The 56,105-nt window shown below is 71.5% G+C and carries 51 protein-coding genes and 1 pseudogene (2 of these 52 only partly in view); 30 read left to right on the top strand and 22 right to left on the bottom strand.

Translation table 11 applies throughout. The annotated features are described in order from the left end of the window. The 3 genes in view from ACZ4N5_RS10550 to ACZ4N5_RS10540 are tightly spaced (at most 11 nt apart) and all read left to right on the top strand, a layout consistent with a single transcriptional unit that may run on beyond the window. A protein-coding gene (locus ACZ4N5_RS10550; RefSeq protein ID WP_467756700.1) for an NUDIX hydrolase crosses the window boundary here: on the top strand, positions 1–607 show its 3' portion. 137 nt of this gene lie to the left of the window's left edge; only the last 607 of its 744 coding nucleotides appear in the window; its start codon lies beyond the left edge, outside the window; the stop codon is at positions 605–607. An 11-nt stretch (positions 608–618) separates the two neighbouring features. Beyond that, complete coding sequence (locus ACZ4N5_RS10545; RefSeq protein WP_467756699.1) at positions 619–1,641, top strand: ADP-ribosylglycohydrolase family protein; 1,023 nt, start codon at positions 619–621, stop codon at positions 1,639–1,641. Positions 1,642–1,644: 3 nt separating this feature from the next. Beyond that, entirely contained in the window at positions 1,645–2,481 is an 837-nt protein-coding gene (locus tag ACZ4N5_RS10540; RefSeq protein WP_467756698.1) for a nucleotidyltransferase domain-containing protein, read from the top strand. Here the strand turns inward: ACZ4N5_RS10540 and ACZ4N5_RS10535 are convergent. Genes ACZ4N5_RS10535 through ACZ4N5_RS10520 form a run of 4 tightly spaced genes read right to left on the bottom strand, consistent with a single transcriptional unit; the run spans position 2,449 to position 4,972 of the window. Further along, positions 2,449–3,255 carry a nucleotidyltransferase domain-containing protein gene (locus tag ACZ4N5_RS10535; protein WP_467756697.1) on the bottom strand — a complete coding sequence of 269 codons (807 nt, stop codon included), beginning with the start codon at positions 3,253–3,255 and terminating at the stop codon, positions 2,449–2,451. The genes ACZ4N5_RS10540 and ACZ4N5_RS10535 overlap by 33 nt on opposite strands. A gap of 21 nt (positions 3,256–3,276) precedes the next feature. Continuing rightward, entirely contained in the window at positions 3,277–3,687 is a 411-nt protein-coding gene (locus ACZ4N5_RS10530) for a Rieske (2Fe-2S) protein (RefSeq protein ID WP_467756696.1), read from the bottom strand. Then, on the bottom strand, positions 3,684–4,268 hold the full coding sequence (locus ACZ4N5_RS10525; RefSeq protein ID WP_467756695.1) for a DUF6529 family protein: 585 nt from the start codon (positions 4,266–4,268) through the stop codon (positions 3,684–3,686). Before ACZ4N5_RS10525 ends, ACZ4N5_RS10530 begins: the two co-directional genes overlap by 4 nt. A gap of 26 nt (positions 4,269–4,294) precedes the next feature. After that, complete coding sequence (locus ACZ4N5_RS10520; protein WP_467756694.1) at positions 4,295–4,972, bottom strand: hypothetical protein; 678 nt, start codon at positions 4,970–4,972, stop codon at positions 4,295–4,297. Between the two features lie 392 nt (positions 4,973–5,364). On the opposite strand from ACZ4N5_RS10520, the gene aroH reads away from it, so the two are divergent. The 5 genes from aroH (at position 5,365) to der (ending at position 9,877) form a co-directional block, all read left to right on the top strand. Then, positions 5,365–5,727 carry a chorismate mutase gene (gene aroH / locus ACZ4N5_RS10515; protein ID WP_037628600.1) on the top strand — a complete coding sequence of 121 codons (363 nt, stop codon included), beginning with the start codon at positions 5,365–5,367 and terminating at the stop codon, positions 5,725–5,727. Continuing rightward, on the top strand, positions 5,724–6,809 hold the full coding sequence (locus tag ACZ4N5_RS10510) for a prephenate dehydrogenase (RefSeq protein WP_467756693.1): 1,086 nt from the start codon (positions 5,724–5,726) through the stop codon (positions 6,807–6,809). Before aroH ends, ACZ4N5_RS10510 begins: the two co-directional genes overlap by 4 nt. A 145-nt stretch (positions 6,810–6,954) precedes the next feature. Beyond that, the gene (gene cmk, locus ACZ4N5_RS10505; protein WP_467756692.1) at positions 6,955–7,650 is read left to right on the top strand and encodes a (d)CMP kinase; all 696 of its coding nucleotides are present in this window, start codon (positions 6,955–6,957) and stop codon (positions 7,648–7,650) included. Further along, positions 7,608–8,321, top strand: coding sequence for a lysophospholipid acyltransferase family protein (locus tag ACZ4N5_RS10500; RefSeq protein WP_467756691.1), 714 nt, complete (start codon positions 7,608–7,610; stop codon positions 8,319–8,321). Before cmk ends, ACZ4N5_RS10500 begins: the two co-directional genes overlap by 43 nt. A gap of 77 nt (positions 8,322–8,398) precedes the next feature. After that, positions 8,399–9,877 (top strand): ribosome biogenesis GTPase Der, encoded by a 1,479-nt coding sequence (gene der / locus ACZ4N5_RS10495; RefSeq protein ID WP_467756690.1) that lies wholly within the window; start codon positions 8,399–8,401, stop codon positions 9,875–9,877. 77 nt (positions 9,878–9,954) lie between these two features. Here the strand turns inward: der and ACZ4N5_RS10490 are convergent, their stop codons facing one another. Both ACZ4N5_RS10490 and ACZ4N5_RS10485 read right to left on the bottom strand, forming a co-directional pair. After that, positions 9,955–10,296, bottom strand: a complete 342-nt coding sequence (locus ACZ4N5_RS10490) for a hypothetical protein (RefSeq protein WP_467756689.1) — start codon at positions 10,294–10,296, stop codon at positions 9,955–9,957. Between the two features lie 558 nt (positions 10,297–10,854). Further along, entirely contained in the window at positions 10,855–11,628 is a 774-nt protein-coding gene (locus tag ACZ4N5_RS10485) for a hypothetical protein (RefSeq protein ID WP_467756688.1), read from the bottom strand. A gap of 535 nt (positions 11,629–12,163) precedes the next feature. On the opposite strand from ACZ4N5_RS10485, the gene ACZ4N5_RS10480 reads away from it, so the two are divergent. Both ACZ4N5_RS10480 and ACZ4N5_RS10475 read left to right on the top strand, forming a co-directional pair. After that, positions 12,164–12,862: a transglycosylase family protein gene (locus ACZ4N5_RS10480; RefSeq protein WP_467756687.1), complete on the top strand. Its 699-nt coding sequence runs from the start codon at positions 12,164–12,166 to the stop codon at positions 12,860–12,862. Positions 12,863–12,980: 118 nt separating this feature from the next. After that, the gene (locus tag ACZ4N5_RS10475; RefSeq protein ID WP_467756686.1) at positions 12,981–13,691 is read left to right on the top strand and encodes a LysM peptidoglycan-binding domain-containing protein; all 711 of its coding nucleotides are present in this window, start codon (positions 12,981–12,983) and stop codon (positions 13,689–13,691) included. Here ACZ4N5_RS10475 and ACZ4N5_RS10470 read toward each other — a convergent pair. The 3 genes and pseudogenes from ACZ4N5_RS10470 to ACZ4N5_RS10460 all read right to left on the bottom strand — a co-directional run. Then, positions 13,579–14,307 carry an ATP-binding cassette domain-containing protein gene (locus tag ACZ4N5_RS10470; protein ID WP_467756685.1) on the bottom strand — a complete coding sequence of 243 codons (729 nt, stop codon included), beginning with the start codon at positions 14,305–14,307 and terminating at the stop codon, positions 13,579–13,581. The two genes, ACZ4N5_RS10475 and ACZ4N5_RS10470, sit on opposite strands and share 113 nt — an antisense overlap. Then, complete coding sequence (locus ACZ4N5_RS10465; protein ID WP_467756684.1) at positions 14,304–17,018, bottom strand: branched-chain amino acid ABC transporter permease/ATP-binding protein; 2,715 nt, start codon at positions 17,016–17,018, stop codon at positions 14,304–14,306. The genes ACZ4N5_RS10470 and ACZ4N5_RS10465 overlap by 4 nt, the downstream gene beginning before the upstream one ends. 134 nt (positions 17,019–17,152) lie before the next feature. Continuing rightward, positions 17,153–17,629: pseudogene (locus ACZ4N5_RS10460) on the bottom strand (hypothetical protein); the annotation flags it as partial. 122 nt (positions 17,630–17,751) lie between these two features. Here ACZ4N5_RS10460 and ACZ4N5_RS10455 point away from each other — a divergent pair. The 4 genes from ACZ4N5_RS10455 to ACZ4N5_RS10440 all read left to right on the top strand — a co-directional run bounded on the left by ACZ4N5_RS10455 (position 17,752) and on the right by ACZ4N5_RS10440 (position 21,285). Next, complete coding sequence (locus ACZ4N5_RS10455; RefSeq protein WP_467756683.1) at positions 17,752–18,294, top strand: MTB12 C-terminal domain-containing protein; 543 nt, start codon at positions 17,752–17,754, stop codon at positions 18,292–18,294. Between the two features lie 6 nt (positions 18,295–18,300). Further along, a complete protein-coding gene (locus ACZ4N5_RS10450) occupies positions 18,301–19,581 on the top strand; it encodes an ABC transporter substrate-binding protein (protein ID WP_467756682.1) in 1,281 nt (426 codons plus the stop codon). 133 nt (positions 19,582–19,714) lie between these two features. After that, positions 19,715–20,716, top strand: coding sequence for a helix-turn-helix transcriptional regulator (locus ACZ4N5_RS10445; protein ID WP_467756681.1), 1,002 nt, complete (start codon positions 19,715–19,717; stop codon positions 20,714–20,716). Between the two features lie 353 nt (positions 20,717–21,069). Next, positions 21,070–21,285, top strand: a complete 216-nt coding sequence (locus tag ACZ4N5_RS10440; RefSeq protein ID WP_467756680.1) for an I78 family peptidase inhibitor — start codon at positions 21,070–21,072, stop codon at positions 21,283–21,285. Positions 21,286–21,439: 154 nt separating this feature from the next. On the opposite strand, the gene ACZ4N5_RS10435 is transcribed toward ACZ4N5_RS10440, so the two are convergent. Continuing rightward, positions 21,440–22,474 (bottom strand): phosphatase PAP2 family protein, encoded by a 1,035-nt coding sequence (locus ACZ4N5_RS10435; protein ID WP_467756679.1) that lies wholly within the window; start codon positions 22,472–22,474, stop codon positions 21,440–21,442. 250 nt (positions 22,475–22,724) lie between these two features. Then, positions 22,725–23,906, bottom strand: a complete 1,182-nt coding sequence (locus tag ACZ4N5_RS10430; RefSeq protein WP_467756678.1) for a mannosyltransferase family protein — start codon at positions 23,904–23,906, stop codon at positions 22,725–22,727. Between the two features lie 256 nt (positions 23,907–24,162). Between ACZ4N5_RS10430 and ACZ4N5_RS10425 the strand changes: the two genes are divergently transcribed. Continuing rightward, positions 24,163–25,851, top strand: a complete 1,689-nt coding sequence (locus tag ACZ4N5_RS10425; RefSeq protein WP_467756677.1) for an MFS transporter — start codon at positions 24,163–24,165, stop codon at positions 25,849–25,851. A 190-nt stretch (positions 25,852–26,041) separates the two neighbouring features. Continuing rightward, positions 26,042–27,232 carry an acyl-CoA dehydrogenase family protein gene (locus tag ACZ4N5_RS10420; RefSeq protein ID WP_467756676.1) on the top strand — a complete coding sequence of 397 codons (1,191 nt, stop codon included), beginning with the start codon at positions 26,042–26,044 and terminating at the stop codon, positions 27,230–27,232. 51 nt (positions 27,233–27,283) lie between these two features. On the opposite strand, the gene ACZ4N5_RS10415 is transcribed toward ACZ4N5_RS10420, so the two are convergent. Further along, entirely contained in the window at positions 27,284–27,721 is a 438-nt protein-coding gene (locus ACZ4N5_RS10415; RefSeq protein ID WP_261708198.1) for a cell division protein SepF, read from the bottom strand. Between the two features lie 289 nt (positions 27,722–28,010). Between ACZ4N5_RS10415 and ACZ4N5_RS10410 the strand changes: the two genes are divergently transcribed. The 7 genes from ACZ4N5_RS10410 (at position 28,011) to ACZ4N5_RS10380 (ending at position 39,303) form a co-directional block, all read left to right on the top strand. Continuing rightward, positions 28,011–29,342: a DUF5685 family protein gene (locus tag ACZ4N5_RS10410; protein WP_467756675.1), complete on the top strand. Its 1,332-nt coding sequence runs from the start codon at positions 28,011–28,013 to the stop codon at positions 29,340–29,342. A gap of 472 nt (positions 29,343–29,814) precedes the next feature. Continuing rightward, the gene (locus tag ACZ4N5_RS10405) at positions 29,815–30,597 is read left to right on the top strand and encodes a DUF1684 domain-containing protein (RefSeq protein WP_467756674.1); all 783 of its coding nucleotides are present in this window, start codon (positions 29,815–29,817) and stop codon (positions 30,595–30,597) included. 263 nt (positions 30,598–30,860) lie between these two features. Further along, positions 30,861–31,760 (top strand): S1 family peptidase, encoded by a 900-nt coding sequence (locus tag ACZ4N5_RS10400; protein WP_467756673.1) that lies wholly within the window; start codon positions 30,861–30,863, stop codon positions 31,758–31,760. Between the two features lie 221 nt (positions 31,761–31,981). Continuing rightward, positions 31,982–32,857, top strand: a complete 876-nt coding sequence (locus tag ACZ4N5_RS10395) for a slipin family protein (RefSeq protein WP_467756736.1) — start codon at positions 31,982–31,984, stop codon at positions 32,855–32,857. Positions 32,858–33,383: 526 nt separating this feature from the next. Continuing rightward, entirely contained in the window at positions 33,384–34,466 is a 1,083-nt protein-coding gene (locus tag ACZ4N5_RS10390) for a S1 family peptidase (RefSeq protein WP_467756672.1), read from the top strand. 299 nt (positions 34,467–34,765) lie between these two features. Beyond that, positions 34,766–38,332 carry a DNA polymerase III subunit alpha gene (locus ACZ4N5_RS10385; protein WP_467756671.1) on the top strand — a complete coding sequence of 1,189 codons (3,567 nt, stop codon included), beginning with the start codon at positions 34,766–34,768 and terminating at the stop codon, positions 38,330–38,332. Beyond that, positions 38,329–39,303 (top strand): DNA polymerase Y family protein, encoded by a 975-nt coding sequence (locus ACZ4N5_RS10380; RefSeq protein ID WP_467756670.1) that lies wholly within the window; start codon positions 38,329–38,331, stop codon positions 39,301–39,303. The genes ACZ4N5_RS10385 and ACZ4N5_RS10380 overlap by 4 nt, the downstream gene beginning before the upstream one ends. A 115-nt stretch (positions 39,304–39,418) precedes the next feature. Here the strand turns inward: ACZ4N5_RS10380 and ACZ4N5_RS10375 are convergent, their stop codons facing one another. Then, entirely contained in the window at positions 39,419–39,793 is a 375-nt protein-coding gene (locus tag ACZ4N5_RS10375) for a cupin domain-containing protein (protein ID WP_467756669.1), read from the bottom strand. Between the two features lie 104 nt (positions 39,794–39,897). Here ACZ4N5_RS10375 and ACZ4N5_RS10370 point away from each other — a divergent pair, with 104 nt between their 5' ends. Both ACZ4N5_RS10370 and ACZ4N5_RS10365 read left to right on the top strand, forming a co-directional pair. Beyond that, entirely contained in the window at positions 39,898–40,344 is a 447-nt protein-coding gene (locus tag ACZ4N5_RS10370; RefSeq protein WP_467756668.1) for a MarR family winged helix-turn-helix transcriptional regulator, read from the top strand. A gap of 170 nt (positions 40,345–40,514) precedes the next feature. Then, positions 40,515–41,375, top strand: a complete 861-nt coding sequence (locus ACZ4N5_RS10365; RefSeq protein WP_467756667.1) for an esterase/lipase family protein — start codon at positions 40,515–40,517, stop codon at positions 41,373–41,375. Between the two features lie 352 nt (positions 41,376–41,727). On the opposite strand, the gene ACZ4N5_RS10360 is transcribed toward ACZ4N5_RS10365, so the two are convergent. After that, positions 41,728–42,792, bottom strand: coding sequence for a lytic polysaccharide monooxygenase auxiliary activity family 9 protein (locus tag ACZ4N5_RS10360; RefSeq protein WP_467756666.1), 1,065 nt, complete (start codon positions 42,790–42,792; stop codon positions 41,728–41,730). A gap of 398 nt (positions 42,793–43,190) precedes the next feature. Here ACZ4N5_RS10360 and ACZ4N5_RS10355 point away from each other — a divergent pair, with 398 nt between their 5' ends. Both ACZ4N5_RS10355 and ACZ4N5_RS10350 read left to right on the top strand, forming a co-directional pair. Next, positions 43,191–43,418: a WD40 repeat domain-containing protein gene (locus ACZ4N5_RS10355; RefSeq protein ID WP_467756665.1), complete on the top strand. Its 228-nt coding sequence runs from the start codon at positions 43,191–43,193 to the stop codon at positions 43,416–43,418. Between the two features lie 25 nt (positions 43,419–43,443). Further along, on the top strand, positions 43,444–43,926 hold the full coding sequence (locus tag ACZ4N5_RS10350) for a GNAT family N-acetyltransferase (protein ID WP_467756664.1): 483 nt from the start codon (positions 43,444–43,446) through the stop codon (positions 43,924–43,926). A gap of 43 nt (positions 43,927–43,969) precedes the next feature. On the opposite strand, the gene ACZ4N5_RS10345 is transcribed toward ACZ4N5_RS10350, so the two are convergent. Then, positions 43,970–44,104 (bottom strand): hypothetical protein, encoded by a 135-nt coding sequence (locus ACZ4N5_RS10345; protein WP_263974428.1) that lies wholly within the window; start codon positions 44,102–44,104, stop codon positions 43,970–43,972. Between the two features lie 161 nt (positions 44,105–44,265). Here ACZ4N5_RS10345 and ACZ4N5_RS10340 point away from each other — a divergent pair, with 161 nt between their 5' ends. Then, complete coding sequence (locus ACZ4N5_RS10340; protein WP_467756663.1) at positions 44,266–44,889, top strand: class I SAM-dependent methyltransferase; 624 nt, start codon at positions 44,266–44,268, stop codon at positions 44,887–44,889. Positions 44,890–45,129: 240 nt separating this feature from the next. On the opposite strand, the gene ACZ4N5_RS10335 is transcribed toward ACZ4N5_RS10340, so the two are convergent. Further along, positions 45,130–45,630 carry a ribonuclease FAU-1 family protein gene (locus ACZ4N5_RS10335; RefSeq protein ID WP_467756662.1) on the bottom strand — a complete coding sequence of 167 codons (501 nt, stop codon included), beginning with the start codon at positions 45,628–45,630 and terminating at the stop codon, positions 45,130–45,132. Further along, positions 45,611–46,540 (bottom strand): GNAT family N-acetyltransferase, encoded by a 930-nt coding sequence (locus ACZ4N5_RS10330; protein ID WP_467756661.1) that lies wholly within the window; start codon positions 46,538–46,540, stop codon positions 45,611–45,613. The genes ACZ4N5_RS10335 and ACZ4N5_RS10330 overlap by 20 nt, the downstream gene beginning before the upstream one ends. Positions 46,541–46,611: 71 nt before the next feature. On the opposite strand from ACZ4N5_RS10330, the gene ACZ4N5_RS10325 reads away from it, so the two are divergent. Next, positions 46,612–46,986 carry a GntR family transcriptional regulator gene (locus tag ACZ4N5_RS10325; protein ID WP_467756660.1) on the top strand — a complete coding sequence of 125 codons (375 nt, stop codon included), beginning with the start codon at positions 46,612–46,614 and terminating at the stop codon, positions 46,984–46,986. A 368-nt stretch (positions 46,987–47,354) separates the two neighbouring features. Here ACZ4N5_RS10325 and ACZ4N5_RS10320 read toward each other — a convergent pair whose 3' ends face one another. Next, entirely contained in the window at positions 47,355–48,449 is a 1,095-nt protein-coding gene (locus tag ACZ4N5_RS10320; protein ID WP_467756659.1) for a DUF5925 domain-containing protein, read from the bottom strand. Between the two features lie 167 nt (positions 48,450–48,616). Here ACZ4N5_RS10320 and ACZ4N5_RS10315 point away from each other — a divergent pair, with 167 nt between their 5' ends. Next, entirely contained in the window at positions 48,617–50,044 is a 1,428-nt protein-coding gene (locus ACZ4N5_RS10315; RefSeq protein ID WP_467756658.1) for a GH39 family glycosyl hydrolase, read from the top strand. 59 nt (positions 50,045–50,103) lie between these two features. Here the strand turns inward: ACZ4N5_RS10315 and ACZ4N5_RS10310 are convergent, their stop codons facing one another. The 4 genes in view from ACZ4N5_RS10310 to ACZ4N5_RS10295 are tightly spaced (each overlapping or abutting the next) and all read right to left on the bottom strand, a layout consistent with a single transcriptional unit that may run on beyond the window. Continuing rightward, complete coding sequence (locus tag ACZ4N5_RS10310) at positions 50,104–53,961, bottom strand: lipopolysaccharide biosynthesis protein (RefSeq protein ID WP_467756657.1); 3,858 nt, start codon at positions 53,959–53,961, stop codon at positions 50,104–50,106. Then, entirely contained in the window at positions 53,954–54,751 is a 798-nt protein-coding gene (locus ACZ4N5_RS10305) for a polysaccharide deacetylase family protein (RefSeq protein WP_467756656.1), read from the bottom strand. The genes ACZ4N5_RS10310 and ACZ4N5_RS10305 overlap by 8 nt, the downstream gene beginning before the upstream one ends. Further along, positions 54,748–55,761 (bottom strand): glycosyltransferase family 2 protein, encoded by a 1,014-nt coding sequence (locus ACZ4N5_RS10300; RefSeq protein WP_467756655.1) that lies wholly within the window; start codon positions 55,759–55,761, stop codon positions 54,748–54,750. The genes ACZ4N5_RS10305 and ACZ4N5_RS10300 overlap by 4 nt, the downstream gene beginning before the upstream one ends. Then, a protein-coding gene (locus ACZ4N5_RS10295; protein WP_355857158.1) for a glycosyltransferase family 2 protein crosses the window boundary here: on the bottom strand, positions 55,758–56,105 show its end. The gene runs 471 nt beyond the window's last position; the window shows 348 of its 819 coding nt (coding positions 472–819); its start codon lies beyond the right edge, outside the window — the gene reads right to left on this strand; the stop codon is at positions 55,758–55,760. Before ACZ4N5_RS10295 ends, ACZ4N5_RS10300 begins: the two co-directional genes overlap by 4 nt.

Raw genomic sequence — 56,105 nt, 5'->3', positions numbered from 1 at the left:
CGAGCGGGGCCGGGAACCGTACGCCGGCCGCTGGGCCCTGCCCGGCGGCTTCGTGCTGCCCCGCGAGTCGGCGGAGGCGGCGGCCCGGCGTGAACTCGCCGAGGAGACCGGTCTGTCGGACATCTCGGGACTCCACCTGGAACAGCTGCGCACCTACAGCGAACCCGACCGCGACCCCCGTATGCGGATCGTCTCCGTCGCGTTCGCCGCGCTGCTGCCCGACCCTCCCGAACCCCACGGCGGCGGCGACGCGGCGCAGGCCCAGTGGCTGCGGTTCAACGCGCTCGACCCGCTCGCCTTCGACCACGACCGCATCCTCGCCGACGCCCACGAACGCGTGGGCGCCAAACTGGAGTACTCCTGTCTCGCCACGTCGTTCTGCCCGCCCGAGTTCACCCTCGGAGAGCTGCAGCACGTCTACGAGACGGTGTGGGGCACCGCGCTCGACCGGCCCAACTTCCGGCGCAAGGTCCTCGCCACGCCCGGATTCGTCGAACAGGTCCCCGGTGCCGCGCGCCTCACCGGCGGCCGCGGCAAACCCGCCGCCCTCTACCGCGCGGGCGGCGCCAAGGTTCTGCACCCACCCCTGCTGCGTCCCACCTCGTAAGGACGGCCCCGATGACCAGCACGACCCTAGCGAAGCGCGCCGCCACCGGTTCCCTCATCGGCCTGGCCCTCGGCGACGCGCTCGGGTTCCCCACGGAGTTCAACACCGTGCCCGCCATCCTCGAAAAATGCGGCCCCTGGCGGCAGATGGCGCTGCCCAGGCCCGCGATCGTCACCGACGACACCCAGATGACACTGGCGCTGGCGAAGGGGCTGCGCACCGCCATGGACCGCGGTCTGCTCGGCCCGCTGCGGATGGAACGGCCGGTGCGCGAGGAGTTCGTGGACTGGTACCAGTCGCCCGAGAACAACCGCGCCCCCGGCCGCACCTGCCTCCGCGCCTGCAACCTCCTGAAGGACGACAGACTCCGCTGGCAGGAGGCCAGCCGGACCGACTCCAAGGGCTGCGGCGCCAACATGCGCGTGGCGCCCGTCGGACTCGTCGGCGGGCTCAGCGACGAACAGCGCGCGGGCGCCGCGCAGCTCCAGGCCGCGCTCACCCACGGCCACCCCACCGCGCTCGCCGCCTCGGACCTCACCGCGCACGCCGTCCGGCTGCTCAGCCAGGGCGTCGACCCGGCGGCACTGGTCGGCCTGTTGCGCTCGTACGCGCACGAGAACCGGCACCGCTACCACTCCCGCTGGCTCGGCGACCTGTGGACCTTCTGCCACGAGGCCACACCGGAGCAGTACATCTCCCGCGGCTGGGACGAGTGCATCGCAGCCCTGGACAACCTCCGGAACGCCGTGCGCACCGCCTCTCCCGAGGACGATCCCTGCCTGGCCACCGGCGCGGGCTGGATCGCCGAGGAGGCGCTCGCCACCGGCCTGTTGTGCTTCCTGATGTTCGTCGACGAACCCCTCACCGCGCTGCGCCGGGCCGCCTGCACTTCGGGCGACTCCGACTCCATCGCCTGCCTGACCGGGGCGTTCGCGGGCGCCTACCACGGCTCGGAGGCCTGGCCGACGGCCTGGGCCGACCGCATCGAGTACCAGAGCGACCTCATGTCGCTGGGGGCGCTCTGGGATGCTTGAGGGATGACGGACGTCCTCGGTACCGGCACCGACCTCGCGAGCGTGGTGCGCGAACAGCCCGACCCCGTGCTCTTCGCCACCGTCTCCGGGGCACACCTGTACGGCTTTCCCTCGCGCGACTCCGACGTCGACCTGCGCGGCGTCCATCTGCTGCCGACGGCCGACCTGGTCGGACTGCGCGAACCGGAGGAGACCCGGTCCCGCATGTGGTGGGAGAGCGGCGTCGAGATGGACCTGGTCACCCACGACCTGCGCAAGTTCGTACGGCTGATGCTGCGGCGCAACGGCTACGTGCTGGAGCAGTTGCTCTCGCCGCTGGTCGTGCGCACCGGCGACGAACACCGTGAACTGATCTCGCTCGCCCCGGGGGTCCTCACCCGCCATCACGCCCACCACTACCGGGGGTTCGCGACCACGCAGTGGCGGCTCTTCGAGAAGAGCGGCGAACTCAAGCCGCTGCTCTACACGTTCCGTGTGCTGCTGACCGGCATCCACCTCATGCGCAGCGGCGAGGTGCAGGCCGATCTGCCGACGCTGGCCGGGCAGATCGCCTCTCCCGCGTATCTGCCGGACCTGATAGCCGTGAAGGCGGAGCGGGAGCACGGGGCCGCGGACGTCCCCCACGCACGAGTGGCCAAGGACGTGGAGCGGCTGCACACGCTCCTCGACGAGGCACAGGACGCCTCGGCGCTGCCGGACGCCCCCTCCGCGCACGACGCTCTGCACGCCTTCGTCGTCAGGGTCCGCCTGGACGGTGTCCGGGGAGGTCAGGACGGTGTCCGGGGTCCGGAAGGTGTCCGGGAAGGTCTACCGGCCCCCGGTGGTGTCCTGGAGCGCTGAGGCGCGGCGGACCCGGATCAGGAAGTCCTCCACACGCGCGTGGCCCGGCTCGGACGGGAGCGGGCTGCGGGCCGCAGCCGCGTCGGTCTCCGTCGCCAGCCGGGACATCCAGCGCTCGAACTCGCCCCAGGACACCTCGCCCCGCTTCACCGCGAGCAGTGGCTCGCGCTGGTCCTCGACGTCGATCGTCAAGGTCCCGGTGCGCAGCAGATCGCGCGAGCTCATCAGCAGGCGCAGCAGATGCATGGCGTGCTTCCAGCGCGGGGCGCCGTGCTTGCGGACGTCGGCCTCCAGTTTCTTGTGCTGGCCCAGCGCATAGCGGGCGAACGTCTCGTGCGCCTGGCGGGAGAGGAACGCCTTCCGGAGAGCGAGGAGTTCGCGCCCGGTGTCGTCCACGTACTCGACGAGGGGGGAGTGCAGACACTCCAGGATGTTCGGGTTGGCCCGCAGCGCGAGCGTGCAGAACCGCTCCAGCTCCCAGCTGAACTGCTCCTCCGCCGGGCCCTCGACATGCGTCGGCGGCTTCTCGAAGCGCCAGAACAGCGCGGTCGGGGCGAGGAAGACGCCCCGGCGGTCCGTGTCACTGCCGTCCGTGGCCAGCCCGAAGGCGCGTGATCCCATCACACAGGAGTAGACCGTGTGGTCCCGGACCAGCGAGACCGCGGACGCCGGGATCGCCTGCGCCGGTGATACGGGTGACACCGCCGGTGCCGGGGGCGCTGGGCGTACTTCGGGCGCCGGGGACGTCTGGGGTACGGGAGGCTCGGAACGCATGTCCGGAGCGTACGGGCCGTCTCACGCCAGGTGGATCGAGTTTCCCTCCACCGTGATCTTCTCCGCGGGCAGCGGACGCGGCGCGGGACCGGCCTTCACCGCCCCGTCCTCGACACTGAACTTGCTGCCGTGGCACGGGCAGTCGATGGTGCCGTTCGCGACCTTGTTCACCGTGCAGCCCAGGTGCGTGCAGATCGCCGAGAAGGCCTTGAAGTCGCCCTTAGCCGGCTGGGTGACCACGACCTTCTGGTCCGTGAAGATCTTGCCTCCGCCGACCGGGATGTCGCTCGTCGTGGCGAGCTCCTGGCCGCTGGACGCCTTCGGGGACGAGTCCGAGGAACTGTTGCCGCTGCCGTACTGGCTGCACCCCGCGAGCAGCGCGGACGCCCCCGTGGCGAGAATCACCGTGCGCCGCGTCGAGCGGTTGGTCATGTCGTCACTCCGAACGTACGGAAGAACCAGAAGGCGGACGTCAGCCAGATGGCCGTGAGCACGGCGAACACGAGGCCGCCGACGACCGGCAGCAGCCAGCCGGGCAGGCGCTCCCAGCGGAGCAGCAGCATCTTGGCACTGAAGGCACCGAAGAAGAAGCACCCCAGGAGCGAGTGCCACATGACGCGTGGGCTGTACGTCTGATAGCCCAGCGCGTACAGACAGTGCACCGCTACCGGCACCGCCACCAGGAACGCGATCCGTCCCGACCACCGGTGCAGCGCCGCTGCCCAGCTCGGGCCCGGCAGCTTCCCGTACATCATGAGCGCCGAGACGAGCTGGACGAGCGCGAAGAAGAACGCCGTCGTCGCCAGCCAGGACTTCACGGCGCCCGTGCTGCTGAAGCCGGCGAGATTGAAGGCCGTTCCCGCCGGGTCGTGGACCTTGCCGTAGACGCCGAGCCCGACCGCGACCGCCGCGGCGACCAGGGCCGGGACGAGATAGCGGGCCGGGTTCGGGCCGCCGTGGGCGGGTGGCGGGGACGGGAAGCCCCGGGTGGCGGCGTTCGGGTCCACGGTCATGAACGGCTCCCTGTGGAAAGAGGCGGTCAGGGGGTGACAGGACGCGCGGTGATCTTCTGTCCGTCGATCGTCACGGCACCGGTCTCCGGGTCGATCACCGGTGCCGCCGAAGGTGTGCCGTCGCGCTTCACGACGCCGACCTGCTTGCCGCCCGGCAGCACGATCCAGCCGCCGTCGAGCTTCGCGCCGCGCACGGTGGCCGTCGCCCGGTACAGACCGGACGGCTTGATCGCCTTGTCGGCCGTGAACCCGTAACGCTGCCCGCCGACGTGGACGGTGCCGCGGATCCGCCGGTGGTCCTGGAGCGTTCCGTTCAGCTCGTAGCCGTTGCTGCCCGTGAGCTTCATGGTGCCGTCGTCCTTGACGTCACCCTTCAGCCAGGACTCCTTGTCGTGCCCGTCGCAGAAGTACGCGATCGCCTTGCCGCCCCGCAGGGAGACCGCGACCGCCGAGGAGTTGTCGTCGGTGCGGCCCGCGTAGTCGGCGTTGGGCACGGCGCTGCGGGAAGGCGACGGACTGGGCGAGGGGCTCGACGAGGGTGAGGAGGAGGCCGGTGGCGCGGTGGCCGACACCGAGACGCCCGGCGACGCCTGCCGGTACGGGTTCGACGCGTTCTTCGTCCCCGTCATCGCGTTGAGCGACAACATGAACACGCCCAACACGAGCCCCGCGAGCAGGGTGAGAAGGGGTCCTGGACGCTTCATTCGGGCCTCCCCCAGGCGAGTCTCCTGCAATGAGAGCGGACTCACGCGCCCGCGTCCAGAGGCGCACGGGCGCGTTCCCACCACAAGGAGCGGAATAGGGCGATTCGGGTGACACGGACGACGTCTGCGGCGTCAGCCCGGAGCAGGCCGCCGACGACTCCCTTGAGGACCTCATGGAGCGGCAGTCCGTAGGAATGGAGCGGCAGTCCGTCCGATGCGAGCGGCCGTCGGTCCGAGACGGCGGTACGAGCCGCTCCCGGCAGGATCCGGTGCGTGGGCCCCGTCTCGCCCGTCTCGCCCGTCTCGTCAGGCGGGCGCCGCGCACCCGCGCGCGGGGGGCTGACTACGCTGGTGTGACACGACGTGTACGCAGATCAGCGAGGAGCATCACCGTGGCGGTACGAGCGGTCCGGGGCGCCGTCCAACTGGAACGGGACGAGGCCGGCCACATGGACGAGCAGGTCAGTGAGCTGCTCACCGCCATCCTGGAGCGCAACGCGCTCACCACGGACGACCTGATCAGCATCTGGTTCACGGCGACGCCCGATCTGCACAGCGACTTCCCGGCGGCGGCGGCGCGCAAGCTCGGCATCGTCGACGTCCCGCTGATCTGCGCGCAGGAGCTGGACATCGAGGGCGCGATGCCCCGGGTCGTCCGTGTTCTCGCCCACATAGAGTCCGACCGGCCGCGCGCCGACGTCGTGCACGTCTACCTGGGCGCCGCGGGCGCACTCCGCAAGGACATCGCCCAGTGAGGACCGCGCTCGTCATCGGAACCGGGCTGATCGGCACGTCCGCGGCCCTCGCGCTCGCCGCGCGCGGCGTCGTCGTCCACCTCGCCGACCACGACCCGGAGCAGGCCCGTACGGCGGCCGCGCTGGGCGCCGGCACGGACGAGGCCCCCGCGGGGCCGGTCGACCTCGCGATCGTCGCCGCACCGCCCGCGCACGTCGCCGCCACCCTCGCGGACGCCATGCGGCGCGGTCTCGCCCGTGGCTACCTGGACGTCGCCAGCGTCAAGGGCGGTCCGCGCCGTGAGCTGGAGGCGCTCGGCCTCGACCTGACCCCGTACATCGGCACGCACCCCATGTCGGGCCGCGAGAAGTCCGGTCCGCTGGCCGCGAGCGGCGACCTCTTCGAGGGCCGGCCCTGGGTGCTCACGCCGACCCGCGACACGGACACCGAAGTCCTGAACCTCGCGCTGGAACTGGTGTCGCACTGCCGTGCGGTGCCCGTCGTGATGGACGCGGACGCCCACGACCGGGCCGTGGCGCTGGTCTCGCACATGCCGCATCTGGTGTCCAGCATGGTCGCCGCGCGCCTGGAGCACGCGGAGGAGACGGCGGTACGGCTCTGCGGTCAGGGCATCCGTGATGTGACCCGGATCGCGGCCTCCGACCCCCGGATGTGGATCGACATCCTCTCCGCGAACCCGGGCCCGGTCGCGGACCTCCTCTCGGACGTCTCCGCCGACCTCGACGAGACGGTCCAGGCGCTGCGCGCCCTGCAGTCCTCGGACGAGGCCAAGCGCCGCGAGGGCGCCACCGGCATCGAGGACGTCCTGCGCCGCGGCAACGCGGGCCAGGTCCGCGTCCCCGGCAAGCACGGCTCCGCGCCGCGGGCCTACGAGGTCGTGGCCGTCCTCATCGACGACCAGCCCGGTCAGCTCGCCCGCATCTTCGCCGACGCGGGGATGGCCGGGGTCAACATCGAGGACGTACGCATCGAGCACGCGACCGGTCAGCAGGCCGGTCTGGTGCAGCTGATGGTGGAGCCGAAGGCGGTGCCGGTACTCGGCGCGGCCCTGCGGGAGCGGGGCTGGGCGCTGCGCCAGTGAGGCCGGAGGGCGCCGGGGTTCCGGCGGCCGGTGGCCCGTCGCCGGAAGGGCCAGTAATACGGGGTCCGTGGAGCCAGTAACCTTGTGCGGGGCGCGATCGTGTCCCGCAGAGACCTCCACCCCGCACCAGGAAGGTGTTCCCACCGTGGACAACGGCGCCGCCCGTACCGCTCCGGCTGTGATTGTCGCCATCGACGGCCCCTCCGGCACGGGCAAGTCGAGCACCTCGAAGGCCGTGGCCGCGAAGCTCGGGCTGAGCTACCTGGACACGGGCGCCCAGTACCGCGCCATCACGTGGTGGATGGTCAGCAACGGCATCGACATCACGGACCCCTCCGCGATCGCCGCCGTGGCCGAGAAGCCGGAGATCATCTCCGGTACCGACCCGGCCGGGCCGACCATCACGGTCGACGGGACCGACGTCGCCGGCCCGATCCGTACGCAGGAGGTCACCTCCAAGGTGAGCGCGGTCAGCGCCGTGCCCGAGGTGCGTGCCCGGATCACCGAGCTGCAGCGCACCCTCGCCGGGTCCGCGCCGGCCGGCATCGTCGTCGAGGGCCGGGACATCGGCACCACCGTGCTGCCCGACGCCGACCTGAAGATCTTTCTCACCGCCTCCCCCGAGGCGCGTGCCGCCCGGCGCAGCGGTGAGCTGAAGGGCGCGGACATCGACGCGACCCGCCAGGCGCTGATCAAGCGGGACGCGGCCGACTCCAGCCGTAAGACCTCCCCCCTCGCCAAGGCGGACGACGCGGTCGAGGTGGACACCTCGGACCTCACGCTCCAGCAGGTCATCGAGTGCGTCGTCACCCTCGTCGGGGAGAAGCGGGCCGCCAAGTGACCGCACCCTCCGCGAGACGCGCCGAGGTCGGGCGCCGGATCGGCGTCGGCCTGATGTACGGGCTGTGGAAGCCGCGTGTGCTCGGCGCCTGGAAGGTCCCCGCGACCGGCCCGGCGATCCTGGCCGTGAACCACGCGCACAACATCGACGGGCCGATGGTCATGGGCGTCGCGCCCAGGCCCACGCACTTCCTGATCAAGAAGGAAGCGTTCATCGGCCCGCTCGACCCGTTCCTGCTGGGCATCGGCCAGCTGAAGGTGGACCGCGAGATCGCCGACCGCACGGCCATCACGGACGCCCTGGGCGTCCTGGCGGCCGGCGGCGTCCTCGGGATCTTCCCGGAGGGCACCCGGGGCGAGGGCGACTTCGCCTCGCTGCGGGCCGGGCTCGCGTACTTCGCGGTGCGCAGCGGAGCACCGATCGTCCCGGTGGCGGTGCTGGGAAGCTCCGAGCGGACCAGCCGGTTGACCAAGGCGCTGCCCCCGCTGCGCAGCAGGGTCGACGTCGTCTTCGGCGACCCCTTCGAAGCGGGCGACGGCAGCGGCCGGCGCACGCGCCAGGCACTGGACGAGGCCACCGGCCGCATCCAGAAACAGCTCAGCGCCCATCTGGACCACGCCAGGCGTCTGACCGGACGCCCGGAAAACGCCGGGCGCCCTGTCGGGCGTTAGGCGACACTTAGTAGTGGATCATCCGGTTTACGGGTGTTCCACCGATCACCACGAATGAACGACGAGGTACGGACTTCATGAACGACCACATCCAGCCCGACGGCTCGGCGGAACACGAGCACGGGGCGCTTGGCGATGCCGAGTACGCGGAGTTCATGGAGCTCGCCGCGGAAGAGGGCTTCGATCTCGAGGACGTCGAGGGCGCGATCGGGGAGGCGGGCCACGGCCCGCTGCCCGTCCTCGCCGTCGTCGGCCGCCCGAACGTCGGCAAGTCGACCCTGGTGAACCGCATCATCGGCCGCCGCGAGGCCGTCGTCGAGGACAAGCCCGGCGTCACCCGCGACCGCGTCACCTACGAGGCCGAGTGGGCGGGCCGCCGCTTCAAGCTCGTCGACACCGGCGGCTGGGAGCAGGACGTCCTCGGCATCGACGCGTCCGTCGCCGCCCAGGCCGAGTACGCGATCGAGGCCGCCGACGCGGTCGTCTTCGTCGTCGACGCCAAGGTCGGCGCGACCGACACCGACGAGGCGGTCGTACGCCTTCTCCGCAAGGCCGGCAAGCCCGTCGTCCTGTGCGCCAACAAGGTCGACGGCATGAGCGGCGAGTCCGACGCCTCGTACCTCTGGGCCCTCGGTCTCGGCGAGCCGCACCCGGTCTCCGCGCTGCACGGCCGCGGCACCGGCGACATGCTCGACGCCGTCCTGGAGGCGCTGCCCGAGGCCCCGGCGCAGACCTTCGGCACCGCGGTGGGTGGCCCCCGCCGCATCGCCCTCATCGGCCGCCCGAACGTGGGCAAGTCCTCCCTGCTGAACAAGGTGGCCAACGAGGACCGCGTGGTCGTCAACGAGGTCGCGGGCACGACCCGTGACCCGGTCGACGAGCTCATCGAACTCGGCGGCATCACCTGGAAGTTCGTCGACACGGCGGGCATCCGCAAGCGCGTCCACCTCCAGCAGGGCGCCGACTACTACGCCTCGCTGCGCACCGCCGCCGCCGTCGAGAAGGCCGAGGTCGCGGTCATCCTGATCGACGCGTCCGAGACCATCTCCGTGCAGGACCAGCGCATCGTCACCATGGCCGTCGACGCGGGCCGCGCCATCGTCCTCGCCTTCAACAAGTGGGACACCCTCGACGAGGAGCGCCGCTACTACCTGGAGCGGGAGATCGAGACCGAGCTCGCCCAGGTGGCCTGGGCGCCCCGGGTGAACGTCTCGGCCCGCACCGGCCGCCACATGGAGAAGCTCGTCCCGGCGATCGAGACGGCCCTGGACGGCTGGGAGACCCGCGTCCCGACCGGCCGCCTGAACGCCTTCCTCGGCGAGCTGGTCGCCGCCCACCCGCACCCGGTCCGCGGCGGCAAGCAGCCCCGCATCCTGTTCGGTACGCAGGCGGGCACCAAGCCCCCGCGGTTCGTGCTCTTCGCCTCCGGCTTCATCGAGCACGGCTACCGGCGCTTCATCGAGCGCCGGCTGCGCGAGGAGTTCGGCTTCACGGGCACGCCGATCCACATCTCGGTGCGGGTGCGCGAGAAGCGCAGCGCCAACAAGAAGAAGTAGCGCCCACGGGCAATGCGTGAGGGGCGGCTCCCCGGGGGAGCCGCCCTCACGCTTTACCGCTCAAGGACCTTGCCGCTTCAAAGACCCCTGCGCGGTGCGGGCGGCAGCGCGGCCGGGATGTGGTGCATCCCGGTGCCGTGCTGGCGTGCGCCCGGCTGCCAGACAGCCGTCGCCGTCGAGGTGTGTCCGTGCTGCGCGGCGATCTGCCGCGCGGTGTGCGCTCCCGCGCTGTACGAGCTGTACGTGCCCGACGAGCTGAACGAGTTCGAACCGCGCCCGAGGCTTCCGAAGGCCGTGAAGCCCAGGTTCTCCTCACCGTGCCGGTCGCCCGGCAGGGTCCTGAACGATCTGACCCACTCGGCGTAGAGCGCGTCGTAGATCGGCGTGGCCGATGGGCCGCCCTGATGAGGGTCCTGCACCGGTCGCGACGCCGGCACCTCTCTGCTCGAACGGAGGGGGGAGCCCGAGGGAGGGACCGGCTGGAAGGGCCGGTGGCCGGGGACGTCGTAGGTGTGCACGTACGTGCCAACGACCCCGCAGCCCAACAGATGCGGCCGGCACGGTCATTTCGCGGGTCGTCCGGAGTGAGCGGCGCACGCGGGGGCGTGAGGGCGCGGGGAACCGCGCGGGCCACCCTCCACGGCCGGTGCCGGCCGCACACCCTAGCTTCCCCGCCGAACGCCCCTGCGGCGCCCGCGTTTGGTTCCCGGCGAACCCCGCCGCACGCCGGAGTGGCGCCCGTGCCCCAGGTTCCCGGCATATCCCGCCGAACGCCGCGCGCGGCGCCCCGCCCTCGGTTCGCCGGCGGACCCCGGCGCATGCCGGAGCGGCGCCCTGTCCTCAGTTCCCCGGCGCCTGCCGGAGCGACGACCGTGCCCCCGGGTTCCCGGCGGACCCCGCCGAGCCTTCGCACGGCGCCGCGCGGTCGGTTCCCGGCGGGGACCCCGCCGGGGCTCGTGCCGTGCCGTGCGGTGCCCTCACGTACCGGCGAGCGGCATCGCGGCCGCGACCAGCTTGCCGTTGGCCGCCGCCTTGTCGAGCGCGTCGCGCAGCAGGTCCTCCCGGGGCTGACGGCCGATCGAGCCGACCGGGGCCGCGAACAGGAGCACCTGCTGGTGCTTGTTGGCGGCGGCGCGCCAGCTCTCGGTGACCTGGAGCGCCTGGTGGGCCTGCCACCAGGCGACGGGCGAGCCGCCGCCGGCGCCCGGCTGGAGCACGGCGTGCAGCTGGCCCATGGCGAGCAGTACGGACCAGCCGTGCAGGACCGGCGGCACCGAGTTCAGCTCGGTCGCGGGCATGAAGCCCTGCTCGATCAGCAGAGGCAGGAAGTCGTCGCCGATGTCGGTCGAGCCGGGTCGCACGATCGGCCCGGTCGGCTCGACGACGAGCGCCGGGTGCAACTCGCCGTTGATCAGCACGAGTCCGCTGGTGACACCGAGCACGGCCTGCTCGGGTCCGGTGTCGGCGGGCGCGCCGTCGGGGTGGATCGAGCGGACGGCGCCCTGGAGTTGTTCCTCGGTGACCTGCACGACCTGCGAGGGCAGGCACGTGGCGTGGGCGAAGGCGAGGACGGCGGTCTCTTCGCCGATGAACAGGACGGTGCTGGTGCGCTCCTGTTCCGAGTCGCCCGGGGTGCGGCACGACGTGCAGTCGTAACTGCCGGGGGCGTTCTCTCCGGCGAGCAGCCGGTCGGCTTCTTCGTCGCCGATCTCGGCGCGTACGTCGTCGCTGACGTCGAGCATGCGCGGCACGGTGGCTCCTCGGGATGCGGTGCGTGGCGGTGCCGGGTGGCTCCCGGCCCATGAATCGGGGGTTCCCGGCTCATGAAGATGTCAACGGGTGATCTGTGGCCGGAGTCACGCTCGAGGGCGAACGGAATCGAACCATCCGACGCCCAGGGTGAAGTCACCCCCGGAATTGGTTACTCCGAGTCAACTTCCGGCAGTCGTAGGGAAGTTGATTGGGTGAAGTGAGTCACAGATCGCAAGAGGTGCAGGTCGACAAATCCGGAAATCACCCAATGAAGTGGGTGGCTGAAAATCGATGATACCTGCGGTAACGGCTAACTGGCCTCGAATGACAAAGAGTTGGTTGATATCGGGGCGCCCGGGTCCCTAGGTTCCTGCGCTGTGTGCAACGAGCACCGCTCGGGTACGTCCGCCGACCGATCCGCACCGGATCACAGCACGGCCGTCGGCGGACGGGTCGGAGCGCGGCGGCCGCGTCCTACACGCAGGCCATCGCGTCCCGTCCTGGGGGACCCCGGGTGTTTCGAGAGGGAAATACATGTCCGCATGTGCCGACAGCACTCACGAGAACAGTCACAAGGCTCGTACGGCGAACAAGACACGTACGACGGCGGTCCTCGCCGGGGCGGCACTGCTCGCCCCGCTCGGACTGCTCGCCGCGACCGGCGACGCCGCCGCGGCCGACAGTGGAGTGTGGGACCGCATCGCCCAGTGCGAGAGCGGCGGCAACTGGCACATCAACACCGGTAACGGCTACTACGGGGGGCTCCAGTTCTCCGCCGGCACCTGGCGCGCCTACGGCGGCACGGCGTACGCGCCGACCGCAGACAGGGCGTCAAGGAGCGGGCAGATAGCCGTCGCCAGCAAGGTCCAGAGCGCACAGGGGTGGGGTGCCTGGCCCACCTGCTCGGCCCGCGCCGGAGCCTACGGAAACGCGCCCGGCTCCTCGGGTGCCGGGTCGGCCGCGGGATCGGCGACCACCAAGTCGGCGCCGAAGTCCGCGCCCGCGCCCCGGTCCGCCCCGGCGAAGCAGGAGCCGGCGAAGACGCCGGCCCGTCCGTCGGGCCACACCAACCGCGGCTCGTCCCGCGGCGACTACACCGTCCGCGAAGGCGACACCCTGAGTGCCATCGCCGCGCGGCACGGGACCACCTGGCGGAAGATCTACGCCGCCAACACGTCCGTCATCGGCGGTGATCCCGACCTGATCGTGCCCGGGCAGCGGCTCGACATCTGAGCCCCGCTCCCCCTCGTCCCGGGCACGGGGCCCCGCCCGGTCCTCCGACCGGGTGGGGCCCTGGGCGTGCCGGGCGCGGCTGGGCGGCCGAGCGGCACGCGCTGCTTAGCGTGGCCCGATGTCCTTCATGCCGACCAGGCGGACCCCGCCGACCACGTCGACCGCGTCCGGCCCGTGGAGCGGACGTGTGCGGTACGCGGCCGTGGTCGCCGCCGTACTGGCCGCTCTCGTTCCCCAGAACGCGCAAGCCGTACCGCCGCCCCCGCCTCCGCCCCCGCTTCCGGGTCCCGGGGCGGCCCGGGTCGCCTACGACTGCGTGAACGACGAGTGGCCCTGGACCTGTCTCGCCGAGTGCGAGAGCGGCGGCCACTGGCACGCGAACACCGGGAACGGCTTCTACGGGGGCCTTCAGTTCTGGCAGTCCACCTGGGTCGCGTTCGGGGGGCTCGCCTACGCTCCCCGGGCCGATCTCGCCACGCGCGCCGAACAGATCAAGGTCGCCAAGAAGGTGCTGGCCGTCCAGGGATGGGGGGCCTGGCCCGACTGTTCCAAGTCGTACGGACTGCAGGGCCCCTTCCATGTGGTGAAGACCGGCGAGACGCTCGCGTCGATCGCCCGCAAGTACCGGGTCGAAGGCGGCTGGCAGACCCTCTACAAGGTCAACAAGAAGAAGATCGGCAGTAGTCCGAACCGGTTGATCCAGGGCATCAAGCTCGTCATCCCGAAGGCGGCGGGCGCCGCCCGGACCGGGGCACCCGTCCTGTTCGGCCCGCCCCTGAACCCGGCGGCCCGACGCTCCGCGCCGCCGCTTCGGCCGCCTCTCCGCTGAACACGACGGCACCACGGCGCAGTTCATGGACGTACGTCGTCCGGCCCGCCCGCTCGCGCAGCCCCGGCGGCAGTCGCTGCTCGGCGATCACCACACACGCGTCGAGAGCGCCGAGCAACGCGTACGTCCGGGCCGCGACCGCCGGCGACATGCCCTGCGCTGGTTCGTCGACGAGCACCACACGCACGCGGGCCGACAGGGTGCGGGAGAGGGCCAGCATGCGCTGTTCGCCGCCGGAGAGGGTGCCGGCGCGGCGGGGGAGGAGCGGCGCCAGCTGCGGGTAGGCGTCCAGGGCGACGGTGAGGTCGGCCGCCGCGAGTTCCAGGTTCTCGCGGACGGTCAGGGAACCGAAGACGGCCCGGCGTTCGGGGACGAGGCAGAGCCCGCGCCGGGCCCGCTCGAACGCGGGCAGGCGCGTCACATCGGCGCCGTCCCAGACGACGGCACCGGCTGACAGCGGCACGCTTCCGGCGAGGGCGCGCAGCGCGGTCGTACGGCCGGAGCCGTTGCGGCCCAGCAGGACGGTGAGGCCCGGGCCCGGGGCGATCAGGGTCACGCCGTGCAGGGCCTCCAGAGGGCCGTAGCGCACGCGCGCGTCGCGCAGGGCGATGCTCATGCGTCGGTCCTCGTGTCCAGGACGCGGTCGGCGGGCCCCGAGGTGACGATCCGTCCGGCCGCCATGACATGGACGGTGTGGGCCAGGTCGGCGACCAGATCGAGATCGTGCTCGACGACCAGGAGGGCCATGCCGTCCGCGGCCAGCGCCCGCAGCACCCGGGCCAGCACGGCCACCTCGCCGGTGTCGAGACCGGCCGCGGGTTCGTCGAGGAGCAGCACCCGGGGGCTCCCGGCGAGCGCCCGGGCCAGTTCGACCCGCCGGAGCGTCCCGGTCGGCAGCCCCGCGGCGGGCAGCGACCGCACCGGCCCGTCAAGACCGAGCAGCCGCAACGCCCGCTCCACCGCCGCCGGATCGGCGATCCGCCCCTGTTCGGCGCCGACCCGCACGTTCTCGGCCACGGTCAGCGACGGGAAGACCGCCAGTTCCTGGAAGGTCCGCGCGATCCCCAGCCGCGTCCGCGCGTGCGCGGCCAGCCGGGTGATGTCCCGCCCTCCGAGCAGCACCTGTCCGCCCGAGGGACGCAGCGTCCCCGCGAGACAGTGGAAGAGGGTGCTCTTCCCGGCCCCGTTGGGCCCCACGACCGCGGTGACCCGACCCGGCGGGAGGTCGAGAGAGACCTCGTCGAGAGCGGTGAACCCGCCGTAGACGACGCGGAGCCGACGGGCGGCCAGCGGCGTCGTCTCCGAGCCGGTACGGCGGGCGTTCTCCGTAGCGGGCCTCGTCACGCCGTACCGGCCCGGAGACGACGCCGGCACGGGGCCACCCGGGAGCGGCTCGGCTTCCCGCCCCCCGCCGGCCACCGCCACGGCCCCCGTGCCGACCCGCGGCCCGCGCGGCCGGGGCCGCCCCTCGTCCACCGGGCGCAGATGCCGGCGGACGCGCGCGCCCAGGGGCGTCAGGGTCGCCCGGCGGTGGAGCCGCAGCCGGGACGTCGCCGCGCGGAGGGCCTCGCAGGGGCCCTCGGGGAAGCGGCCGACGAGGACGGCGAGCAGACCGATCAGGGCGGCCGCCACCCCGCCACGGGCCCCCGCGTCCAGCCCGACCAGCAGAGCCGCCGCGACGAGCGCCCCGAGGACGCTGTCGGCACCGAGCACGACGACCGCCGCGAACCAGAGCAGACCGCGTACGGGATCGTACGCGGTGGCGTCGAACGCGCGCAGGCCCATGCCGAGCATGCCGCCGCCCAGCGCGGCCAGCGCCGCCCCCGCGACGAACGCGGTCAGTTTCAGGGCCGGGACGCTGACCCCCGCCGCCGACGCGCCCGCCTCGTGGTCACGCATGGCGGCCAGCGCACGGCCCGTCCGGCCCCGGCGCAGGGTGTGCGCGGCGAGCAACGCGACGGCCAGCAGGACGAGTTCGAGGACGTAGTAGACGCGGTCGCCGTCGAATCCGGCCGGGCGGTCCAGGGACAGGCCGGCCACCGCGTACGGCTGCGCGAAGACGAACCGGCTGACGCCCACGCCCACCGCGAAGGTGGCCACGGCGAGCGCCAGACCGTGCCGTTTGATGGCCGGCCACCCGGTCAGCACACCGAGCGGGGCCACCAGGAGCACGGCCACCGCCAGCGCGGCCAGCCCGGGCAGCCGTGGCAGGCCCGGGAAGCGGCCCGCGGCCAGCAGCGCCGTGAAGAGGGCGCCCAGACCGGCGTACGCGGCCTGGCCCAGCGAGATCTGGCCACCGCGGCCGGTGACGACGACCAGGGACAGCAGGACGATACCGAGTGCGGGCACCTGCACCGACGTGTGCAGGTCCGAGCCCGCGAAACCGAGGGGCAGCAGGAACAGGACGACGGCCACGACCCACGCCCCGGACGGCCTCGGCACGCGGGCCGTCGCCGTGCGCGGGAGCGCGTCGCGGGTGCCGATGCCGGGCAGCACGAGCGCGGCGACGAGCAGCGCGACCACGAAGAGGTTGGCGCCGACCGCCTGGAGCAGCGGCTCCGCCCAGCCCGACGGGTGCAGCCGGGTCAGCTGGCTCTGGGCGACACCGATGCCGAGGGCGACCACGACGGCGACCGGCAGACTGCGCATCCGGGCCGCCACCGCGACCGCCATCACCTCCATGACGAGCAGCGGCAGCCCGTACGGGTCGAGCCGCACGTACGGCGCGAGGAGCACGCCCGTCAGGCCCGCCGTGAACGAGCCGAAGGCCCAGCCCGCCGCGGCCACCCGGTCCGCGTCGATACCGCCGAGCACCGCGAGCGGGCGGTCGTCGACGACGGCCCGCAGTTCCGTGCCGAAACGGGTCCAGCGGGTCACCGCGCCGACCCCGGCGGCCAGCGCGACGGCCACCGCCAGCTGCCCCCAGGGATCCGCCGACACCAGCGTCGGCGCGTCCGCCCGCGCCCCGGTGCCCCACACCAGCGCCGCGCCGCCGACCAGCAGCACGAAGACCCCGATGGACGCGACCAGGGTCTGCGCCGGGTCGCCGCCGAGGAGGGCCAGCGGCCGGAAGACGAAGCGCTCCAGGGCCATGCCGATGGCCGGGGCCACCAGCAGCAGGGTCACCGAGGCACCGAGCGCGAGCGGCCAGCCCCATTCGACCGTGAACTGGCGCAGCAGATACGCGCACACCATCGCGATCGCGCCGTGCGCGAAGTTGAGCACGCCGGTGGCGCGGTAGGTGACGATCAGCCCGATCCCGGTCAGCGCGGCGGCACTGCCGACCGAGAGACCGGCGAGGGTGAGGTCGTACGTCAGCGAGGACATCAGTCGTCCGGATCGGCGGACGGACGCTCGGGGGCGGACGGGTGCTCGGGAGCGGCCGGGAGATCGAGCGCGGACGGCCGTTCGGCGAGGGGCGGCCCCCCGGAGGCGGGGGAGGGCGGCCCGTCGGCGGACGGATCGTCGTCGGCATCCGGTTCGCAGATCGGGCACGGCCCCAGATCCCCGCTCGCCAGGACGCGCGAGTCGACCGGTACGGCCTCCGGCTTCCCGGCGACCAAGGGGCAGTCCGCGCGGTGGTACAGGGTGCCGCCGGGCACCATGAGGAGCTCGCCGCTGACGGCCACGGGCGCGGCCACTGCCGACTGTCCGGCATCCTCTGCGTCGGCGGGCGCGGCGGCCACCAGCAGCCCGTACAGCTCCTCCACGCGGGCCGCCGCCAGCGCGTTCCTGCCGTGCGTGAGCAGCACAGCGCCCGCGATGATCAGCGCGGCGCCGGGCACGGTGCAGGAGGCGAGGTAGGGCAGCTGACGTTCCGCGTACCGCTCGCCGGAGATGCCGTACCAGCCGATGACACACAGCACCGCCCCTGCGGCGAGGGCGGCCCAGCCGGCCCACAGGACGGGGTGCACGGTCCGCAGTCGAGCTGTCCGCATCCGGACTCCCACACGTCGTGTATCTGTCCATGTCAGCCAATGGCTTGCACTATGCCTTCTGGAAGCTGACCCTGAAAGCACCGGGCGCACATGGCCCGGACCGACACCCGGTGGTGAGCCAGATGGTTCTCGGGAGCGACCTCAGGCGGGGGAATGTCCGGGGAGTGGCGGTGACGGCGGTTCTCGTCCTCGCCGCGGCCCTCACGGCGTGCAGCGACAGCAGCGGCGGCGCGAGTTCGGCTCCGCCGACACCCTCGGTGGAGAAGTCCACCAGCGCGCAGCCCAGCGCCACGGCCCCGGCCGACCCGGCGGCGGCCCAGAAGGAGATCAAACAGAACTGGGAGAAGTTCTTCGACCCGGCCGTCTCCACAAAGGAGAAGCAGGCCGTCCTGGAGAACGGCGACCAGATGGCGCAGGTGCTGCAGGGCTTCAACGGCGACCAGCGCGGTCAGCAGGTGAAGGCGACGGTCGAGAAGATCGAGTTCACCTCGCCGACCGGGGCGAACGTGACGTACACGCTGACCCTGAAGGGAGCCACGGCCCTGCCGAACGCCTCCGGCACGGCCGTCGAGCAGAACGGCACCTGGAAGGTCTCCGCCAACACGCTCTGCGCGCTGGTCCAGCTGAGCGGCGACGCGTCGTCGAGCGCTCCCCCGGGCTGCTGAGCAGCGGTGCGGCGCACAGCGACCGGCGCCGCCGTCGCGGGCCTGCTGCTCCTGCTGGGCACGGCCTGCGGCAGCCGACTCCCCGAGAGCGACTTCGAGAACCGCGGCACGCCCACATCCCGGGCCGCCGCCGCGCCGATCCGCGTCGGCGTCATCAGCAGCGCCACCAGCCCCGTCGGCGGCTCAGCCTTCACCGGACCGCGTGACGGGGCCAAGGCCTACTTCGACCGGCTCAACGCCCAGGGCGGCATCGACGGGCGGCCGGTCGAGGTGCGGCTGTGCGACGACGGCGGCAGCGGCATCGGCAGCAACACGTGCGTGCACCGGCTGCTCGACGAGGACAAGGTCGTCGCCCTCGTCGCCACCACCGCACTCGACTACGCGGGCGCCCCCCAGGTGTCCCACGCGCGCGTGCCCGACATCGGCGGCCAGCCCATCGGCCCCGCCTACGACACCTATCCGCACCTCTACGGGATCTACGGCAGCCTCGCGCCGCGCGACGGCACGCCCGGCTGGGACGGCACGCTGTACGGCGGCACCGAGGTCTACCGCTACTTCAAGCGCGTCCACGGCGCCCGTACGGCCGCCGTCGTCTCCTACAACCAGTCCGCCTCCGCCGCCTACGCCCGGCTGGTCACCCAGGGGCTCAGGGCCGAGGGCTACCGGGTCGTCACCGAACAGGTCGACTTCGCGCTGCCCAACTTCCGTGCCGCCGCGGCCGATCTGAAGGACCAGGGCGCCGATCTCGTCTTCGACGCCATCGACACCCACGGCAACGCCCAGCTGTGCAAGGCCATGGACGACGTCGGCGCCCACGTCATCGCCAAGGTCACCAACGTCCAGAACTGGACGTCCACCGTCCCCGAGGACTACAAGGACGCGCCGCGCTGTCGCAACGCGCTGTGGGCCACGGGGTCGAGCCGCAACTACGAGGACGTCGGCGACGCCGCGGTACGGGAGTTCCGCGACGCGACCGAGGGGCTGAAGACCCACTCCCAGTGGCAGCTGGAGGGGTGGGCGGCGGCGCGGTGGTTCACGGACGCGGCGAGGTCCTGCGTCCGGGCCGGCGTCACACGGGGGTGCGTCGACGCGTTCATGAACCGGGGGAAGCCCTACACCGCGGGCGGGCTGCTGATCCCCGTCACCTACGAGCGGCTGGCCGAGCCGCCGAAGACACGGCGGACCTGCCTCTCGGTGGCCCGCTGGCGCGACGGCAAGGGCTGGGTCTCCCAGGGGGAGATGAACGCGACCTGCTTCGACGTACCGCAGATCGGCTACCGCCCGTGAGGACGCCGTCGTCCCCGGGGCTCCGCCCGGCCCCCGCTCCCCGAACGACCGCGCCTCACCTGCCGGAGAGGCCGGCATTCTCCCGTTCCCTTGCGGACAGCCGCTGTCCGCAAGGGCTGGCAGACTCGTCGGCATGTTGGAGACATCCGCACGACTGCTGCGCCTGCTCTCACTCCTGCAGGCCCACCGCGAATGGTCGGGCGCGGACCTCGCCGGGCGGCTGGGCGTCACCCCGCGCACGGTCCGCCGTGATGTGGACCGGCTGCGCGAGCTGGGCTATCCCGTCAACGCCAGCCCGGGTACGGGCGGCGGCTACCAGCTCGGCGCGGGGGCCGAGCTGCCGCCGCTGCTCCTGGACGACGACGAGGCCGTCGCGGTGGCCGTCGGACTGCGCACGGCGGCCGGTCAGGGCATCGAGGGCATCGGCGAGTCCTCCGTACGCGCCCTCGCCAAGCTGGAGCAGGTCCTGCCGAGCCGACTGCGGCGCCGGGTCGGCGCCCTGAACGCCTTCACCGTGCCGATGCTGCGCGGTCCGCAGCCCTCCGCCGTCGACCCCACCGTCCTCACCGAGCTGGCCAACGCCTGCCGCGACAGCGAGCGGCTGCGCTTCGAGTACCGCGACCACGCGGGTTCCTCGACGCGCCGCACCGTCGAGCCGTACCGGCTGGTGTGCACCGAGCACCGCTGGTACCTGGTCGCCTGGGACGTGGACCGGGACGACTGGCGTACGTTCCGGGCCGACCGCATCACGCCCCGGCCGCCGCACGGACCGCGCTTCACCCCTCGTACGCCACCGGCCGAGAATCTGGCCGAGTACGTCTCCAGGGGCGTCTCGACGCGCGCCTACGCCACGAACGCCGTCGTCCGGCTGCTGGTGCCGCTGGAGGAGGCCGCCGCGCGGATCTCACCCTCGGCCGGGACCCTGGAGGCTTCGGGGAAGGACAGCTGCGTTCTGCGCACCGGGGCGGCGAGCCTCGACGTCATGGTCATTCACGTGATGCTGATGGGCTTCGAGTTCGAGATCCTTGAGCCCGCCGAGCTCGTCGACGCGATCAGGACGGCCCGGGACCGGCTGTCCCGGGCGCTGGAGAGGCCGGGTCCCGAGGGGGCGCCGATCACGGCCCGCGTGCCGTAGCGGACATCCGGGTGCCGACGGGGGCCGTGCGGGGGTTCTGTGCCGGAAGCGTGTTTTTCTTATGCGGCGTCAGCTTCCGCGGTGCGCGGCGGAATCGGAGCGGACCGGAATGGAAAAGGATCGTCGAACGCACGGCTGCGCACATTCCGCAGCGATATTCGAGACGCCCGCACGACGACTCCGAATTACGTTCGAAGGCGTGCGCAACACCTGGGGAACCCTCATACGGGTGACGGAGTTCGGCGAAACGCGTGTCGTGATCCTGTGACAGAAGTGTGACCGGCGGGGGATAGGTGACGCTTGGTCGCCGATGGGACTTCCAACGCCGGGGCGCGCGGCCTAACGTGGCGGTCATGGCACCCATTCCCCCCTCTCGTACAGAGCCGCAGGACAGCCCGGAGAGCTATGTCGGACTGGAGGTGAGCAGCGCCGAGGAACGCGCCCGGGAACACGGCTGGGCATCGGTGCGCTCGCTGCCGCCGGGCTCGATCATCACCATGGAGTACCTGGTGGGGCGGCTGAACTTCGAGGTCACGGACGGTACGGTGACGCGCTGCTGGAAGGGCTGAGGGCCCGGCGGCGGCGGGGACCGCGCGCCCGTTGCGGCGCTGGAGCGCCGGAGCACGGGTGAGCGCCGCGACAGGATGTGCGAAGGCCCCCGGCTCGTCGAGCCGGGGGCCTTCGCGGTGCGGGGAGAGGTTGTGCGTACCGGCCCCGCAGTCTTCAGCCGCCCGTGAGGGGGCGGGCCGAGGCGGCCGTGGCGGCGCGCGCCGGACGGTCCGGGTGCGGCGGGCGGCGGCTGCCCGCCGGTGTCACCGGGGTGCGCTCCGAGCGGGCGGTGTGCGGGCCCGGCGCGAGGTGGACGGGGGCTCTGGGCGGTCGGGACGCGACCGTCTCGCGAGCCGGCACCTCGCCGTCCACGGCGGGCCGCGGGGACATGACCGGTGCGCCGACCGGAGAGGGCGAGGGCGCGGGTGCCGGTGCGGGCGCCGTACGGCCGCGACGGGCGCGCCACAGGTCGCGCAGCGAGAAGATCCCGGCCTCGGAGCGGGCGATCAGCGGCTCGCACCAGGGCAGCGCCAGCAGGATCAGCAGGCCCGCGGCCCAGCCCAGCAGGACATCGCTCAGCCAGTGCGTACCCAGGTACACAGTGGTGAGGCCGACGCCGAGCGAGGTCACGGCGGACAGCGCGGAGAGCCAGCGTCTGGCCCTCGGGGTCGACGCCAGATAGGCCAGGATTCCCCAGGTCACGACGGCGTTGGCGGTGTGGCCCGAAGGAAATATATCGCCGCCCAGGCCCATTTCGTTCGAGCCGATGGTGATGGCGTAGTGCGGGCCGAGACGGCCCATGCCGAGCTTCGCGGCGCCGACCGTGATGTTGAGCAGCAGGAGGGACGCGCCCAGGGTGAGCAGCGGGCGCAGCGTGTGCTGCCGCCAGGAGCGCCAGCCCAGCCACGAGGCGACCATCACGGCGGTGGGGCCGCGCTGGCCGAGCACCACGTAGTAGTCCAGGAACGCGTGGATCTCCGGCCACTGCTGGTAGGGCCGGAAGAACATGACCTGCCAGTCGAACCGGACCAGCCACGACGTGATCGCCACGGCCCACACGATCGCCAGGTAGAAGGCCAGGGTCGCCGCGAAGAGGACAACCCTGTGCCGACTCATCTTCGGCACATCGATGTGGGCCGGTCGTTCCGGCTCACGGTCCAGCCGGGCGAAGACCCGGTCAAGACGGGTGAGGTTTCGTTCGGTACGCACTCAATCGACGTTACAGCGAGTGAGCTGCGTTCCAGGCCGATTCACTCGGTTTGTGATGACGATGTGATGTGGGATTCCTCTCAGGATCATGTTTATTTCCAATGAATCTCTAATCCCCGACACGCGGAGCCTTCAATTCCATTGACCCCTGGGATCCTTCGATTTTATGGCACTTTTATATTCGTTCACCGAATGATGGCGTGGAATTCTCCGGCCGCTCACCGGTCCGGACGGGGTGCCGCCGGGCCGGTCACGGCGGTCCCGAGCCGTTCAGCCAGAAGGCCCCGTAGACCGCCGAGGCCACCGCGACACCACCGAGGACCAGCGCCGACCTGGAGGTGCGCAGCCGGGCCAGGGCCACAGCGAGAGGGAACAGGAGGGGGAAGGCCGGCAGCAGCAGGCGTGGCTTCGAGCCGAAGTAGCTCGACGCGCACAGGGCGAGCGCGAGGACGATCCCCGCGTAGACCAGCAGCGCCGGCGGCTGTCCCTGGCGTACGCATGTCACGTAGAGCCACAAGATCAGCGCGACCCCGACGATCAGCCCGACGCCGGCCAGGGCGGACGGGAACGAGGTGAGCTTTTCGGCCACGAAGCGGCCGAAGGCGTAACCGCCGTCGAAGCCGTTCCGCCAGCCCGCCTGGACGTCGAGATAGCCGAGCGGGCCCTTGCCCGTGCGATGACCCACCCACAGCACGTAACCGGCGGCGCCGAGCGGCGCGATGATCATGGCGAGGGCGCGCCGCCACATGCGTGCGCCGCCCGTTCGGGGCGCGCTTCCGTCCTGCCGGTGTTCTCCCACGAACGAGGTAATCGCCGCCACCCACAGGGCGGCGACGACCGCGACGCCCACCGGCCGCGTCAGACCGGCGAACGCGGCGAGCAGGCCGGCGGTCAGCCAGCGGCCGGTCAGTACCGCGTACAGCGACCACGCGGCGAGCGCCGTGAACAGTGACTCGCTGTACGCCATCGACTGCACGATGCCGACGGGGAGGACCGCCCACACCAGCGCGGCGCACACTCCGGCCCGGCGGCCGTGGACATGATCGGCGACCGCGAAGATCCCCCACGCCGCGGCGAGCGAGGCCACCGCGCTGACCAGCAGGCCCGCGTCCGGGTACGACAGCGGAGTCACCGTCGAGACGAGCCGCTCCAGCCAGGGCAGCAGGGGGAAGAACGCGAGGTTCGCGTGTACGTCACCGTTCGGCAGCCGGACCTCGTAGCCGTAGCCGAGCTCGGCGACCCTGGTGTACCAGAGCGAGTCCCAGCGTTGCGACAGCAGCCGGTGGGCACTCTTGCCGTTCGCCGCGCTCCACACGGCGAGGGTGACGAGGCCCAGGACGCGCACGGCCGCGTAGCCGAGGAGGGCGGGTGCGGCGCGGCGCAGGGGGCCCGCGCGGGGCGGCGTCGCGGCGGGACTCTCTGGATCGGTCACGGGCCCGATTATCGGCGGACCCCGGAACCGGCAGGCCGCGCGGGGCGTGATGAGCGGCGAAGGCGTGGCGTACGCCACACTCCCGGCCAGGCGAACGTGAGAGGTCCGCCACGTGTCCTGGGCGAGAACTCGCGTACGCTGGCGGCTCACTCGCCTTTGTTGCGTGGGTCCGGGATTCCGCTCTTCGGGCCGCAACCCCAGGGAGTCCCCACCCTGCGGATCCGCAGAACGCGAGGGAACCACTGGAGGTACGTACATGTCCGGGACGACCACGGCCGCTGCGCGATGCCGTCGGGAGACCGGGGTCGGTGCCAACCGCTGGGTCGTCCTTGTCGTCCTGTGCGTCAGCCTGCTGCTGGTCGCCCTCGACGCCACCGTTCTCCATGTCGCGGTGCCCGCCGTCACCGAGGACCTGAAGCCCGGCGCGATAGAACTGCTCTGGATCGTCGACGTCTACCCGCTCGTCTGCGCCTCGCTCCTCATCCTCTTCGGCACGCTCGGTGACCGAGTCGGCCGCCGACGTGTCCTCCTTCTCGGCTACGCCCTCTTCGGCGTCGCCTCCGGCATCGCGGCCTTTTCCGGGAACGCGCAGCTCCTGATAGGCGCCCGCGCCCTGCTCGGCGTCGGCGGCGCGATGATCATGCCCGCCACGCTCTCGATCCTGCGCCAGGTCTTCCCCGACCGGCGCGAGCGGGCGCTCGCGATCGGCATCTGGAGCGCGGTCGCCGCCGTCGGCGCGGCGGTCGGACCGCTGCTCGGCGGCTTCCTCCTCGAACACTTCTGGTGGGGATCGGTCTTCCTCGTCAACATCCCGCTGATGATCGTCAGCCTGCCGGTCGGACGGCTGCTGCTGCCCGAGTCCCGCGGTGACCGCGACGGTCCCTGGGACGTGGTCGGGGCGCTGATGGCCGCCGCCGGTCTGTTCGGACTCGTCCTCGGCGTGAAGCGCCTCGGCGGTGGCGAGGCGCCCTTCAGCCCCTTCACCCTCGCGCCGCTCCTCCTCGGCGGAGTGCTGATGGCCGTCTTCGTACGGCGGCAGCGGCGGCGCGCGCACCCGCTGGTCGACCTGCGCATGTTCGCGCGTCCCGCCTTCAGCACGTCGGTCGGCTGCATCGTCCTCGCCATGCTCGCCCTGGTGGGGCTCGAACTGATCGCCGCGCAGTACCTGCAGCTCGTGCTCGGCCTGTCCCCGCTCCAGACCGGGCTGCGGCTGCTGCCGCTCACCATCGCGGCGATGGCCGCCGGGCTCGCGGGGGCGAAGCTGCTGCGGCGGTTCGGGCCTCGCGCGATGGTCTGCTTCGGTTTCTGTCTCACCGCGGCCGCCGTGGTCACGCTCACCGCGATGGGCGGGAACGACAACACCGGGCTGCTGCTCTTCGGCTTCGTGCTGCTCGGCTTCGGTCTGGAGACCACGCTCTTCGGGGCGTACGAGTCCATGCTGAGCGAGGCGCCGCAGGCGCAGTCGGGCGGCGCCGCGGCGATAGGCGAGACCTCGTACCAGCTCGGCGCGGGGATAGGGATCGCGCTGCTGGGGAGCGTGATGAACGCGGCGTACGCGCCCGGACTGTCGTCCGTCCCCGGAGTCCCGGCGGCCGATTCGGCGGCGGCCGGACACTCGCTCGGCGAGGCGTACCAGGTCGCCGACCGGCTCGGAGGCGCGTCCGGCGGCGCCCTGCGGCAGGCCGCCCGGGACTCCTTCGTGCACGGACTGCATGTGACGCTGCTGGTGAGCGCGGGCCTGTTGCTGCTGGGCGCCGTGATGGCGCTGCGGCTGCCCAGGGTCATGGACTGCGAGGCAATCGCTACGAGCTCCGCCCCGGACGCGAACTCCAGCCCGGACACGAACTTCGGCCCGGGCGAGACGGGCTCCGGCACGGATTCGGCCGCGGGCCCGGCCGGGATTCCCGCTCCCCGGGACGTCGCCGAGACCCGCGTCTCTGCGTAGGCCTTGCGGTCCCGACGCCGTTCCCGGGTAGGAGCTCCGCCCCCTTCGTCTCGTCGCCGGCGGGCTTGCTGCCGCCGCGCTCCCGGAGCGCTGTGCGGAAGTGGTCTGGACTTGCGGGACACTGCGTCGTAACGTCGGGTCGAGATTCTTAACTAGCGGTGCTAGTTATCACCCTGCCGGAGGCTGTCGTATGTCCGCGTCCTCGAAGCTGCCGCCCTTCGACCCCGCCGATCCGCTCGGGATCGACGACCTGCTGGACGCGGAGGACCTGGCCGTCCGCGACACCGTGCGGACCTGGGCCGCGGACCGGGTGCTGCCGTACATCGCCGACTGGTACGAGAAGGGCGAGCTGCCCGGCATCCGGGAACTCGCGCGGGAACTGGGCGGACTCGGCGCCCTCGGCATGTCGCTCCAGGGATACGGGTGCGCGGGGGCCAGCGCCGTGCAGTACGGCCTCGCCTGTCTGGAGCTCGAAGCGGCCGACTCCGGCATCCGTTCGCTCGTCTCGGTACAGGGCTCCCTCGCCATGTACGCCATCCACCGGTTCGGCAGCGAGGAGCAGAAGCAGAGCTGGCTGCCGCGCATGGCCTCCGGCGAGATCATCGGATGCTTCGGACTGACCGAGCCCGATCACGGCTCCGACCCCGGTTCCATGCGGACGCACGCCAAGCGCGACGGCGGGGACTGGGTCCTCAACGGGCGCAAGATGTGGATCACCAACGGTTCCGTCGCCGGTGTCGCCGTCGTCTGGGCGCAGACCGACGACGGCATCCGCGGATTCGTCGTGCCCACCGATGTGCCCGGCTTCTCCGCCCCCGAGATCAAGCACAAGTGGTCACTGCGGGCGAGCGTGACCAGTGAGCTGGTCCTCGACGACGTGCGGCTGCCGGCCGACGCCGTCCTGCCCGACGTCGTCGGCCTCAAGGGCCCGCTCGGCTGCCTCTCGCACGCGCGGTACGGAATCGTGTGGGGCGCCATGGGCGCGGCGCGATCCAGCTTCGAGTCCGCCGTCGCCTACGCGAAGACGCGTGAGCAGTTCGGGCGCCCCATCGGCGGCTTCCAGCTCACCCAGGCCAAACTCGCCGACATGGCCGTCGAACTGCACAAGGGCATCCTGCTCGCCCATCACCTGGGTCGCCGCATGGACGCGGGACGACTGCGGCCCGAGCAGATCAGCTTCGGCAAGCTCAACAACGTACGCGAGGCCATCGAGATCTGCCGTACCTCGCGCACGATTCTCGGCGCCAACGGGATCTCGCTCGAATACCCCGTGATGCGGCACGCCACGAACCTGGAGTCGGTGCTCACCTACGAGGGCACCGTCGAAATGCATCAGCTCGTGCTGGGCAAGGCGCTCACCGGGCTCGACGCCTTCAGGTGAAGGCCCCGCTCGTTAAGCCCCGGCAAGGCAGGGCCGGTGAGCGGCCCTGCCTCAGCTCTGGTTGAAGAAACCGTCCGTCTGGCGGCTCGCGGCCTCGCCGCTGACGATCTCCGTGTTGGCCGGGGTCAGCAGGAAGACCCGGGTGGCGACCCGCTCGATGGTGCCGCGCAGGCCGAAGGTCAGGCCGGCCGCGAAGTCCACCACGCGCTTGGCGTCGGCGGCCTCCATGGACGTGAGGTTGATGATGACCGGGACGCCGTCCCGGAAGAGTTCGCCGATACCGCGTGCGTCCCGGAAGCTGTCCGGGGTGACCGTGCCGATCCGGCGGCCCTTCTCCTCCGCCGTCTCGGAAGCAACCTTCACGCGCGGGTCCGTGACCCACGCGTCGCCGGAGTCCTGACCCTCGGCGTAGTCGTCGTCGTAGTAACGCTCGTCATCGTTGTCGTCTACGAGGCCAAGCCAGGCACTCGCCTTGCGCACCGATCCCATGGACGCCTCCTCTCACAGCGGTCTTTCGTGCTTCCGCATCCCCATGGTCGTCCATGATGCGGATGTCGCGCCAAGTGGATAGACGCCGCGTGGGGGTTTCGTGACGGTACTGGTGCACAGCGAATCCGTCGAGAGCCCGCGCCCCCCAAGGGTCGTACGGGGTAAGGCTGCTGACTGAGAGTGAAATATGATTTCTCGCGGCGACCGGGTGACGAGCGGTGCGTTCGGGTGAACGGAGTGCTCGATACGATGCCGCACCTCAGCGTCGTACGTGTCACGGGGGAGTGTCGTGTTCGGAATCGTGAGGCCCTGCAGTCATCGCCTCGGTGAGGGGCTCAAGACGCAGTGGATGGCGCATTTGTGCGGGCTGTGTCTCGCGCTGCGCGGGGACCATGGCCAGTTCGCACGGGTGGTCACCAACTATGACGGCCTGCTGATATCGGTTTTGACGGAGGCTCAGGCCGAGCGTGCGACGGGATGGCGGCGCACCGCCGGGCCCTGTCCGCTGCGCGGCATGCGGACCGCCTCCGTCGCGCAGGGCGAGGGCGCGCGGCTCGCCGCCGCCGTCTCGCTGGTGCTCGCCTCGGCGAAGGTGCGCGACCATGTCGCCGACGGGGACGGCCTCCTGGCACGCAAGCCGGTCGCGGTCGCGGCGCGCCGGGTGGCCGCTAGCTGGGGCAGGGCCGGGGCGCGTACGGGATCCGCCGTCGGCTTCGACACGGCCGTGCTCGTCGACGCGGTGGACCGGCAGGTCGGGATCGAGGCGCTGACCGGGCCCGGAACGCCGTTGCTGACCGTCACCGAACCCACCGAGACCGCCACCGCGGCGGCCTTCGCGCACACCGCCGTCCTCGCGGGCCGCCCCGGCAACGCGGCGCCACTGGCCGAGGCCGGGCGGCTCTTCGGACGGCTCGCTCATCTGCTGGACGCCGTGGAGGACAGGGAAACTGACGCCGCGTCGGGAGCCTGGAATCCGCTCTCGGCCACCGGGACCTCGCTCGCGGAGGCCCGCAGGCTCGCCGACGACGCCCTGCACGGTATACGGCTCGCCCTGCGGGAGGCCGAGTTCACCGACAGCAGGCTGGCGCATGTGCTGCTCGCCCATGAACTGGGCCGCTCGGTGGACCGCGCGTTCGGGACGTCGGGGTGCGGGCACGCGGCGGACGGATCGCCCGGAGCGCACGGAACACATGGATCGTCCGGATCGCACGGAATACATGGATCGCCCGGAGCGCAGGGAACGTATCGCTCCCTCGGCCTCGACTCCGGCGATTCGCTCGGTTCGCCGGGCTCGGCGGTCGCGCTCGGACCCGAGGGTGCCTTCGGGCCGCCGCCTCAGCACGGCGGGAATCCGTACGCCGGCGGCGGCAACCCCTTCGGCGGTGGGCCGTCCTTCCAGCCCCCGACCCCCGGCAAGCGCGGATTCTGGGCCGGCTGCGCCGCCGCCATCGGACTGTGCTGCACCTGCAAGATGTGCTGTGCCGACGAGTACGAGGGGCCGTGGTCGCGCAAGAAGCGCGAAGGGTGCCTGAACGACTGTGACTGCGACTGCGGTTGCTGCGAGGCGTGCCAGTGCTGCGAATGCTGTGAGTGCTGCTCGTGTTGTGACTGCGGTTTGTGACTGCGTTTGGTGACAGTGGATTTGACTGGGTGTCATGACCGCAGGCTCGACGTCACCTTGGCCCTCGGCGTCGCCGAGTGGTGGGTGGAGAAGCAGCGTCGACGGCGCGCTCGTCGGCTACCGGCGCTCCGGCGACAAGCTGTACGAACTGCCCGAGCGCGAGATTCTCAAGCAGCGCACCCGGATCGGCTCCGTCTTCCAGACCTTCGATCCTTCCCGCACCCGGGCCCTGTTTCTCCCCTATCCCTTCGCTGCTTCTCCGCTTCTCCGTTTTTCCCCTTCTCCGTTTCCGCGACGCTTGCTCCTCGCTTCCCCTCCTGGCGGTGAACGGCCAACCACTCGCGATCGTCGGCACGCCGGAGGCGGTCGCCGCCGCTGCTCGAGGGCCGCGGCGTGTTCCGGACCGAATTCACGGGCACCACGTTGCGCTCGCACCCCGGCCTGGCCGAGCCCGTATGGAAGGGTTGATCACATGACGACGGACGCACCCGAGGACTGGAAGCACTGGCAGGAGCACCGTGTCGCGACGGTGTCCGCGCCGTACGGCCCGCTCTCGCTCACCGCCACCCACTGGCTCGAGGACTATCCGGAAGGGCGACTTCCGGACACCCCCGGGCAATGGGCGGTCAAGGGCGACGGAGTGGCCCTGACGGCGGTCGCCGAGGAAGGGCTCACGGTCGACGGCGAGCCCTTCACCGGCGACATCGTGCTGGACGCCGACTACGGACCGGCCGGCGGAGCCCGGGTCGGACGCGGGGAGCGACGATTCGTCGTCCTGGTGCGCGAGGGGATCTGGGGCGTACGCCGCTACGATCCCGCCGCACCCGCCCGGCAGGCTTTCGCGGGCATCGAGGCGACCCCCTACGACGCGCGCTGGTCGGTGCCCGGACACTTCACCCCGTACGGCGAGGGACGTACCGTGCGCGTCGAGAACGCCGACGGAGTCGCCCGCGGGCTCGCCCTCGGCGGAGTACTCGCCTTCACCCTGGACGGGCAGGATCTCACCCTCCAGGTGTCGGTCGAGAGCGACGGTTCGCTGTGGGCCGTCTTCGCCGACACCACCAGCGGGGACAGCAGTTACCGCTTCCGGTTCCTGCGCCCGGCGGCGCCCGACGCCGAGGGGCGTACGACGGTGGACTTCAACCGGACCGTGCTTCCGCCGTGCGCGTTCGCCGACCATTTCGTCTGCCCGTTCCCGCCGCCCGGAAATACGCTGAGCGTGGCCGTCGCCGCGGGGGAGCGCCGATTGGGCTGAGGCCACCGGGACTCCCGATTACGCGGGAGGAATCTGACGTCTTCAGTGGTCCGATGATCAACCTCCTTTACATGTACGCAAGTTGAACGCTGCACGGCCGAAAGGTGCCCTTGCGCCTTTCGGCCGTCCAGCCGAATACTCCCCCTCAGCGCTTGTCAGGGGCATGGCTTGTCCGGAATCCGGACGGGCGGCTCCCGGCTGCGCCTCACGGGCCCCAACCCCACGACACGAGGGCCCCTTACTTCCCTTCGGAGGAATGAAACGTGAGGATCAAGCGCACCACCCCCCGCAGTGGCATAGCGAGACGGAGTCGGCTGATCGCCGTGACCACCGGACTCGTCGCCGCCGCAGCGTTCGCGGTCCCCAGCGCGAACGCGTCCGACGCCCAGACGTTCAGCGCCACCCAGCTGAGCAGTGTCAAGCAGTCGGTTCTCAAGTCCGATGTCGCGGGCACCGCTTGGGCGGTCGACGCCAAGACGAACCGTGTGGTCGTCACCGTCGACAGCACGGTCTCGAAGGCGGAGATCGCGAAGATCAAGCAGGAAGCGGGCGGCAACGCGGCCGCGCTCACCATCAAGCACACCCCGGGCACCTTCAAGAAGCTGATCACCGGCGGCGACGCCATCTACGGCGGTTCCTACCGCTGTTCGCTCGGCTTCAACGTGCACAGCGGGAGCACCTACTACTTCCTGACCGCCGGCCACTGCGGTGAGGTCGCCTCCACCTGGTACTCCAACTCGGGTCACACCACGACGCTCGGCACGAACGTCAGCTACAGCTTCCCGACCAACGACTTCGCGCTGGTCCGCTACACCAACTCCTCGGTCGCTCACCCGAGCGCGGTCGGCAGCCAGACGATCAGCAGCGCGGCCACGCCCAGCGTGGGCACGACGGTCTACCGGCGCGGTTCGACCACCGGTACGCACAGCGGCCGGGTCACCGCCCTGAACGCCACCGTCAACTATGGCAGTGGTGACATCGTCTACGGCATGATCCAGACCACGGTCTGCGCCGAGGGCGGGGACAGCGGCGGTCCGCTGTACGGCGGCAGCGTGGCCTACGGTCTGACCTCCGGCGGCAGCGGCAACTGCACCTCCGGCGGTACGACCTTCTTCCAGCCGGTCACCGAGGCGCTGAGCTACTACGGCGTGAGCGTCGGCTGACCGACCGGTCGCGCGACGGACCGGCCGTTCGTCGACTCTTCGACCCACGGGGCCGGCACCCCCCACGGGATTCCGCGCGACCGGACCCGCAGCAGTCGAGCGGGCGAGCCCCCGTACGCAACTGGCGTGCGGGGGCTCGCCCTTGTTCCGGTGACGGAGTTACCTTCGAAGCGCACGCTGTACACGCCCGGTGCGCCCACGTCGGACCCTGGGGGGCCGTGATGGTCGAAGAACTGGTGGCGGCGGGAGTCTCCGTCGTGTCCGTGGGGCTGGTCTACACGATGGCCGCCGCCCGCGTCGTCAAACAGTACGAACGGGGCGTGGTGCTGCGACTCGGCAAGCTGCGTTCCGAAGTGCGCGGCCCCGGCTTCACCATGGTCGTGCCCTTCGTGGACCGGCTGCGCAAGGTCAACATGCAGATCGTCACGATGCCGGTGCCCGCGCAGGAGGGCATCACCCGGGACAACGTGACGGTCCGGGTGGACGCGGTCGTCTACTTCAAGGTGGTGGACGCGGCCGACGCCGTCATCCAGGTCGAGGACTATCGCTTCGCGGTCTCCCAGATGGCGCAGACGTCCTTGCGCTCGATCATCGGCAAGAGCGACCTTGACGATCTGCTGTCCAGCCGCGAACAGCTCAACCAGGGGCTGGAGTTGATGATCGACAGTCCGGCGATCGGCTGGGGTGTGCAGATCGACCGGGTCGAGATCAAGGACGTGTCGCTGCCGGAGACGATGAAACGGTCCATGGCCCGGCAGGCCGAGGCGGACCGTGAGCGGCGTGCCCGGGTCATCAACGCGGATGCGGAGTTGCAGGCGTCCAAGAAGCTCGCGGAGGCCGCCGAGGTGATGTCGGAACAGCCGGCCGCCCTCCAGCTGCGCCTGTTGCAGACGGTGGTGGCCGTCGCGGCCGAGAAGAACTCCACGCTCGTCCTGCCCTTCCCGGTGGAGTTGCTGCGCTTCCTGGAACGGGCGCAGTCGGGACCGCCGCCGGCCGTGCCCGAGCGGGCCCCCGATCCCCAGCGGTCAGCCGTCCCTGAACGGGCGCCCGATCCTCAACAGACCGCTGTGTCGCAGGAGTCGACCGATCAGCAGTAGTCGCCGTGCCGCAGAGGTCGCCCGATCCGCAATAGGTCGCCGTGTCGCAGGAGTCGACCGATCCTCAACAGCTCGCCGTGTCACAGGAGCCGACCGTCACTCAGCAGGCGGCCGGGCCCGAGCGGTCGGCCGGGCCCGAGCGGTCCCTCGGCCCGAGCAACCGGTGCGGGAGCAACCGCCGCCCACGGAAACCTCCTTGGATCGACCCCATGGAGGGGCGATATCAAGACAGGCCCAGGCCTCGCGGGTCGCGGCGGCGCGAAGCGTGTGCAGTGTTTGCGGTGGGAATCCACGGGGCGTGACCACGCACAGTCAGGGCGTAGGCCACGTACGGCTGTTGTCGTATATGCGTCCTGAAGTCGACCTTGTGTGTTCCCTGTGCGTCTCGGAATAGTGGGCGGGTAACAACTGGCATGGACGCGACGGTACGGACTTTTCCGCCGTGCTCAGGGCCCATGTCCGTACGCCTTCCGGTCCCGGAGGTCCCCATAACCTCCCGGATCGACCCCCCACAGGAGGACGTGAGTTGAAGCACCGACGTATATCCATGAGGCGTGCCCTCATGGCAGGTGCGGGCATCACCGCACTGGTCGCCGCCGGAGTCACCTTCCAGACTGCGAACGCGAGCGAGGTCCCGAAGGGCTCCGCGCCGCACACCCTCTCCGTCACGGCGGCCGGAAAGCTCGCCTCGACCCTCGGCGAGGACCTGGGCGCCGACGCGGCGGGAACGTACTACGACGCGAAGTCACGGCACCTCGTCGTCAACGTGCTCGACGAGACGGCGGCCAAAGCCGTCACGGCGGCCGGCGCCAGGGCCAGGCTCGTCGAGAACTCCCTCGCCGAGCTGACGAGCGCCCGCACCACGCTCAAGAAGGACGCGACCATCCCCGGTACGTCCTGGGCGAATGACCCGGAGACCAACAAGGTCGTCGTCACCGCGGACCGCACGGTTTCCGGGACGGAGTGGGCCAGACTCACCAAGGTCGTCGACGGCCTCGGCGCCAAGGCGGAACTCCGGCGCTCGAAGGGGGAGTTCAAGCCCTTCATCGCCGGCGGTGACGCCATCAGCGGTTCCGGCGGGCGCTGTTCGCTCGGCTTCAACGTGGTCAAGGGCGGGCAGCCGTACTTCATCACCGCCGGGCACTGCACCGAGGCGATCTCCACCTGGTCGGACTCCAGCGGCAACCAGATCGGCACGAACGAGCAGTCCAGCTTCCCGGACAACGACTTCGGCCTGGTCAAGTACACGGCGACCGTGGACCACCCGAGCGAGGTCGATCTGTACAACGGCTCCACGCAGCCCATCACCAAGGCGGGCGACGCCACCGTCGGCATGAAGGTGACCCGCAGCGGCTCCACGACCCACGTGCACGACGGCACGGTCACCGGCCTGGACGCCACCGTGAATTATGGCAACGGCGACGTCGTCAACGGCCTCATCCAGACCGACGTCTGCGCCGAGCCCGGCGACAGCGGCGGCTCGCTCTTCTCCGGCGACACCGCGATCGGCCTCACCTCCGGCGGCAGCGGCGACTGCACCGCGGGCGGCGAGACCTTCTTCCAGCCGGTGCCCGAGGCGCTCTCGGCCTTCGGCGCCCAGATCGGCTGACAACGATCGGCTGACAACCTTCCCGGTTCGACCTCTCCGGGAAGTCGGAGCCCCGCCCCCGCGCCCTCCGCGGGGGCGGGGCTCCCGGGCTTTCCCGGCCGTGGGAGCCGAACGTCGAAGGGGTGTCGACGTCGGCGGTCCGCGTCATGTCCCACGGTCCGAGCCGTCCGGTGTTTGCGCAGGTGGGACAGGTTCGAACGGGCATCGCACAAGCGTTCGAGAATTGGTCTATGGTGGGGGTGAGGTAGCTGGGAACAAGTGTTCGAGAACCGTAAAGGTTCACAGGTCGGGAGGTGTGTGTGCCGGGATTCACGCATCTGCACACCGCCTCCGGGTTCTCCCTGCGGTACGGGGCCTCGCACCCGGAGCGCCTCGCCGTGCGCGCCTCCGAGCGGGGTATGGACGCCCTCGCGCTCACCGACCGGGACACCCTCGCGGGCTCGGTCCGGTTCGCCAAGGCCTGCGCGAAGGCGGGCATCCGCCCGCTGTTCGGGGTGGACCTGGCGGTCGGGGAGCCCGTACGGGGGGAGCGGCGCCGTACTCCGGTGCGCGGCGGTGCCTTCATCGACGAGTCGACACCCCGTGCGACCTTCCTCGCCCGGGACGGCGCGGCCGGCTGGGCCGACCTCTGCAGAATCGTCACGGCGACGCATGCGGGCGGCCGGGAGGGCGGCCCGCCGCTGCTGCCCTGGACGGACAACCACGCCGAAGGCCTGACCGTGCTGCTCGGCCCCGACTCCGACGTCGGCCGCGCACTCGCCGCGGGCCGTCCCGACCGTGCGGCCGGGCTGCTCGCGCCCTGGCGGGAGATCTACGGCGACGCCCTGCGCCTCGAAGCGGTCTGGCACGGCCGTCAGGGCACCGGCCCCGGCTCCCTGCGGCTGGCCGCCCGCATGGTCGGCTTCGCCGCCGAGCAGCGCGTGCGTCCCGTGCTCAGCAACGCCGTCCGGTACGCCGACGCGGGCCTCGGCCCGGTCGCCGACGTTCTGGACGCCGCCCGCCGGCTCGTCCCCGTCGACCCCCGGCGCGAGCTGGACTCCGGCGAGGCCTGGCTCAAGGACGAGGCCGCCATGCTGGGCGCGGCCGAACGGATCGTCGAGGCGGCGGGCTACCGCCGTGACACCGCGCACCGGCTGCTCGAACAGACGCGGGCCACCGCCGCCGCATGCCGTGTCGACCCCGAGGACGACCTCGGCATCGGCGGCGTGCACTTTCCCGAGCCGCATCTCGTCGGCGCGGACCGGCGCACCGCCCAGCGGGTCCTGGCCTCCCGGGCGGCGGCGGGCATGGTGCTGCGCGGCTACACCGGCCGACGCGAGTACTGGGAACGGATGCACCACGAGCTGGACATCATCGCCCACCACAACTTCGCCACCTACTTCCTGACGGTCGCTCAAGTAGTTGACGACGTACGGGGGATGGGCATCCGGGTCGCGGCGCGCGGCTCCGGGGCCGGCTCCCTGGTCAACCATCTCCTCGGCATCGCGCACGCCGATCCCGTCGAGCACCGGCTGCTGATGGAACGCTTCCTGTCCAAGCGCCGCCCGGTGCTGCCCGACATCGACATCGACGTGGAGTCCGCGCGCCGTCTGGAGGTCTACCGCGCGATCATCGGCCGGTTCGGCACCGAGCGGGTCGCGACCGTCTCCATGCCCGAGACCTACCGGGTCCGGCACGCCATCCGCGATGTGGGCGCCGCCCTCTCCCTGGACCCGGCCGAGATCGACCGGATCGCCAAGGCCTTCCCGCACATCCGCGCCCGTGACGCCCGCGCGGCCATGGACGAACTCCCCGAGCTGCGCGAACTGGCCGGGGAGAAGGACCGGTACGGCAAGCTGTGGGAGCTGGTCGAAGCCCTCGACGCCCTCCCGCGCGGCATCGCGATGCACCCGTGCGGGGTGCTCCTCTCCGACGCATCCCTGCTCGCCCGTACGCCGGTCATGCCGACCAGCGGCGAGGGTTTCCCCATGTCGCAGTTCGACAAGGAGGACGTCGAGGACCTCGGGCTGCTCAAACTCGATGTGCTGGGCGTGCGGATGCAGTCCGCGATGGCGCACGCGGTGGCCGAGGTGGAGCGGGCCACGGGGGACCGGCCGGACATCGACGCGATGGTGCCGGGCGACCCGGCGACGTACCGGCTCATCCAGTCCACCGAGACGCTGGGTTGCTTCCAGATCGAGTCGCCGGGCCAGCGGGACCTGGTGGGACGCCTGCAGCCCGCGACTTTCCACGACCTCGTCGTCGACATCTCGCTCTTCCGGCCGGGGCCGGTCGCCGCCGACATGGTGCGGCCGTTCATCGAGGCGCGGCACGGCCGGGCGCCGGTCCGCTATCCGCACCCGGACCTGGAGGGGCCGCTGAAGGAGACGTACGGAGTCGTCGTCTTCCACGAGCAGATCATCGACATCGTCGACATCATGACCGGCTGCGGGCGCGACGAGGCGGACCGGGTGCGGCGCGGGCTCTCCGACCCCGAGTCGCAGGAGCGGATCCGGTTCTGGTTCGCGCAGCACGCGGCGCTGAAGGGGTACGACGCCGAGACCATCGCGCGCACCTGGGAGATCGTCGAGGCCTTCGGGTCGTACGGCTTCTGCAAGGCGCACGCCGTCGCCTTCGCCGTCCCGACGTACCAGTCGGCGTGGCTGAAGGCCCATCACCCGGCCGCCTTCTACGCCGGGTTGCTCACGCACGACCCCGGGATGTATCCGAAGAGGCTGCTGCTGGCGGACGCGCGGCGTCGCGGGGTGCCGATCCTGCCGTTGGACGTGAACCGGTCGGCGGTCGCCCACCGTATCGAACTGGTGTCTGAATCGGCGTCTGAATCGGTGTCTGTATCTGCCGACGGCTCCGGCGGCTCCGCCGGTTCTGGCGGCTCCGCCGGTCCCGCCGGTCCCGCCGGTCCCGCCGGTCGCTGGGGCATCCGGCTGGCGCTCTCCGATGTGCACGGCATCAGCGAGGCCGAGGCCGCGCGGATCGCGGACGGGCAGCCGTACGCCTCACTGCTCGACTTCTGGGAACGGGCCAGGCCCAGCCGGCCGCTCGCCCAGCGGCTCGCGCAGGTCGGCGCGCTGGACGCGTTCGGTGCCAACCGCCGTGACCTGCAACTGCACCTGACCGAACTGCACCGCGGCTCCCGGGGCGCCGGCGGCGGCCAACTCCCTCTGTCCGGCGGGCGGAACACCGCCTCCGCCGGGCTGCCCGACCTGTCCTCGGCGGAGCGGCTGAGCGCCGAACTGGGCGTGCTCTCGATGGACGCCTCACGCAATCTGATGGACGACCACCGCGCGTTCCTTGGGGAGTTGGGCGTGGTCACGGCGCGTCGGCTGCGCGAGGCGCGGCACGGTGAGACGGTTCTGGTCGCCGGCGCCAAGGCGGCCACCCAGACCCCGCCGATCCGCTCCGGCAAGCGGGTCATCTTCAGCACGCTGGACGACGGGACGGGCCTGGTCGACCTCGCCTTCTTCGACGACTCCCACGACGCCTGCGCCCACACCGTCTTCCACTCCTGGCTGCTGCTCGTGCGCGGAGTGGTGCAGCGCCGCGGACCGCGCAGCCTCAGCGTGGTGGGCGCGGCGGCCTGGAACCTCGCCGAACTGGTCGAGCTGCGCGCCGAGGGCGGCCTCGACGTGGTGGCGGCGCGACTGGCCGAGCCCGCACCGGAGAGGCCGGAGAGGCCGGGGGAGTCGGGCGGCCCGGGGGAGCCGCGGCGGCCGGGAATGTCCGGTGACGGTGATCCGGCCGGGGGCCGGACGATCCGGATGCCCACGGGGTACGAGATGCACCCCTGGGCCGATCTGCGTCCCGCGGGCGAAGGGCCCGCGGGGGGAAAGAAGTTGTGGCACCAGAGCCCGGGGAGTGCGGGATGACCATCCTCTGCGTACGTTTCCAGCTGCCTCCGATGCACGAGGCGGCTCTGCCTCAACTCCTCGGTGTACTGGAGGAGTTCACGCCCGTCATCGAGGCACTGCCACCCGACGGCGCACTGCTCGATCTGCGGGGTGCCGAGCGGTACTTCGGGCGCGGTGCCGTCGAGTTCGCCTCGCTGATCCGGGTGCGGACTCTCGCCCTGTACGGGATCGACTGCGTGATCGGCGCCGGGCCCGGACCGATGCTGGCGCGGATGGCACTGCGGGACGCCGCACCCGGGGTGCCCCGAGTGGTGCCCGAAGGGCCGGACGCCGTAACGGAGTTCCTCGCCGAACGGCCCGTCGTCGCGCTGCCCGGCGTCGGCGGCGCCACCGCCCGCACCCTGTGCGAGTACGGCCTCGACACCATCGGCAAGGTCGCGGCCGCGCCCCTGTCCACGCTCCAGCGCCTCACCGGCGTCCGGGCCGGCCGCGAACTGCACGAGAAGACGTCCGGCATCGACCGGGGCCGGGTCGTGCCGAACGCCGCCTCCTGCTCTCTCGCCGCCGAACGTCCCTTCCGGCAGGACGAGTTGGACCCCTCCGGGCACCGCCGTGCGCTGCTCTCCGCGACCGAGGAACTCGGCACCCGGCTGCGCGCCCTGGAGCAGGTCTGCCGCACGCTGACCCTCACCGTGCGCTACGCCGACCGCTCCGCGACCACCCGCAGCCGTACCCTCAAGGAACCGACCGCCCACTCCTCGACGCTGACCGACAGCGCGTACCGGATGTACGAGGCGCTCGGCCTCCAGCGCGCCCGGGTCCGTGTGATCGCCCTGCGTGCCGAGGGTCTGACCCCCGCGGCGCAGGCCTCCCACCAGCTCACCTTCGATCCGGTCGACGAGAAGGTCCGCCGCATCGAGCAGGTCGCGGACCGGGCGCGGGCGAAGTTCGGCCCCCATGTGATCGGCCCGGGGACACTGGCCGCCTGACGTCCGTACGAGGGCTGGCGGCTCCGCCCGGAGAGCGGCCTCCCGTCCCGCCTTCCCGGCAGGGCCCGTCGCGCCCCCGCCCCTCCGGACGGGCCGTCCCGCCTTCCCCGCAGGCCTAGTTGGCCCAGGGCGGGGTGAGGACCGAGCCGTCGGCCAGTTCCGCCCGGAGGCCGATGGAGGTGGTGACCCAGGAGAGCGCGGTCTCCCGGGTCGGGTTCTCGATGCCGAGGGTCGCGCCCGGGGTGATGATCACGGTGTCGCCCGCGGTGATCCGCTCGGTGATGCCGTCCAGTGTGACCAGCAGCTCGCCGGAGAGGAGAAGAAAGATCTCCTCGCGGTTGACGGTGTGCACGGGGGCCTGATGCCCCGCGGGAATCTCCGCGCGCCAGGCGCACAGCTCCTTGCTGCCGCTGCGCGGAGCGGCGTACGAGACGAAACGGGCGCCGTGGATCTCATGGACGACGGCTTCGGACGAGCGGACGACGGGCACGGGTGCCTCCTGGGTCGATGGTATTTGGTCAAGCAGCTTGACCAATGGCTCAGGAATATAGTCAAGCAGCTTGACCGAATCGTCAAGGGTGTTTCAATGCATGCGTGCAGAACTCCGAGGCCATGGCCCTGTCCGCCGCCCTGCTCGCCACCGCCGGCGAGCTGACGCAACGTATCCACGACGGCGTGGTCGCCCGGGGATTCGAGGGGATCCGGCCCGCGCACGGCTTCGCCTTCGCGCGGCTCGCGCCGGACGGGGCGACGGTCACCGACCTCGCCGCCCATCTCGGGGTGACCAAGCAGGCCGCCAGTCAGCTCGTCGAGGAACTTGTCCGCAAGGGGTATGTCGAGCGGCGGCCGCATCCCGACGACGCGCGGGCCAGGCTCGTCGTGCTCACCGAGCTCGGATGGGCGTGCACCCGAGCGGCTGAAGAGGCTGCCGCGGATGCCGTTCGGGCGTGGGCCGAAGTGCTGGGAGAGGGCGAAATACGCGCGTTGTGTACGCGTTTGGTGAGCATCGCGCCCTACGGTCCCATCAGGCCTGCCTGGTAACGGTCGGTCGACCGGGATAGTCGCTCCAGTTATCACTGGAAGTTTTTACTGACGCGTAACTTCACACATCTGCTACTCGACCGTAACTTGACGAGTGAACAGCATCCTCGTGATCCGGATCACAGGGCGTACACCCCCACAACTCCCTTGAGCCGCAAGGAGAACACTCGATGCTGCCCTGGAAGCGAGTGCTCAGACCCCTGGCCGCGCTGGTCCTGACCGCCACGGTCGCGGTCGTCCCCGCCGCCACAGCACAAGCTGATTCCGCCCCCAGCAGTGGCTGGAACAACTACTCCTGCAAGCCGTCCGCCGCGCATCCCCGCCCCGTCGTCCTCGTCCATGGCACCTTCGGGAACTCCATCGACAACTGGCTGGCCCTCGCCCCCTACCTGACCAGCCGCGGGTACTGCGTCTTCTCCCTCGACTACGGGCAGCTGCCCGGCGTCCCGCTCTTCAACGGCCTCGGCCCCATCGACCAGTCGGCCGCACAGCTCCAGGTCTTCGTCGACAAGGTGCTCGCCGCGACCGGCGCCGCCAAGGCCGACCTGGTGGGCCACTCGCAGGGCGGCATGATGCCCCGCTACTACCTCAAGTTCCTCGGCGGAGCCGCCAAGGTGAACGCCCTCGTCGGTATCGCCCCCGACAACCACGGCACGACCCTCAACGGCCTCGCCAACCTGCTGCCGTACTTCCCGGGCGCCGGGGACCTGCTGTCCGCGGCGACTCCGGGACTCGCGGACCAGGTCGCCGGCTCCGCGTTCCTGACCAAGCTCAACGCGGGCGGCGACACCGTCGCCGGCGTCCACTACACGGTCATCGCCACCAGGCACGACGAGGTGGTCACGCCGTACGACTCGCAGTTCCTGAGCGGATCCGACGTCCACAACGTCCTGTTGCAGAACCTGTGCGTGCTCGACCTCTCCGAGCACGTGGCCATCGGGATCTTCGACCGGATCGCGTACCACGAGGTGGCGAACGCGCTCGACCCGGCGCACGCCTCCGCCACCACCTGCGCGTCCGCGTTCAGCTGACCGGCTCGGCGGACCACTCGTCCACGGTCGTCCGCCCGAGCATGTCGGCGTGATCGTTCGTCCGTCCGCGTTCCGAACGTATCCGGAACGCGGACGGCTGAGCACGCCACCGGGGGCTGTCCGGCCTGAGCCGCCGGTCAGCCCCCGGAGTCGTTCGGTCCTAGGCCTGTCTGACAATTCGCGTCGGATCGGACCGCGGCGTCCGGTGCCGTGCATCGCAAGGCGGAGGGTCGCCCTCGTACCGGTCGTACTCGGTCGTGCCCGACACCGCGGCTGGGGGTCCCCCCTGCTCGAAGAGCTTGGGGGAGCGGTGCCAGGCGCCGCCGGCCCGGCGGGAATTGTCAGACAGGTCCTAGCGCCCGCGCCGGCTGTCCGGCGTCGCGCGCCGCCGCACCGAGGCGAACAGCGCCGCGGCACCGAGCGCCAGGGCGGCGGAACCGCCGATCGCGAGGTACGAGGTGGAGGAGTCGCCGCCGGTCTCGGCGAGGCTCTCGGAGGAACCGGCGGCGTCCGGCAGGTTCCCCGCGGACTCCGCGGTGGCCTCGCCGGCCTCGGCCGTCCTGGCGTCCGCGGTGGTCTCGGTGTCTCCGGAGACCCCGGCGGCTTCCGCGCTCGCGGTCGGCTCCGCCGACGTACCGGCGTCGTTGTCGCCGTGGCCGTGGTGCTCCACCGTCGATCTGTCGCTGCCGTCCTCGATCTGTTTGTCGGACGGCGCGGAGGCGCTCGGGGCGGGAGCGGCGCCGCCGCCCGCGCCCTTGCCGCCGCCCGCGTCGGCGCCGCTGCCGCCGAACGCGACATCGGAGCACGAGTAGAAGGCCTCCGGGCTGTCCGAGCGCTGCCAGACCGCGTACAGGAGCTGCTTGCCCGAGCGCTCCGGGAGGGTGCCGGAGAAGGTGTAGAAGCCGCCCGAGGCCGCGGGGTCGGTGACCGTCGCGACCGGGTGCGCCAAGTCCAGGTCGCCCCAGGCCAGCGGTTGCGACGGGTCGTAGCCCTTGTTCGTGATGTAGACCTTGAACGTGCCCTTGTGCGGCGCGGTCACCCGGTACTTGAAGGTGTACGAGCCGCTGCTCACGCTCGTCGCGGGCCAGTCGGAGCGCGCCAGGTCGAGTCCCTTGAACTCGGTGTTGCCGGCGCTGCACAGCTTGCCGTCCGGGATCAGCTCCTGGTGCCGCCCGTTCGCGTCGCCGATGCGGATGCCGTTCCAGTCGTAGAGCGCCTGCTTGCCGCCCGCCGCGACGGCCGCCCTGCAGGCATCCGACCTGGGGTTCTCCGGACCCTCCGCGTAACACTGGGACACGCGGCTCACCGGGTCCCCCATCGAGCCGTGCGCCGAGGCGGGCGCGGCGGCCAGCGCGGACAGGGCGAGCGGGGCGATGCCGAGGACGGCGACGCCGGCGGCCTTGCGGCGTGAGGACATGGGGGAACTCCTCGAACTGTCCTGGTGCGTGGGGTGAGTCCCGCACGGCGTTCCGTGCCGGGATCCCGTGGGGGGTGATCAGAAAGCTAGCCCCAAGAAGCCGTGGAATCGCCTGCTGGAGGCGGGTGACGGAGATCCTTATGGCGCCGTTAAGGCGGGGCTAACGGGGGGCTCAGGATGGGCTGTTGCAGAGACCCTGTGACCCTCCAGGGGGAGCCGTTACCGCGTGCTCCCCAACGGGTGCCCCGGCTACCGGTGATGGAGCGCGCGATCCGTCGGCAGTCGCGGTTCGGAGCTGCCGTATCGCCTTCGGTCCGGACGGTCTCATGGTGACGACCGGTGCGGACATGACCGCACGCCTGCGGAGGCCTCGCGCCGGGGAGCCGGTCGGGGAGCCCATGACCGGTCACACCGCCTCCGTGGCGTGCGCGGCCCTCAGCCCCGACGGGCGGCTGTTGGCCACCGGCGCCGACGACGCGACAGCCCAGCTGTGGAACCCCGCAACCGGGGAGAAAGTCCACGGCCCGCTCACCGGGCACACCGATGCTGTCCGGGGTGTCGCCTTCTCGGCCCTCGGGCCCCTCGCCACTGTCAGCCACGACGGCACCAGCCGGTCTCTCCCGTGAAGGCCGGGCAGGTAGCGTGCGGAGCATGAACGAAACGTCCGGGGAGGCCGGGGAGCCGCCCGAGGGGTTCGGAGTGCGGGTGGCCGTCGCTGCCGACGTGCCCGTCGTGAAGGCCGTGATCGACGCCGCGTTCCAGCCGTACGTCGAGCGCATCGGGCTCGTTCCGATGCCCATGGAGGCGGACCACGCGGCGAACGTGGCGGCGGAGCGGGTGTACGTCACGGGGGAGCCGGTGACGGGGCTCGTGGTCGTCCAGGAGCGCGCGGACCATCTGTATCTCGACACCATCGCGGTCCGGCCCGATGCCCACGGTCGGGGCATCGGGGGACGGCTGCTGCGATTCGTGGACGCTCACGCGCGTGCGCTCGGGCTGGACGAGATCAGGCTCTGCACGAACGCGATGATGTGGGAGAACCAGAAGATCTACCCGAAGTACGGGTACGAGGTGATCGAGCGGCGCACGGACGGGCCGTACGACCGGATCCACTACCGCAAGCGGCCGGCCTGACGGCGTTCACCGCAGGCCGCGTGCGCCGTGGGGGCGCGGCGGCTCAGCCGTCCGGCCACCAGGTGCGCGCGATGTCCTTCCGGACCTCCGGGCGCTCGGCGGGGCGCTCGTCGGGCTCGTCCCGTACGCGGCGGGAGTCCGACTTCCTCAGGGGCTTCTGCACGGTCACACGGCGCATGGCTGCCTCCTTGCGTCTACCGGATTCCGCGGTTGTACGGAGGTAGACCGTTTCGGGGAGAGTTCCTCATCGGTCGCGATCTGTCTGTGGCGGCGGTCACCCATCGGCTGTCCGTGGTGGGCACCCGTCGACTGTCAGTGGTGGGTGTCACTCTGGAGCGCATGGTGAGTAACAGTGGCATGAATCCGGGGTCGGGCGTCGACTGGGACGCGGAGTCCACCACTTTTGACGACGAGCCGGACCACGGTCTGCGTGACCCCGTGGTCCGCGCCGCCTGGGCCGCCCGGCTGGCGAGCTGGCTGCCCGAGCGGGCCGGCGATGTGCTCGACGTCGGCTGCGGCACCGGCAGCCTGTCGCTCATCGCGTCCGAGCGGGGTCACCGGGTCACCGGGGTCGACCTCTCGCCGCGCATGATCGACCTCGCCCGCGCCAAGCTGGCCGGACGTGACGCGGTGTTCCTCATCGGTGACGCGGTGGCACCGCCCGTCGGCGAGCAGCGCTTCGACGTCCTGCTCAGCCGCCATGTGCTGTGGGCGCTGCCCGATCCCGAGCGCGTGCTGCGGCACTGGCGCGGACTTCTGCGCCCGGGCGGGCGACTGGTGCTCGTCGAGGGTGTGTGGGGGACCCTGAGCCCGGTCGGTATATCCGCCGAGCGGTTGGCCACCCTGCTCCGGCCGCTGGTGCCCGACGCCGCCGACCTGCGCGTGGAGCCCTTGTCGGCGGACGCGCGGCTGTGGGGACGGGACGTCGACGACGAGAGGTACGCCGTGGTGGCCGGCTTCTGAGCGGGCGCTCCGAGGGGGCGCTTCGGGGAGGGGCGCGTCCCTCTCTGGGAGTGGCGCCCCCTGAGCGGGGCTCTGGGGGGGCTCCGATCAGGCGGCACCGCGGGCCGACGTCGCCCGTGGTGCCGCACGGGCCGACCCTGCACGGGCCGCCGCACGGGGCGAGACCGCACGGGCTGAGGCGGCACGGGCCGACGCCGGCCGTGCGGCAGTGCAGGCCGGCGCCGCCCGCCGTGTCGGCACCTACACCAGCAGTGCTTCGAAGCCGCCCTCGCGGGCCAGGTGTTCGAGGTCGTCCAGGGCCTTCTCGGCGGCGGCCGCGGCAGCCGGGTCGGTGGTCGCCAGGCCGCTCTCCGCGAACTCGTCCTCGTCCAGGCGCAGTACGTCCGTGCCGTCCGCGGAGAGCCACAGGTCCAGGTCGAGATCCTCGACGACCAGCCGGCCCCCGGAGACCGTGGCCGGGCGGGTGATGTCGCAGTACCAGCCCTTGCGTACGCCATCGGCGTCCCGGACCTCCTTCACCGCGTACCAGCGGTCCCGCCAGTAGTACTCGGTGAAGACATCGCCCTTCTCGAACCGTACGAAGCCGAAGTCGCGGACGGTGTCGCCCGCCCACGGCGCGCGCACGACCACCCGGGTGCCGTCGTCGGCGAGCAGCTCGGCCGGATAACTGATCTTCGTGCGGCCCGCCTTGACGAGTACGACCTCCAACGAGCCAGGCGTGTCAGCCGAGGTCACGGACATACTTCACCTCCGTTGCGCAGATTTCGTAACCGAACCATTTGTTGATCGCCAGCATCGGCCCGTTGGCGGCGTCGTTGCCCGTGAACGCGTCCGTGCACCCGGCCGCGCGGGCCCGGTGCAGGGAGTGGTTCTTGGCGAGTTTGGCGAGACCCCGGCCCCGGAAAGCGCGGCCGGTGCCGGTCATCACGGTGGCGTAGCGGGTGACGCCGTCGGTGCGGGCCGCGCTGAAGGCCGCCGGGCGGCCGTCGACGAGCGCGACGGAGGTGAGCTCATGGCTCAGAAGCGGGTGACGCCAGGTCTCCGTCAGCCAGGCCTCGTAGTCCGTGAACTCGCGGTCGACGTCGCTCGGTTCGTCGAGGAGCGTCTCCGCGTCCAGCGTGAACAGCGGCCGCGGGTCGTCCGCGAAGTCCGCTCCGGTGCGCAACTCCACGCCGGGTGGCGGGGGTTGGAGCGGCGGCAGGGTGCCGTTCGCCAGATCGAGGCGGAGGAAGTGTGCCGAGCGGGCCGCGCGATAGCCCCGCTTCTCCGCGAAGGCGCGGTACGCGGGGGCGTCCGACACCCAGGCGTGCAGTCTGGTCGCGCCCAGCGCGGCGAGCCGTTCCTCGGCGGTGCGGGCCAGCAGCGAACCCGCGCCGCGCCCGGTCCGCTCCGGGTGCACATGGATGTTGACGCTCCCCTGACCGGGCTCCGGGCTGTCGTACACGAGGCCCACCTGTGCGGTGCCGATCAGCTCGCCGTCCTCCTCGGCCAGCAACGGCCGGTAGTGGGAGTCGGGATGGGCCTGTTCCACGTCGTAGGCGATGGACTCGGGGGTGAAGAGCATGAACGGGAGAGCCTGGTGGCGGATGCGGGCGAAGCCCGCGGCGTCCACCGGGTCCCCGCGCCGCAGTTCGCGAACGATCACGGTCATGGCATCGCACGCTACGCGGGGCCCGCGTGCGGATGCCTCTCATTTTCCGGCGGGTACGGGACAATCGCCGCGTGACCCTGAAGATCCGCATCGCAGAGGGGGCCGCGCCGTACGAGCAGGTGCGCGCCCAGATTTCCGAGCAGGCCCGGTCCGGCGCGCTGCCGGTCGGCTACAAGCTGCCCACGGTACGGGGGCTGGCCGAGTCGCTCGGCCTCGCGGCCAACACCGTGGCCAAGGCCTACCGGGCCCTCGAGTCGGACGGGGTGATCGAGACGCGGGGCCGCAACGGTACGTTCGTGGCCGCCGCGGGGGACGCCGCGTCACGCGAGGCCGCGTCCGCGGCACAGGCCTACGCCGAGCGCGCGCGACGCCTCGGCCTGACCGAGAACGCGGCCCTGGACGCCGTACGAGACGCACTGAGGGCAGCCTACGAGGGCGGAGCCTAGCCGCAGCCGCAGCCGCAGCCGCAGCCGCAGCCGCAGCCGCAGCCGCAGCCGCAGCCGCAGCCGCAGCCGCAGCAGGGGCGGAGCAGTAGCCGCAGCCTGGCCCGAGCAGTAGCCCGGCCCGAGCAGTAGCGGGTCTGGCTCCGGCCCCAACTCCAGCCCGAGCCAGGCCCGAGCACGGGCCCACGTTCCATCCCGAACTCCGGCACCCCACTCCAGCCCGAGCCCTGCCCGAGCCCCGGCCTCAGCTCCAGCCCCGGTCTCAGCTCCAGCCCCGGTCTCAGCTCCAGCCCCGGTCTCAGCTCCAGCCCCGGTCTCAGCTCCAGCCCCGGTCTCAGCTCCAGCCCGAGCCCGAGCCCCAGCCAGGTCCCCTACAGATACAGCCCCGCGTCCGCGCCCTCGCGTTGGTCCGGTACCGAGGTCGGGGTCGTTCCGCGGCGCAGCGCGTACAGCTCCGCGAGGGTCGCGCCCTCGCGCGAGACGCCTTCCTCGGTGCCCAGCCAGCCCACCGCCTCGCGGCCGGTGAGCGGTCCGACCTCGATCCGGGCGAGGCAGCGGCCGGGGCGGACGACGGCGGGGTGGAGGCGCTCCAGGTCCTCGTTCGTCGTGACGCCCACCAGGACGTTACGGCCCTGGCCGAGCAGGCCGTCGGTGAGGTTGAGCAGCCGGGAGAGCGCCTGGCCCGCGGTGTGCTTCGCCTCGCCGCGGATCAGCTCGTCGCAGTCCTCGAGGAGCAGAAGCCGCCAGCGCCCCTTGCCGGTGCCGTCCTCCTCGCCGATCGCGATGTCCATCAGATAGCCGACGTCGGAGAAGAGCCGCTCGGGGTCCAGCACACAGTCCACCTGGCACCAGTCCCGCCAGGAACGCGCCAGCGTGCGCAGGGCGGAGGTCTTGCCGGTGCCGGGTGGACCGTGGAGCAGCAGCAGCCGGCCCGCGATGTCCTCCGGGGTGGTCTTCATCAGACGGTCCATGGCGTCGGCCACCGGTGCCGTGTAGTTGGCGCGGACCTCCTCCCACGTCCCCGCCGAGATCTGCCGGGTCGTGCGGTGCGGGCCCCGGCGCGGCGACACGTACCAGAAGCCCATCGTCACGTTCTCCGGCTGCGGTTCCGGCTCGTCCGCCGCGCCGTCCGTGGCCTGCTTCAGCACCTTCTCGGCCAGCTCGACGGTGGTCGCGGTCACCGTGACGTCGGCACCCCGGTTCCAGCGGGACACCAGCAGGGTCCAGCCGTCGCCCTCGGCGAGGGTGGCGCTGCGGTCGTCGTCGCGCGCGGAGCGCAGCACCCGGGCGCCCGGTGGGAGCAGGGTGGCCCCGGACCGTACGCGGTCGATGTTCGCCGCGTGCGAGTGCGGCTGCTCGCCCGTCGCGAAGCGACCGAGGAACAGCGCGTCGACGACATCCGACGGCGAGTCGCTGTCGTCGACGTTGAGCCTGATCGGCAGAGCGTCGTGTGGGTTCGCAGACATGTCGCCATGATCTGTCACAAGGGCGCCCCGTGCACCCGGTTTCCGCGGTGCGTCGCGTGTGTCGTGCGCGGTCCCGCTCTTCCGGTGTATCGCCTCCGTCCTGTTACAGGGCTGTGGTGCGACGAGATCTGTCCCGCGCCTGATTCCCCCCGTTACTGTGGCCCATGATGGGACGTCATGGGTGGAATTCGGGGACGGAACGGTGGCGCCTCACCGCGCTGATCGGCGTGGGCGTGGCCGTGCTGGCCCTGGTGGTGACTTTGATCAACACCCTGCCGGGGGACGGCGGGAGCACCGCGGGCACGACCCGCGACGGAGACAAAGTGCACGGCACACCGGTCACTCCGCCCCGTTCACCGCGGCCCGAGGTGGGCTGGGGCTTCACCCACACCCAGTTCAGCGCCGACGAGGGCAGCGGCGCCGCCACCGAGCGGGTCGAGGGGCTGCTGGGCAAGGACCAGGTGTCGCTGCCGCAGAACCAGCACATCATGGGCTGGGGAGCGGGCAACCCCGAGCCGTCCAAGGGGCGTTACGACTTCTCCGAGATGGACAGCCGCATCGACTTCGTCCGCAGGTCCGGCGGCACCCCGATCGTCACGCTGTGCTGCTCACCGGACTGGATGAAGGGCGGCAAGTCCGGCGCCGACAAGACGAACTGGAGCCAGTCGTCGCTGGAGACGGCCCCGGAGCCGTCCCACTTCGCGGACTTCGCCGCGCTCGCCGCGACCGTCGCCAGACGCTATCCCGACGTACGGCACTTCATCGTCTGGAACGAGTTCAAGGGCTTCTGGAACGACAGCAAGGGCCGTTGGGACTACGAGGGTTACACCGAGCTCTACAACCTGGTCTACAAGGCGCTGAAGAAGGTGGACAAGGACATCATGGTGGGTGGCCCCTACCTGGTGATGGACAGCTTCGACCCGCGTCAGACCCAGGACGCGTCCCCGACCGTGCGGGGCACCTGGGGCGCCATGGACCAGCGGGTCCTGGACGCCTTCGACTACTGGAACGAGCACAAGGCGGGCGCCGACTTCGTGGTCGTGGACGGCTCCAGCTACACCAACGACGACGACACGCTGCCGAACGAGTTCGCGGCCACGGACAAGCTCACGGCCGTCGGCAACTGGGTGCGCGAGCGGACGCGCGGACTGCCGCTGTGGTGGGCCGAGTACTACGTCGAACCCGCCGACGGCAACGACGAGCGCAAGGGCTGGTCCGAGACCCACCGGGTCGCCGTCCAGGCGAGCGGCCTGATCGCGATGGTCAGGGGCGGCGCCTCCTCCGGCTTCTACTGGAACCCGGAGAACGAGAAGGGCACAGGCTGCGCCGGCTGTCTGTGGACACCGACCGACACAGCCGGCGGGGGGAAGGAACTCCCCATGTACGACCTGGTCTCCCGCTTCGGCAAGGCGTTCCCGCCGGGGACGGCCTACGAGAACGTCTCCGTCGCCGCGGACGACGTGCCCAACGTGCGTGTCCTCGCCTCCGACAAGACCGTCCTCGTGGTCAACACCCTGGACCGGTCGATCAGCGCGAAGGTCGACGGGAAGCGGTTCGAGATGGCCGCGTACGAGGTGAAGTGGCTCAGCCGGTAGTCCCGTTGAGCCACTTCACCTCGTACGCACAGCCCCCTGCCCGCCGCGCGGTCCGTCCGTCAATTCATCGTCAGGAACCGCTGCACCAGTGAGGCCAGCAGGACCGCCAGCAGGGGCAGCGAGAACCAGAAGCTGCTCTGCAGCCACTGCAACTGCCGTATGCCGGGCCGCACCGCGATCCGGACGATCTCCCGTGCCGTCAACAGCACGATGAGGGCGATGGCCGCGAGGCCGCCGACGACCGACCAGGGTGTCCAGGTGACCTGCGGTCCGATCGGACCGGGATCGGCCCGCGGGACTCTGCCCTCGGGCTGCTTGCGCAGCGTGTACATGGTGACGTCGTCGTTGACCAGGACCTTCTTCAGTTCCTGCCGGTCGTCGAGGTTGGTGATCAGCCTCGATTCCCAGGTCGTCGAATAGCCCACGTCCATCTCGAGATAGACCACCTGGCTGCGGTTGATCATCAGATACGAGTTGGGGCCCGCGTCCTTGAGCGCCTTGACCAGCCCGGACACCAGGACCGGGTCGACGGGCGCGAGGGTGGGCACGTACTGCACCTTCTCCATGTCCTTGGCGCCCCAGGGCATCGCGGGTGTCACGTTGTCGAGGGTGTCGTTGCTCATCCACAGCAGCCGGACCGTCGGATCGTCGTGCGCGTACACGTAGTTCATGGCCGTGACTTCGCCCGGCCTGATCCGCTCGAAGGCCTCGTTGCCCCAACGGGCCACGAGGAAGCCGCCCATGAGGAGCAGGCCCGCCATCAGGGCGGCGATCGGGGCGAGGCTCACCCGGTCCTTGTCGCGTTCCTTCCCGGTGACTCCGGTGCGCGGGAAGAGCGCGAGTCCGGCGAGCAGGGCCGCGCCAGGGACGGCGAACATGAAGACACGCAGGGCCATTTCGCCGCCGTACGACTGCATGCCGAAGCCGAGGAACGGGACGAAGGTCAGGACGAGCAGCGACCGCTCGCGGTACTTGTGCTCGCGCCGCCGCCACCAGCCCCAGCAGGCGAAGACCATCAGAGCGCCGGCTAGCAGCACCCGGGTGTACAGCACGAGCTTGTGGGTCGAACTGCCGCCCTGGATACGGCCGGAAACCGACGTCGACACATTGCTGCCGACGCCGCCGACCCCGCCGAACAGCTCGTCGAAGTGGCCCGACCAGTACGGCTCGGCCATGAAGCCGACCCAGGCGGCGACCAGGACGGCGAACAGGATGGGCAGACCGCGCAGTTCGGAGCGGCCGACGATGACGAGCACCGCGAGGACGCCCAGCATCACGAAGGGGGTGAGCTGGTGCGCCGGGACGGTGGCCGCGAACAGGGCGATCAGGATCATGAGGAGCACGGCCCGCTGACGGCGGTTCGCCGGTTCGACCTCGGCCTCGCCCGGCCGCCGTTTCGCCCACAGCACGCGCGGCGCCCGGAACCACACGAGCAGGATCGCCACGAACATCAGGTACAGCAGGTAGGTGAAGCCCTGCGGGGAGAAGTAGTCCTGGCCGACCCAGCCGCAGAGGGCGAAGAACCAGATGCCCGTCCACTTGGCGCGCCAGCTCGCCCGCATCGAGCGGACGAGCAGGAACATCGGTGCCAGATAGAGGAGTTGGATGGTGAGCGGCCACCAGCGGATGACCTCGGTGAGGTCGGTGACCCCGCAGGCCCTCGCGACGAACGCGGCCGCCGCGAAGAAGCCGGGCCAGCTCCAGCGGGCGTCCAGGTCCGGTACGGCGGACCCCGTGCGGTCGATGTAGTCCAGGAACCCGAGGTGCTGCCAGGCGGTCGCGAACCGCGGTTCGGTCTCGATGACGGCCGGCAGCGCGTGCAGGGACACGACCGTGGCGAGCAGGGTGATCAGCAGCAGGCCCCGGTGCTCGCTGTTCATCCAGAGCAGTGAGGCGAAGACCGTGACCAGCAGAGCCGCGCCGACGAGGGTGGGCAGCGGGAGCACGGAGATCAGGCCGAGGCCGCCCATGCGGGCCAGGGAACCGTCGTTGAGGCTCAGCGCGGGCACCCAGTAGAGGAGCAGCGCGGAGAACAGGAGACAACCGAGGACGACGCCGGGCTTCGACGGGCGCAGGACGCGCCGGCGCAAGGACAGCGGTGGGTCGCCGGGCGGCTGCCGGCCGTCGGTGGCGGGCCGGGTCTCCGCGGCGGGCCGGGACTCGGCGGGCGATCCGTCGGCGGGCGTGCTCCGCGTCCCCGGCGGAGCGCTCCCCGGGTCCCGCGCCTCGAACGGGGCGTCGACCTCCGGTGTCTCCGACGGGCCGAGCGACGCCTCCGAGCCCGGCTCGCGGGCCTCGACCGGCAGACCCACGGACGGCTGCCGCAGCGCCCACGTCGGGCGCCGCGCCGCGGGTGTCCCGCTCGGCGGGGTGCCGGGCCCCGGACGCACGTCGGGCCTGCGTTCCTGGTGGTCGAAGTCGACGTGGACACCGAGGGCGAGGGTGTCGGAGTCGAGGGCCCAGGCGGGCCCGCGCTTCGGCTCGCGCGGCTCGGTGACGGCGACATCGCGCGCCCCCAGGTCGGCGAGGTCCCCGTCCGGCGCCGCGTCCTCGGGCCGCTCGGCGGGGGGTGCGGTGCGGACGATCCTGAACAGCCTCGGCGCGGCGATCGTCACGATCACCGCGAGGCTGGAGATCTCCGCGACGCCGGCGCCGGTCAGGCCCATACGGGGCAGCAGGAACACCGTGAGACCGAGCACGAGCACGCACAACAGGCCCTGGAGATAGGCGAGTCCGGAGGTCCGGCTCTGGGCACGCAGGACGGCGAAGTACGTCTCCATGACCACCCGCAGCAGCGCGCCGACGGCGAACCACCGCAGCAGCGGGGTCGCCGCGTGCGCGTAGCCGTCGCCGAACACGTGCAGGATGAACGGGGCGCCGAGGAAGAGCAGTCCGCACACCGGCAGCATGATCCGGGCCATGCGCTTGAGCGCGGCCCGGGTGTTGGCGGCCAGCCGCGCCGGTTCGTGCGACCCCTCGACGGTCAGCGAGGCGCCCATGTTGATGGCGAGCAGGTTGACCGTGCCGCCTATGGTCGTGGTGATGTAGAAGTACGCGTTGTCGGCGGAACTGACCTGCGACGCCACGATCACCGGGACGAGATAGACGACGGCGAGCGAGAACAGGGAACCGGTGTAGTCGCCGGCGAGGAAGCGGCCGATCTCCCTGAGCGACGGCGGCTTCGCGTGGTCCTTCGTCGCTCTTATGTGCCGCGGAACCAGCCGCCGGAACACCAGCAGCCCGAGCGGCACCACCGACAGGGCGATGGCGGCCACCCAGGAGACGAAGACGCCCGACGTGGGGATCGCGGCGGCGAGTCCGACCAGCAGCACCAGCTTCACCGCGGAGAACACGGTGTTGCCGACCGGCACCCACAGCGCGCTGCGCAGCCCCGTCAGCACGCCGTCCTGGAGCGTCAGCAGCGACCAGGCGATGACCGCGATGACGAATCCGAGCCCGTGGAGCGTGCCGTGCAGGAAGCGGTACGAGGGCCCCCATGCGTTCAGGGTGAGCAGGAAGATCCCGGCGGCCACCGCCACGACCACCGAACTGCCCGCGTACGTACGGAAGATGAGCCGCCCGGTAGCACGCCCCGCGACCGGGATGAAGCGGGCGAGCGCGCCCGTCAGCGTCACCGCGGTCACACCGGCGAGCAGCTTCATCGCGGCGATCGCGGCGGAACCCTGACCGACCGCCGCGTCGGTGTAGTAGCGGGCGGCGATCAGCCAGTACCCGAGCCCGAGCACCGCGGAGATCCCGGTGTTGAGCATGAGGGCGTAGGCGTTGCGGAACAGCTGGCTGCCCCCGTCGGCCCCCTTGCGGCCCCGGCCGGGCAGCCGCAGGCGGCGTCCCGGCCGCTGTTCGGGTGCCTCGGTCGTGGGCGTGGAAGCCTGGGTTGTGGTCGTCGTGTCAGACACGGGAACGGATGGCCTTCCGGCGGACCTGTCGTGCTCTTCGGACCATGGCGTACCCCTTGGTGAGGGCGCGGTCCCGGGCGAAGGTACGGGTGATCGCACGGCCCTCGACCAGCCGCTCGAACTCCTCGATACCGGTCGTACGACGCACGGTGACGCGCTGCAGGGCGTAGGGGCCCTGGCGTCGCCGTGCGAGACCGTTGCCGACGGCGAGCGACTGGGTGAACCCCGCCTCACGCACCGTACGGCGCACCCGTGGGCTGGAGTAGCCGTACGGGTACGCGAACGACACGGGGCGGGCGCCCAGTTCGTCGGCGATGATTTCCTTGCAGCGCAGCAGCTCGAACCAGAGCGCGTCGTCGGCGATCTGGTCGAGCTGCGGATGGGTGTGGCTGTGCCCGCCGATCTCCATCTGTTCGCCCGCGAGCCTGCGCACCTGGTCCCAGTCGAGCATGGCGTCGAGGCCGCCCCCGGTGTCGTACGCGCCCCTGATCCACCCCGTCGAGACGAACAGGGTGGACGCGAAGCCGTACTTGGCGAGCGCGGGCAGGCCGTGCAGGTGCACGCCCTCGTAGCCGTCGTCGAAGGTGATCAGCACGGGCCGCGCGGGCAGCGGTCCGCCCGAGCGCCAGCTCGACGCCAGCCGGGCGGTGTCGAGGGGTGTGAACCCGCGGTCGTCGAGCAGTGCCATCTGCTCGGCGAACGCCTCGGGGGAGACGGACAGCGCGCGGGTCGCGTCGTCGGGCGAGCGCGCGATGGAGTGGTACATCAGGATCGGTACCGGTTCGGTCATGCCGCCGCCCCCTCGTCGTCCGGGACCCCCTCGACCGCCGTGACGAAGACCACGGAGAACGTGGCCCCGCTCCGGCGGGCCCGGATGCTCCCGAGTACGTACCCCCCGGCCGCTGTCAGTACCCCGGCGACGATCGCGCCCGCGCGGCCCGCGCCGCCCGGCCGGGCCAGCGCCGCGTCCCGCAGACCGCGCAGCACGCCGGCCGGCAGCACCCGGGTCGAGTAGCGGCGTTCCGACTCAAGTCCCTTGTCGGCGCCGACACTTCGGGCGACCAGGGCTTTGGACAAACCTTCGGCGTAGGCGCGGGTACGGAAGTAGCCGAAGTGCTCGCGGGCCTCGGGCACCCGGTGGTGGATGACCGCGCGGTCGTCGATCAGCAGGATCGCGTCCGGCCGGGCACGGGTGAGGCGGATGCACAGCTCCGTCTCCTCGCAGCCCAGCGGACGTTTGTCGCCGTCCCGGCCGATGCCGGTCGCGAAGCCGCCCGCCGCGTCGAACGCCGTTCGGCGGAAAGAGGCGTTGCCGCCGAGGACATTGCGGACCCGTACGCGGCCCGGCGGCAGCCCCTTGTACGTGCAGCCCACCACCCAGTCGAACTCCTCGGGGAACCAGACCGGACGGCGGCCGGACGCCCAGATCGGCATCGTTCGGCCGCCGACGGCCATGACCCGCGGATCGGTGAAGCCCTCGGCGAAGTGCAGCAGCCAGTCCCGTTCGGCGACGGCGTCGTCGTCGAGGAACGCGATGACGGCCCCGTGCGAGGCGGCGATCCCGGTGTTGCGGCCGGCGGACAGACCGCGGGGGCCCGCGTTGGCGAGCACCCGCACCCCGTCGGTCTCCTTGTACTCCCTGCTCAGCCGCTCCAGGAGGACGGCGTTGTGGTCCACGACCAGCAGCGTCTCCAGGGCGGGCAGGGACTGCGCCCGCACCGAGGAGACCGCCGCGAGGATGTCCTCCCAGCGGTCCTCGGTGTAGACGCAGATCACCACGGAGATGTCCTGCGTGCTCAAGACACCTCTCCCTGGCCGGAGTCGAGCTGGGCGGCGTGCGGCCTGCGGCGCAGCGCGCGCCGGTTGGACCGTTCCTTGAGGATCACCTTTAGCACCCGCAGGCCGTCGCGCACGGCGCGCAGATTGCTGGTGCCGTGGATGCGGAGGTACTCGTGGCTGGGTATCTCCTGCACCTTCAGACCTGCCTTGACCACCCGGATGTTCATCAGGGTCTCGACCTCGAAGCCCGTGCAGTCGAGCTCGATCTTGTCGAGGCAGTGCCGCCAGAACGCGTTGTATCCGTAGCAGAGATCGGTGTAGCGGGCGCCGAACTTGGCGTTGACGGTCGCGCAGAGCACGCGGTT

The organism is Streptomyces sp. NPDC026500, from assembly GCF_055567635.1.
This window is presented reverse-complemented; position numbering and strand designations above follow the sequence as displayed.

Excerpts from the sequence above, each read along its gene's own strand:
- ACZ4N5_RS10545 (WP_467756699.1), top strand. The coding sequence starts at position 619 with ATGACCAGCACGACCCTAGCGAAGCGCGCCGCCACCGGTTCCCTCATC.
- ACZ4N5_RS10540 (WP_467756698.1), top strand. The coding sequence starts at position 1,645 with ATGACGGACGTCCTCGGTACCGGCACCGACCTCGCGAGCGTGGTGCGC.
- ACZ4N5_RS10535 (WP_467756697.1), bottom strand. The coding sequence starts at position 3,255 with ATGCGTTCCGAGCCTCCCGTACCCCAGACGTCCCCGGCGCCCGAAGTA.
- ACZ4N5_RS10530 (WP_467756696.1), bottom strand. The coding sequence starts at position 3,687 with ATGACCAACCGCTCGACGCGGCGCACGGTGATTCTCGCCACGGGGGCG.
- ACZ4N5_RS10525 (WP_467756695.1), bottom strand. The coding sequence starts at position 4,268 with ATGACCGTGGACCCGAACGCCGCCACCCGGGGCTTCCCGTCCCCGCCA.
- ACZ4N5_RS10520 (WP_467756694.1), bottom strand. The coding sequence starts at position 4,972 with ATGAAGCGTCCAGGACCCCTTCTCACCCTGCTCGCGGGGCTCGTGTTG.
- der (WP_467756690.1), top strand. The coding sequence starts at position 8,399 with ATGAACGACCACATCCAGCCCGACGGCTCGGCGGAACACGAGCACGGG.
- ACZ4N5_RS10480 (WP_467756687.1), top strand. The coding sequence starts at position 12,164 with ATGTCCGCATGTGCCGACAGCACTCACGAGAACAGTCACAAGGCTCGT.
- ACZ4N5_RS10475 (WP_467756686.1), top strand. The coding sequence starts at position 12,981 with ATGTCCTTCATGCCGACCAGGCGGACCCCGCCGACCACGTCGACCGCG.
- ACZ4N5_RS10470 (WP_467756685.1), bottom strand. The coding sequence starts at position 14,307 with ATGAGCATCGCCCTGCGCGACGCGCGCGTGCGCTACGGCCCTCTGGAG.
- ACZ4N5_RS10465 (WP_467756684.1), bottom strand. The coding sequence starts at position 17,018 with ATGTCCTCGCTGACGTACGACCTCACCCTCGCCGGTCTCTCGGTCGGC.
- ACZ4N5_RS10455 (WP_467756683.1), top strand. The coding sequence starts at position 17,752 with ATGGTTCTCGGGAGCGACCTCAGGCGGGGGAATGTCCGGGGAGTGGCG.
- ACZ4N5_RS10445 (WP_467756681.1), top strand. The coding sequence starts at position 19,715 with ATGTTGGAGACATCCGCACGACTGCTGCGCCTGCTCTCACTCCTGCAG.
- ACZ4N5_RS10440 (WP_467756680.1), top strand. The coding sequence starts at position 21,070 with ATGGCACCCATTCCCCCCTCTCGTACAGAGCCGCAGGACAGCCCGGAG.
- ACZ4N5_RS10425 (WP_467756677.1), top strand. The coding sequence starts at position 24,163 with ATGTCCGGGACGACCACGGCCGCTGCGCGATGCCGTCGGGAGACCGGG.
- ACZ4N5_RS10420 (WP_467756676.1), top strand. The coding sequence starts at position 26,042 with ATGTCCGCGTCCTCGAAGCTGCCGCCCTTCGACCCCGCCGATCCGCTC.
- ACZ4N5_RS10415 (WP_261708198.1), bottom strand. The coding sequence starts at position 27,721 with ATGGGATCGGTGCGCAAGGCGAGTGCCTGGCTTGGCCTCGTAGACGAC.
- ACZ4N5_RS10405 (WP_467756674.1), top strand. The coding sequence starts at position 29,815 with ATGACGACGGACGCACCCGAGGACTGGAAGCACTGGCAGGAGCACCGT.
- ACZ4N5_RS10395 (WP_467756736.1), top strand. The coding sequence starts at position 31,982 with ATGGTCGAAGAACTGGTGGCGGCGGGAGTCTCCGTCGTGTCCGTGGGG.
- ACZ4N5_RS10380 (WP_467756670.1), top strand. The coding sequence starts at position 38,329 with ATGACCATCCTCTGCGTACGTTTCCAGCTGCCTCCGATGCACGAGGCG.
- ACZ4N5_RS10365 (WP_467756667.1), top strand. The coding sequence starts at position 40,515 with ATGCTGCCCTGGAAGCGAGTGCTCAGACCCCTGGCCGCGCTGGTCCTG.
- ACZ4N5_RS10360 (WP_467756666.1), bottom strand. The coding sequence starts at position 42,792 with ATGTCCTCACGCCGCAAGGCCGCCGGCGTCGCCGTCCTCGGCATCGCC.
- ACZ4N5_RS10355 (WP_467756665.1), top strand. The coding sequence starts at position 43,191 with ATGACCGGTCACACCGCCTCCGTGGCGTGCGCGGCCCTCAGCCCCGAC.
- ACZ4N5_RS10350 (WP_467756664.1), top strand. The coding sequence starts at position 43,444 with ATGAACGAAACGTCCGGGGAGGCCGGGGAGCCGCCCGAGGGGTTCGGA.
- ACZ4N5_RS10345 (WP_263974428.1), bottom strand. The coding sequence starts at position 44,104 with ATGCGCCGTGTGACCGTGCAGAAGCCCCTGAGGAAGTCGGACTCCCGC.
- ACZ4N5_RS10340 (WP_467756663.1), top strand. The coding sequence starts at position 44,266 with ATGGTGAGTAACAGTGGCATGAATCCGGGGTCGGGCGTCGACTGGGAC.
- ACZ4N5_RS10335 (WP_467756662.1), bottom strand. The coding sequence starts at position 45,630 with ATGTCCGTGACCTCGGCTGACACGCCTGGCTCGTTGGAGGTCGTACTC.
- ACZ4N5_RS10330 (WP_467756661.1), bottom strand. The coding sequence starts at position 46,540 with ATGACCGTGATCGTTCGCGAACTGCGGCGCGGGGACCCGGTGGACGCC.
- ACZ4N5_RS10320 (WP_467756659.1), bottom strand. The coding sequence starts at position 48,449 with ATGTCTGCGAACCCACACGACGCTCTGCCGATCAGGCTCAACGTCGAC.
- ACZ4N5_RS10315 (WP_467756658.1), top strand. The coding sequence starts at position 48,617 with ATGGGACGTCATGGGTGGAATTCGGGGACGGAACGGTGGCGCCTCACC.
- ACZ4N5_RS10305 (WP_467756656.1), bottom strand. The coding sequence starts at position 54,751 with ATGACCGAACCGGTACCGATCCTGATGTACCACTCCATCGCGCGCTCG.